The organism is Streptomyces sp. CB00316 (genome assembly GCF_001905595.1).
GTDB lineage: Bacteria > Actinomycetota > Actinomycetes > Streptomycetales > Streptomycetaceae > Streptomyces.
This window is the reverse complement of the sequence record NZ_LIXI01000009.1, coordinates 56170-111959: the sequence shown is the minus strand read 5'-3', so window position 1 is coordinate 111959 and position 55790 is coordinate 56170. Positions and strand designations below refer to the sequence as shown.

54 protein-coding genes and 5 pseudogenes (2 of these 59 only partly in view) are annotated in these 55790 nt (G+C 71.4%); 28 read left to right on the top strand and 31 right to left on the bottom strand.

Annotated elements, in window-relative coordinates; all coding sequences use genetic code 11:
* Positions 1 to 177 carry the end of an alkaline phosphatase D family protein gene (locus tag AMK21_RS24300; RefSeq protein WP_073881295.1) on the top strand. Its footprint begins 1416 nt before the window's first position, so only the last 177 of its 1593 coding nucleotides appear in the window; its start codon lies beyond the left edge, outside the window; the stop codon is at positions 175 to 177.
* A gap of 403 nt (positions 178 to 580) precedes the next feature.
* On the opposite strand, the pseudogene AMK21_RS24295 reads toward AMK21_RS24300, so the two are convergent.
* Positions 581 to 878: pseudogene (locus AMK21_RS24295) on the bottom strand (hypothetical protein); the annotation flags it as partial.
* Here AMK21_RS24295 and AMK21_RS24290 point away from each other — a divergent pair.
* A pseudogene (locus AMK21_RS24290) lies at positions 878 to 1197 on the top strand (hypothetical protein); the annotation flags it as partial. The pseudogenes AMK21_RS24295 and AMK21_RS24290 sit on opposite strands and share 1 nt — an antisense overlap.
* A gap of 138 nt (positions 1198 to 1335) precedes the next feature.
* Positions 1336 to 2769 (top strand): GNAT family N-acetyltransferase, encoded by a 1434-nt coding sequence (locus AMK21_RS24285; RefSeq protein ID WP_073881294.1) that lies wholly within the window; start codon positions 1336 to 1338, stop codon positions 2767 to 2769.
* On the opposite strand, the gene AMK21_RS24280 is transcribed toward AMK21_RS24285, so the two are convergent.
* Positions 2672 to 3916 carry a trans-sulfuration enzyme family protein gene (locus AMK21_RS24280; RefSeq protein ID WP_073881293.1) on the bottom strand — a complete coding sequence of 415 codons (1245 nt, stop codon included), beginning with the start codon at positions 3914 to 3916 and terminating at the stop codon, positions 2672 to 2674. The genes AMK21_RS24285 and AMK21_RS24280 overlap by 98 nt on opposite strands.
* A 59-nt stretch (positions 3917 to 3975) precedes the next feature.
* Here AMK21_RS24280 and AMK21_RS24275 point away from each other — a divergent pair, with 59 nt between their 5' ends.
* On the top strand, positions 3976 to 4464 hold the full coding sequence (locus tag AMK21_RS24275; protein WP_073881292.1) for an Lrp/AsnC family transcriptional regulator: 489 nt from the start codon (positions 3976 to 3978) through the stop codon (positions 4462 to 4464).
* Positions 4465 to 4531: 67 nt separating this feature from the next.
* Positions 4532 to 6220, top strand: a complete 1689-nt coding sequence (locus AMK21_RS24270) for a DUF885 domain-containing protein (RefSeq protein WP_073881291.1) — start codon at positions 4532 to 4534, stop codon at positions 6218 to 6220.
* A 349-nt stretch (positions 6221 to 6569) separates the two neighbouring features.
* Here AMK21_RS24270 and AMK21_RS24265 read toward each other — a convergent pair whose 3' ends face one another.
* A complete protein-coding gene (locus AMK21_RS24265) occupies positions 6570 to 7064 on the bottom strand; it encodes a rhodanese-like domain-containing protein (protein WP_073881290.1) in 495 nt (164 codons plus the stop codon).
* A gap of 88 nt (positions 7065 to 7152) precedes the next feature.
* Here AMK21_RS24265 and AMK21_RS24260 point away from each other — a divergent pair, with 88 nt between their 5' ends.
* Complete coding sequence (locus AMK21_RS24260; protein ID WP_073881289.1) at positions 7153 to 7599, top strand: Lrp/AsnC family transcriptional regulator; 447 nt, start codon at positions 7153 to 7155, stop codon at positions 7597 to 7599.
* Positions 7600 to 7617: 18 nt separating this feature from the next.
* On the opposite strand, the gene AMK21_RS24255 is transcribed toward AMK21_RS24260, so the two are convergent.
* The 3 genes from AMK21_RS24255 to AMK21_RS24245 all read right to left on the bottom strand — a co-directional run bounded on the left by AMK21_RS24255 (position 7618) and on the right by AMK21_RS24245 (position 12625).
* Complete coding sequence (locus AMK21_RS24255; protein WP_073881288.1) at positions 7618 to 10626, bottom strand: AAA family ATPase; 3009 nt, start codon at positions 10624 to 10626, stop codon at positions 7618 to 7620.
* Positions 10623 to 11792 (bottom strand): exonuclease SbcCD subunit D, encoded by a 1170-nt coding sequence (locus AMK21_RS24250; RefSeq protein ID WP_073881287.1) that lies wholly within the window; start codon positions 11790 to 11792, stop codon positions 10623 to 10625. Before AMK21_RS24250 ends, AMK21_RS24255 begins: the two co-directional genes overlap by 4 nt.
* Before the next feature lie 206 nt (positions 11793 to 11998).
* Positions 11999 to 12625 carry a YigZ family protein gene (locus AMK21_RS24245; protein WP_073881286.1) on the bottom strand — a complete coding sequence of 209 codons (627 nt, stop codon included), beginning with the start codon at positions 12623 to 12625 and terminating at the stop codon, positions 11999 to 12001.
* A gap of 75 nt (positions 12626 to 12700) precedes the next feature.
* Here AMK21_RS24245 and AMK21_RS24240 point away from each other — a divergent pair, with 75 nt between their 5' ends.
* Both AMK21_RS24240 and AMK21_RS24235 read left to right on the top strand, forming a co-directional pair.
* Positions 12701 to 13108: a CoA-binding protein gene (locus AMK21_RS24240; RefSeq protein ID WP_073881285.1), complete on the top strand. Its 408-nt coding sequence runs from the start codon at positions 12701 to 12703 to the stop codon at positions 13106 to 13108.
* 39 nt (positions 13109 to 13147) lie between these two features.
* Positions 13148 to 13954, top strand: coding sequence for an aminoglycoside N(3)-acetyltransferase (locus tag AMK21_RS24235; protein ID WP_073881284.1), 807 nt, complete (start codon positions 13148 to 13150; stop codon positions 13952 to 13954).
* A 122-nt stretch (positions 13955 to 14076) separates the two neighbouring features.
* Here AMK21_RS24235 and AMK21_RS24230 read toward each other — a convergent pair whose 3' ends face one another.
* The gene (locus AMK21_RS24230; protein ID WP_073881486.1) at positions 14077 to 14832 is read right to left on the bottom strand and encodes an acyltransferase; all 756 of its coding nucleotides are present in this window, start codon (positions 14830 to 14832) and stop codon (positions 14077 to 14079) included.
* 161 nt (positions 14833 to 14993) lie between these two features.
* Here AMK21_RS24230 and AMK21_RS24225 point away from each other — a divergent pair, with 161 nt between their 5' ends.
* Positions 14994 to 15524 (top strand): gamma carbonic anhydrase family protein, encoded by a 531-nt coding sequence (locus AMK21_RS24225; RefSeq protein ID WP_073881283.1) that lies wholly within the window; start codon positions 14994 to 14996, stop codon positions 15522 to 15524.
* An 86-nt stretch (positions 15525 to 15610) separates the two neighbouring features.
* Here AMK21_RS24225 and AMK21_RS24220 read toward each other — a convergent pair whose 3' ends face one another.
* Positions 15611 to 16048, bottom strand: coding sequence for a DUF4442 domain-containing protein (locus AMK21_RS24220; protein ID WP_073881282.1), 438 nt, complete (start codon positions 16046 to 16048; stop codon positions 15611 to 15613).
* Between the two features lie 156 nt (positions 16049 to 16204).
* Here AMK21_RS24220 and AMK21_RS24215 point away from each other — a divergent pair, with 156 nt between their 5' ends.
* Entirely contained in the window at positions 16205 to 17350 is a 1146-nt protein-coding gene (locus AMK21_RS24215; RefSeq protein WP_073881281.1) for a hypothetical protein, read from the top strand.
* Between the two features lie 75 nt (positions 17351 to 17425).
* Here the strand turns inward: AMK21_RS24215 and AMK21_RS24210 are convergent, their stop codons facing one another.
* The 4 genes from AMK21_RS24210 to AMK21_RS24200 all read right to left on the bottom strand — a co-directional run bounded on the left by AMK21_RS24210 (position 17426) and on the right by AMK21_RS24200 (position 20546).
* Entirely contained in the window at positions 17426 to 18271 is an 846-nt protein-coding gene (locus AMK21_RS24210; protein ID WP_073881280.1) for a spermidine synthase, read from the bottom strand.
* Positions 18272 to 18345: 74 nt separating this feature from the next.
* Positions 18346 to 19521, bottom strand: coding sequence for an elongation factor Tu (tuf, locus tag AMK21_RS24205; protein WP_073881279.1), 1176 nt, complete (start codon positions 19519 to 19521; stop codon positions 18346 to 18348).
* Between the two features lie 96 nt (positions 19522 to 19617).
* Positions 19618 to 19767 (bottom strand): hypothetical protein, encoded by a 150-nt coding sequence (locus tag AMK21_RS35530; RefSeq protein WP_199863276.1) that lies wholly within the window; start codon positions 19765 to 19767, stop codon positions 19618 to 19620.
* 62 nt (positions 19768 to 19829) lie between these two features.
* Entirely contained in the window at positions 19830 to 20546 is a 717-nt protein-coding gene (locus AMK21_RS24200; RefSeq protein ID WP_073881278.1) for a DNA alkylation repair protein, read from the bottom strand.
* 49 nt (positions 20547 to 20595) lie between these two features.
* On the opposite strand from AMK21_RS24200, the gene AMK21_RS24195 reads away from it, so the two are divergent.
* The gene (locus AMK21_RS24195; protein WP_073881277.1) at positions 20596 to 21318 is read left to right on the top strand and encodes a TVP38/TMEM64 family protein; all 723 of its coding nucleotides are present in this window, start codon (positions 20596 to 20598) and stop codon (positions 21316 to 21318) included.
* Between the two features lie 194 nt (positions 21319 to 21512).
* Positions 21513 to 22385, top strand: coding sequence for an undecaprenyl-diphosphate phosphatase (locus tag AMK21_RS24190; protein WP_073881276.1), 873 nt, complete (start codon positions 21513 to 21515; stop codon positions 22383 to 22385).
* Between the two features lie 115 nt (positions 22386 to 22500).
* Here AMK21_RS24190 and AMK21_RS24185 read toward each other — a convergent pair whose 3' ends face one another.
* Positions 22501 to 23058 carry an AAA family ATPase gene (locus AMK21_RS24185; RefSeq protein WP_073881275.1) on the bottom strand — a complete coding sequence of 186 codons (558 nt, stop codon included), beginning with the start codon at positions 23056 to 23058 and terminating at the stop codon, positions 22501 to 22503.
* Between the two features lie 178 nt (positions 23059 to 23236).
* Here AMK21_RS24185 and AMK21_RS24180 point away from each other — a divergent pair, with 178 nt between their 5' ends.
* Genes AMK21_RS24180 through AMK21_RS24165 form a run of 4 tightly spaced genes read left to right on the top strand, consistent with a single transcriptional unit; the run spans position 23237 to position 27516 of the window.
* Positions 23237 to 23977, top strand: coding sequence for a class I SAM-dependent methyltransferase (locus AMK21_RS24180; protein WP_073881274.1), 741 nt, complete (start codon positions 23237 to 23239; stop codon positions 23975 to 23977).
* A complete protein-coding gene (locus AMK21_RS24175) occupies positions 23974 to 25068 on the top strand; it encodes a pyridoxal-phosphate dependent enzyme (RefSeq protein ID WP_073881273.1) in 1095 nt (364 codons plus the stop codon). Before AMK21_RS24180 ends, AMK21_RS24175 begins: the two co-directional genes overlap by 4 nt.
* Complete coding sequence (locus AMK21_RS24170) at positions 25065 to 26288, top strand: ATP-grasp domain-containing protein (protein WP_073881272.1); 1224 nt, start codon at positions 25065 to 25067, stop codon at positions 26286 to 26288. Before AMK21_RS24175 ends, AMK21_RS24170 begins: the two co-directional genes overlap by 4 nt.
* 7 nt (positions 26289 to 26295) lie before the next feature.
* Entirely contained in the window at positions 26296 to 27516 is a 1221-nt protein-coding gene (locus tag AMK21_RS24165) for an MFS transporter (RefSeq protein WP_073881271.1), read from the top strand.
* On the opposite strand, the gene AMK21_RS24160 is transcribed toward AMK21_RS24165, so the two are convergent.
* Both AMK21_RS24160 and AMK21_RS24155 read right to left on the bottom strand, forming a co-directional pair.
* Positions 27505 to 28164 carry a sigma-70 family RNA polymerase sigma factor gene (locus tag AMK21_RS24160; protein ID WP_374194562.1) on the bottom strand — a complete coding sequence of 220 codons (660 nt, stop codon included), beginning with the start codon at positions 28162 to 28164 and terminating at the stop codon, positions 27505 to 27507. The genes AMK21_RS24165 and AMK21_RS24160 overlap by 12 nt on opposite strands.
* Positions 28165 to 28343: 179 nt before the next feature.
* Positions 28344 to 28994 carry a hypothetical protein gene (locus AMK21_RS24155; RefSeq protein WP_199863275.1) on the bottom strand — a complete coding sequence of 217 codons (651 nt, stop codon included), beginning with the start codon at positions 28992 to 28994 and terminating at the stop codon, positions 28344 to 28346.
* Between the two features lie 221 nt (positions 28995 to 29215).
* Here AMK21_RS24155 and AMK21_RS24150 point away from each other — a divergent pair, with 221 nt between their 5' ends.
* The 4 genes from AMK21_RS24150 to lnt all read left to right on the top strand — a co-directional run bounded on the left by AMK21_RS24150 (position 29216) and on the right by lnt (position 33466).
* Positions 29216 to 30238 carry a ferric reductase-like transmembrane domain-containing protein gene (locus tag AMK21_RS24150; RefSeq protein ID WP_073881270.1) on the top strand — a complete coding sequence of 341 codons (1023 nt, stop codon included), beginning with the start codon at positions 29216 to 29218 and terminating at the stop codon, positions 30236 to 30238.
* Positions 30239 to 30274: 36 nt separating this feature from the next.
* A complete protein-coding gene (locus AMK21_RS24145) occupies positions 30275 to 31141 on the top strand; it encodes a universal stress protein (RefSeq protein ID WP_073881269.1) in 867 nt (288 codons plus the stop codon).
* 72 nt (positions 31142 to 31213) lie between these two features.
* Positions 31214 to 31693 carry a nuclear transport factor 2 family protein gene (locus tag AMK21_RS24140; protein ID WP_073881268.1) on the top strand — a complete coding sequence of 160 codons (480 nt, stop codon included), beginning with the start codon at positions 31214 to 31216 and terminating at the stop codon, positions 31691 to 31693.
* A gap of 123 nt (positions 31694 to 31816) precedes the next feature.
* Positions 31817 to 33466 (top strand): apolipoprotein N-acyltransferase, encoded by a 1650-nt coding sequence (lnt, locus tag AMK21_RS24135; protein WP_073881267.1) that lies wholly within the window; start codon positions 31817 to 31819, stop codon positions 33464 to 33466.
* On the opposite strand, the gene AMK21_RS24130 is transcribed toward lnt, so the two are convergent.
* Complete coding sequence (locus AMK21_RS24130) at positions 33387 to 34295, bottom strand: Gfo/Idh/MocA family protein (RefSeq protein ID WP_073881266.1); 909 nt, start codon at positions 34293 to 34295, stop codon at positions 33387 to 33389. The genes lnt and AMK21_RS24130 overlap by 80 nt on opposite strands.
* Positions 34296 to 34450: 155 nt before the next feature.
* Here AMK21_RS24130 and AMK21_RS24125 point away from each other — a divergent pair, with 155 nt between their 5' ends.
* Both AMK21_RS24125 and AMK21_RS24120 read left to right on the top strand, forming a co-directional pair.
* The gene (locus AMK21_RS24125) at positions 34451 to 34963 is read left to right on the top strand and encodes a DinB family protein (RefSeq protein WP_073881265.1); all 513 of its coding nucleotides are present in this window, start codon (positions 34451 to 34453) and stop codon (positions 34961 to 34963) included.
* Between the two features lie 121 nt (positions 34964 to 35084).
* Positions 35085 to 35564 (top strand): hypothetical protein, encoded by a 480-nt coding sequence (locus AMK21_RS24120; RefSeq protein ID WP_073881264.1) that lies wholly within the window; start codon positions 35085 to 35087, stop codon positions 35562 to 35564.
* Positions 35565 to 35631: 67 nt separating this feature from the next.
* Here the strand turns inward: AMK21_RS24120 and AMK21_RS24115 are convergent, their stop codons facing one another.
* From AMK21_RS24115 to AMK21_RS24085, 7 genes are all read right to left on the bottom strand, one after another.
* Entirely contained in the window at positions 35632 to 36144 is a 513-nt protein-coding gene (locus tag AMK21_RS24115; RefSeq protein ID WP_073881263.1) for a hypothetical protein, read from the bottom strand.
* A 103-nt stretch (positions 36145 to 36247) separates the two neighbouring features.
* The gene (locus AMK21_RS24110; protein WP_073881483.1) at positions 36248 to 36931 is read right to left on the bottom strand and encodes a uracil-DNA glycosylase; all 684 of its coding nucleotides are present in this window, start codon (positions 36929 to 36931) and stop codon (positions 36248 to 36250) included.
* A gap of 115 nt (positions 36932 to 37046) precedes the next feature.
* On the bottom strand, positions 37047 to 38627 hold the full coding sequence (locus AMK21_RS24105) for an ABC transporter substrate-binding protein (RefSeq protein WP_073881262.1): 1581 nt from the start codon (positions 38625 to 38627) through the stop codon (positions 37047 to 37049).
* Positions 38628 to 38745: 118 nt separating this feature from the next.
* A complete protein-coding gene (locus AMK21_RS24100) occupies positions 38746 to 39501 on the bottom strand; it encodes an SDR family oxidoreductase (protein ID WP_073881482.1) in 756 nt (251 codons plus the stop codon).
* A gap of 20 nt (positions 39502 to 39521) precedes the next feature.
* Entirely contained in the window at positions 39522 to 40283 is a 762-nt protein-coding gene (fabG, locus tag AMK21_RS24095; RefSeq protein WP_073881261.1) for a 3-oxoacyl-ACP reductase FabG, read from the bottom strand.
* 227 nt (positions 40284 to 40510) lie between these two features.
* Positions 40511 to 40894: a DUF3037 domain-containing protein gene (locus AMK21_RS24090; protein ID WP_073881260.1), complete on the bottom strand. Its 384-nt coding sequence runs from the start codon at positions 40892 to 40894 to the stop codon at positions 40511 to 40513.
* Positions 40891 to 41769, bottom strand: a complete 879-nt coding sequence (locus AMK21_RS24085; protein WP_199863274.1) for a HipA family kinase — start codon at positions 41767 to 41769, stop codon at positions 40891 to 40893. Before AMK21_RS24085 ends, AMK21_RS24090 begins: the two co-directional genes overlap by 4 nt.
* 359 nt (positions 41770 to 42128) lie before the next feature.
* On the opposite strand from AMK21_RS24085, the pseudogene AMK21_RS24075 reads away from it, so the two are divergent.
* Positions 42129 to 42592 (top strand): annotated as a pseudogene (locus tag AMK21_RS24075) (IS5 family transposase); the annotation flags it as partial.
* On the opposite strand, the gene AMK21_RS24070 reads toward AMK21_RS24075, so the two are convergent.
* Positions 42564 to 42872: a hypothetical protein gene (locus AMK21_RS24070; protein ID WP_234422036.1), complete on the bottom strand. Its 309-nt coding sequence runs from the start codon at positions 42870 to 42872 to the stop codon at positions 42564 to 42566. The pseudogene AMK21_RS24075 and the gene AMK21_RS24070 sit on opposite strands and share 29 nt — an antisense overlap.
* Between AMK21_RS24070 and AMK21_RS37185 the strand changes: the two are divergent.
* Positions 42805 to 43650 (top strand): annotated as a pseudogene (locus AMK21_RS37185) (aminotransferase class I/II-fold pyridoxal phosphate-dependent enzyme); the annotation flags it as partial. The gene AMK21_RS24070 and the pseudogene AMK21_RS37185 sit on opposite strands and share 68 nt — an antisense overlap.
* A gap of 86 nt (positions 43651 to 43736) precedes the next feature.
* Here AMK21_RS37185 and AMK21_RS24060 read toward each other — a convergent pair.
* Positions 43737 to 44831 carry a DMT family transporter gene (locus AMK21_RS24060; protein WP_234422035.1) on the bottom strand — a complete coding sequence of 365 codons (1095 nt, stop codon included), beginning with the start codon at positions 44829 to 44831 and terminating at the stop codon, positions 43737 to 43739.
* Positions 44832 to 44877: 46 nt separating this feature from the next.
* A complete protein-coding gene (locus tag AMK21_RS24055) occupies positions 44878 to 45633 on the bottom strand; it encodes a hypothetical protein (RefSeq protein ID WP_073881256.1) in 756 nt (251 codons plus the stop codon).
* Positions 45634 to 45707: 74 nt separating this feature from the next.
* On the opposite strand from AMK21_RS24055, the gene AMK21_RS24050 reads away from it, so the two are divergent.
* On the top strand, positions 45708 to 46634 hold the full coding sequence (locus tag AMK21_RS24050; protein WP_073881255.1) for a LysR family transcriptional regulator: 927 nt from the start codon (positions 45708 to 45710) through the stop codon (positions 46632 to 46634).
* A 118-nt stretch (positions 46635 to 46752) separates the two neighbouring features.
* Here the strand turns inward: AMK21_RS24050 and AMK21_RS37180 are convergent.
* Together AMK21_RS37180 and AMK21_RS24045 are read right to left on the bottom strand one after the other, a co-directional pair.
* Positions 46753 to 46860 (bottom strand): annotated as a pseudogene (locus AMK21_RS37180) (hypothetical protein); the annotation flags it as partial.
* Positions 46861 to 47176: 316 nt separating this feature from the next.
* Positions 47177 to 47734 (bottom strand): restriction endonuclease, encoded by a 558-nt coding sequence (locus AMK21_RS24045; protein WP_073881254.1) that lies wholly within the window; start codon positions 47732 to 47734, stop codon positions 47177 to 47179.
* A gap of 704 nt (positions 47735 to 48438) precedes the next feature.
* Here AMK21_RS24045 and AMK21_RS36255 point away from each other — a divergent pair.
* Positions 48439 to 48588 (top strand): hypothetical protein, encoded by a 150-nt coding sequence (locus AMK21_RS36255; protein ID WP_234422034.1) that lies wholly within the window; start codon positions 48439 to 48441, stop codon positions 48586 to 48588.
* A 13-nt stretch (positions 48589 to 48601) separates the two neighbouring features.
* On the opposite strand, the gene AMK21_RS24035 is transcribed toward AMK21_RS36255, so the two are convergent.
* A complete protein-coding gene (locus AMK21_RS24035) occupies positions 48602 to 50398 on the bottom strand; it encodes an ABC transporter ATP-binding protein (RefSeq protein ID WP_073881253.1) in 1797 nt (598 codons plus the stop codon).
* Positions 50395 to 52128 carry an ABC transporter ATP-binding protein gene (locus AMK21_RS24030; RefSeq protein WP_073881252.1) on the bottom strand — a complete coding sequence of 578 codons (1734 nt, stop codon included), beginning with the start codon at positions 52126 to 52128 and terminating at the stop codon, positions 50395 to 50397. Before AMK21_RS24030 ends, AMK21_RS24035 begins: the two co-directional genes overlap by 4 nt.
* Before the next feature lie 112 nt (positions 52129 to 52240).
* Between AMK21_RS24030 and AMK21_RS24025 the strand changes: the two genes are divergently transcribed.
* Entirely contained in the window at positions 52241 to 52918 is a 678-nt protein-coding gene (locus AMK21_RS24025) for a TetR/AcrR family transcriptional regulator (RefSeq protein WP_073881251.1), read from the top strand.
* A gap of 325 nt (positions 52919 to 53243) precedes the next feature.
* Here AMK21_RS24025 and AMK21_RS24020 read toward each other — a convergent pair whose 3' ends face one another.
* A complete protein-coding gene (locus tag AMK21_RS24020) occupies positions 53244 to 55379 on the bottom strand; it encodes a HelD family protein (protein WP_073881250.1) in 2136 nt (711 codons plus the stop codon).
* 228 nt (positions 55380 to 55607) lie between these two features.
* On the opposite strand from AMK21_RS24020, the gene AMK21_RS24015 reads away from it, so the two are divergent.
* On the top strand, positions 55608 to 55790 hold the beginning of the coding sequence (locus AMK21_RS24015; protein ID WP_073881249.1) for an undecaprenyl-diphosphate phosphatase. The gene runs 654 nt beyond the window's last position; only the first 183 of its 837 coding nucleotides appear in the window; it begins with the start codon at positions 55608 to 55610; its stop codon lies beyond the right edge, outside the window.

Here is a 55790-nt window from a genome sequence, read left to right as displayed (position 1 = left end):
GACCGTGTCTTCGTCCGGGCGCCGGACCGGGCCAATGTGTCGCCGATGGAGTCGCCGCAGTTCTTCGGAGAGGTCGAGATCGACGGCGACAGCGCGGAGCTGACGGTACGTCTGCGGGCGGAGGGCGGCGGGGTGCTGTTCACCAAGGTTCTGCGGCCGGGCCGCGTCGGCCAGTGAGGGACCACCTGAACTGAGCGGGCGGCTGCTCCGGGGCCCGTTGAACAGCTCCCGGCGGCCGGACAGGACAACGCGGAGACAGCCCAGCAGGACGTCAGTCAGTGGTCGAGCCACGATCACCGGGACGATCTGGCCGGCCGCGCTCTGCGCGCTCGCCGAGGAGGGCGTGCTCGACCGGTCGCAGCTGGCCGAACGGTGTGTGACCCGCCAGCATCACGGAGGACGAGGAGAGGGCCCACCTCCGCGACTGGATGGGCATGGCGGCGGACGGCATCTCCGTGGTGGCCTCCCATGCCCAGGACGTGCTCGCTCGGCTGGACGCACGGGGCGAGCTGTCCACCGGGGATCTCGCCGAGGTGTCGGGCTCGGTCCTCTTCCGCCGGGAGAAGAAGCTGGTGCGGGCCTTGACCAGGTCGTGGTCGACGAGCGCCCCCAGCTCACGCCCCAGCAGCGCCGTGTCCAGTCGCCCCTGAGCGGCCAGCACGAGGAGCGCGTCCACCGCGGATATCCGGTCCTCGGGGTGCCGGGCGCCCAGCCCGTAGGCCAGGGCGAGGTGCACCGCGACACCGGCCTCGCCCCCCGTCTCCATCAGCGGCGGCAGGAACCAGGCCCCGCATCAGCCAGGCGGCCAGGGTCTCCCCGTCCTCGGGCAGTGTGGCGGCCCAGTGCGGGCACTGCTCGGTGCCCCAGTGACAGCACTGTCAACCGGTTGGCCGACGCCGCCCGGACGGCGGCCGCCACAGGTGCGTACCGGACCGTGCTGGGCGTGCTCGCCACGGCGCTGCCCACCCTGCTTGCGTACGGAAGGCGCCCCGGGGCCTCGGGGACCTGCTGGCCGTGGCGGCGGAGTGCGCCGAGCGCTGCGGTACGGAAGGCATCGAGCACGGCGGTGCGGAGGGGATCGAGCCGATCGCCGGGCTGGCCGCGACGGCCGGGCGCAAGGGGTCCTCGCAGACCGTCCGGCAGGCCGCCCGCCTGCACGCGGCCATCGTCAGGGACAGCGGTCAGGGGCCTCAGTGATCACGAACCAGGCTGATCACAGGACACAAGATGCGGCCGAAAAACGCCGATAGGGGATCAGATCCACACTTAACCCATCAGTCACAAGGTGTTCGTGATCAGGCAACACCAGTCATCCAGAGTAAGGACATGACTGATGTGACGTCTTCGAAGACCGCCCGCCGTCCGCACCACTGGCGGCGGGACCTGATCGAGCTGGCCGCGCTGTTCACCGCGGTCGCCGTGGCCGACGCGATCGCCAACCTGATCGGGCACCAGCCCGACGGGCCCTACCTGCTCATGGCGTCGGCCGTGGCCCTGGTGGCCACGGCGACGTTCCACACGTGGTGGGCGCGCCGGCACAGCAACGCTCCCCCGCCGAAGGAACCGGGCGCGTCCGATCCGGCGCCGGACGAGACCACCGGTTCGATCGACGGGTCCGGAGCCGAGGCCGGCGCGGGCGCCGGGGAGACGGTCCTGTGGCGGATGCGGACGACCGTGCGTGACGCCCCGGGCAGTCTGGCCGCGCTGTGCCTGGTGCTCGCCCGGCTCCGTATCGACATCCTGACGCTCCAGACCCACCCGCTGGCCGACGGGACGGTCGACGAGTTCCTGCTGCGGGCGCCCGCCTCGCTCCCGGCGCCGGAGCTGACCCGGCAGATCTCGGGCGCCGGCGGCACCTCCACCTGGATCGAGCGGGCAGACACCCACGATCTGGTCGACACGCCGACCCGGGTGCTCTCGCTGGCCACCCGCACGGCGCTCGACGCAGCGGAACTCCCCCTCGCCCTCCGCCAGTTGCTCGGCCGGTGCACCATCCACTCGCTGCCCGCCGTCTCCATCACCGGCCGCCCGACCGGGGAGAGCGCCCCGGTCGAAGGCGTGCTGGAGGAGACGGTGATGCGCCTGCGCGACCCGTCCGGCGGCGTCATCTCCGTCGAGCGGCCCTATCTGCCGTTCACCCCGACCGAGTTCGCCCGGGCCCGCGCCCTGGTGGAGCTGGACGCCCGGCTCGGCCCGCGGGTGCCCCGTAGCGAGGACATCCTCACGCTGCCCGAGGGCAACGAGATCACCGTGCGCCGCGCGGACCGCAGCGATCTCGCCGCCGCCCGCGCCATGCACGACCGGTGCTCCCCGCGCACCCTGGGCCTGCGCTACCACGGGCCCGTCGGGGACGCGGACCGCTACCTGGACCACCTGCTGAGCCCACGGTTCGGCCGCACGCTGGCCGTCCAGACCGCCTCCGGCAAGCTGGTGGCCCTGGGCCACCTCCTCTGGGACGGCGACGAGACCGAAGTGGCCCTCCTCGTCGAGGACGACTGGCAGCGCCGGGGCATCGGTTCGGAGCTGCTCGGCCGTCTGGTGCAGCTCGCCGAGGAGGCGGGCTGCGACAGCGTGTACGCCGTCACCCAGTCCCGCAACACCGGCATGGTCGCGGCGATGCGCGCCCTGGAGCTGCCCCTCGATTACCAGATCGAGGAAGGCACCCTGGTCATCACCGCGCGACTGACGAGTGCGACGGAGCGGACGGCTCAGCCGACGGACTCGCGACCCGCTCAGCGGTCCGAACCCGCGGAACGGGCCCGTCGCTGAGGGCCTGGCACAGGTCGGCCCAGAGATCCTCGACGTCCTCCAGCCCGACCGACATGCGCAGCAGCCGGTCACCGACGCCGGACGCCTGCCGGTCGCCCTCCTCCACGATGCGGTGGCTGATGGAGGCCGGGTGCTGGATCAGCGAGTCCACGCTGCCCAGGCTGACGGCGGGGGTGATGAGCCGTACGCCGGCGATCACGGCGTGCGGGTCCCCGTACACCTCGAAGGAGACCATCGCCCCGCCGATCGCCGGGTAGTGCACCCGGGCGATCCGGGGGTCGGCGGTCAGCCTGCGCGAGAGTTCGGCGGCGGTCGCCGAGGCGGCACGTACGCGTACCGGAAGGGTGGACAGTCCCCGCAGGAGCAAGTAGCCGGCCAGCGGGTGCAACACGCCCCCGGTGGCGAACCGCACCTGGCGCAGCCGGGCGGCGAACTCCTCGTCGCAGGCCACGACTCCGCCCATCACATCGCCGTGTCCGCCGAGGTACTTGGTGGCGCTGTGCAGGACGATCCGGGCGCCGTGTTCGACGGGGCGCTGGAGCACCGGGGTGGCGAAGGTGTTGTCGACCAGGAGCGGCACGGAGCCGCAGGAGTGGGCGACGGCCCGGATGTCGATCTCGGCCAGGGTGGGGTTGGCCGGGGTCTCGACCATCACCAGACCCGTGTCCGGGCGGATCGCGTCGGCGATGCCCGCCGGGTCGGTCCAGGTCACCTCGGTGCCCAGCAGCCCGGCACCCAGCAGGTGGTCGCTGCAGCCGTAGAGGGGCCGGACCGCGACGACATGGCGCAGTCCCATGCTCGCGCGGGCCAGCAGGACCGCCGTGAGAGCCGCCATCCCGCTGGCGAACGCGACAGCGCTGTCGGTCCCCTCCAGTCGGGCGAGCGCCGTCTCGAAGCGCGCGGTGGTCGGGTTGTCCAGCCGCGCGTAGACGGGCGGGCCGTCCGGCCGGGCGCCCGTGGTGGCGAAGGTGTCGATCCGCTCGGCCTCGCCGCGCGAGTCGTAGGAGGGGTAGGTGGTGGACAGGTCGAGCGGAGGGGCGTGCAGGCCGAGGGAGGCGAGGTCGTCGCGTCCGGCGTGCACGGCTTCGGTGGCCAGCGCCCTGGACGGGGTGGGGGCGAGGGGCGTCGTCGAGACTTCGTTGTCCATGACAACACCCTGAACAGTTACCGGCTCGTAGCGGTAAAAGACCGTGCTACGTTCGCCATATGACCGATTCTGTCGCTCTGGATCCGGTGGATCTGCAGATTCTGCGGCTGTTGCAGAACGACGCACGGACCACCTACCGGGAGCTCGCCGCCGAGGTGGGGGTGGCGCCCTCGACCTGCCTGGACCGGGTGACCCGGCTGCGCCGTTCCGGTGTCATCCTCGGCGATCAGCTCCGGCTGGATCCGGCGAAGCTCGGCCGGGGTCTCCAGGCGCTGCTCCTGGTCCAGGTCCGGCCGCACCGCCGCGAGCTCATCGGCCCGTTCGTCGACCGGGTCCGGGCCCTGCCGGAGTCCCGCGCGCTCTTCCATCTCACCGGCCCCGACGACTATCTGGTCCAGGTGGCGGTGGCCGATGCGGCGGATCTCCAGCGGCTGGTCCTGGACGAGTTCACCTCGCGCCGGGAGGTGGCCCGGGTGGACACCCGGCTGATCTTCCAGCAGTGGGACTGCGGCCCGCTGCTGCCGCCAGGCGAGCCGGTCCGCCCGTGATCGTCTTTCGGACGTGCGCCCTTCGGCGGTGGTGACGGGGAGGGGCCCGTCGTTGGAGGATGTCCGCATGTCAGACACTTCGAGCAGCGCGCTGCCCCGCCAGGTCGCCGACGCCTACGTCGACGCAGTCATCGAACTCGACCCCATCACGGGCACCTATCTGGGTGTCCCGGAAAGCTCGCGCCGCCTGCCCGACTTCTCACCGGCCGGTCAGGCCGCGGCCGCCGACCTCATCCGTGCCACGCTGCTGAAACTGGACGACGCGGAGCGGCTGCCGGGGGCCGCAAGCGACGAGGAACGCCGCTGCGGGCGACTCCTGCGGGAGCGGCTGACGGCGGAACTCGCCGTGCACGACGCGGAGGAGGGTCTGCGGACCGTCTCCAACCTGCACTCCCCCGCCCACAGTCTCATCGGGGTCTTCACGGTCACCCCCACCGAAACGGAGGAGGACTGGGCGGCGATCGCGGAACGGCTGCGCGCGGTCCCGACGGCGGTCGAGGGGTACCGGGCCTCACTCGGACTCGGTCTTGAGCGCAAGCTGTACGCCGGGCCCCGCGCGACCGCCACCTTCATCGGGCAGCTCACGGAGTGGAGCGGCGGCGGCGAGAACACCGCCTTCTTCGCGGACTTCATCACCCCCGCACCGGAGGCCCGGCGTCCGGAGCTGGCCGAGGCGGCGCGGCTCGCGACCGCCGCCTTCGCCTCCCTGCGGGACTGGATGCGTGACGTCTACGCCCCGGCGATCGAGGGGGCACCCGACACGGTGGGCCGGGAGCGCTATGCCCGCTGGACGCGCCAGTTCAACGGGACCGACCTCGATCTCGACGAAGCGTACGCGTACGGGTGGTCCGAGTACCACCGCCTGCTGGCCGAGATGAAGACCGAGGCCGCGAAGATCCTTCCGGGCGCCGGCCCCTGGGAGGCGCTCGCCCACCTCGATGTACACGGCAAGCACATCGAAGGGGTCGAGGAGGTCCGCGAGTGGCTCCAGGACCTGATGGACGAGGCCATCGAGGCGCTGGACGGCACGCACTTCGAACTGGCCGAACGGGTGCGGAGGGTGGAGTCCCGCATCGCCCCGCCCGGCGGCGCCGCGGCCCCGTACTACACGGGTCCCTCCGAGGACTTCTCGCGCCCCGGGCGCACCTGGCTCCCCACCATGGGCGAGACTCGCTTCCCGGTGTACGACCTGGTCTCGACCTGGTACCACGAGGGCGTTCCCGGCCACCACCTCCAGATCGCGCAGTGGAAGCATGTCGCCGACAGCCTCTCCCGCTATCAGACGTCGCTCGGCCAGGTCAGCGCCAACGCCGAGGGGTGGGCGCTGTACGCGGAGCGGCTGATGGACGAGCTGGGCTTCCTGCCCGACGCGGAGCGGCGCCTGGGCTATCTGGACGCGCAGATGATGCGGGCCTGCCGGGTGATCGTGGACATCGGCATGCACCTGGAGCTGGAGATTCCGGCTGACTCGCCGTTCCACCCGGGCGAGCACTGGACACCGGACCTGGCACAGGAGTTCTTCGGCAGCCACAGCGGGCGGCCGGCCGACTTCGTGGAGAGTGAGCTGACCCGCTACCTGTCGATGCCGGGCCAGGCCATCGGCTACAAGCTGGGCGAGCGGGCGTGGCTGCTCGGCCGGGAGAACGCCCGCGCGGCGCACGGCGACGCGTTCGACCTCAAGGCCTGGCACATGGCCGCCCTCTCCCAGGGGTCGCTCGGCCTGGACGATCTGGTGGACGAGCTGTCCAGGCTCTGACCCACCCCGCCCGTCGGCCGGGACCCGTTCGTTGAGCGGGTCCCGGCCGACGGGCGGAGCGCGACGAAGTGGGCAGGCAGCAGCCCCGACCGGATTCCTGTTCCGCGCCGACCCGTTGCGGCCGGACCGGCCCTCCCCGCACGTCGCCGTGCCCGGTGCGTGAGGCGGCGCGGCGGCTCGGGCCGCGCTGGGTCACAACCGACCTGCGTTGCGTTGAGCACGGGATGTGACGGGTGGTGGAGGTCGGTGACGGCCAGGTCGGCGGGCTGCCCGCGGGTGCCGGGGCCGGGGCGTCGTCCGGCGCCGCGGCCACTGCGGGGCGGCACTCCTGAAGGTGTCGGCGCGGCCCTCAGCAGCCGCAGTCCGCGTCGTCGACCGGCGCGGTGAGCGGGTCGGCGGCGCGCTGCCCGCCGCCCTCCCAGGTCTCGAAGGCGAACCCCTCGCGCGCCCAGTACTCGAAGCCGCCGAGCATCTCCTTCACCTGGTAGCCGAGTTGGGCGAGCGCCAGGGCGGCACGGGTGGCGCCGTTGCATCCCGGCCCCCAGCAGTACGTGACCACCGGGACGGCCGGGTCCAGCAGCGCGGCCGCCTGCCCGGGGATCAGCGCCGTCGGCAGGTGGACCGCACCGGGAATGTGCCCCTGGTCCCAGGAGACGGTGGAACGGGAGTCCACGACGACGAACCCGGGATCGCCCTCGGCGGCGAGTGCGGAGGCGACGTCGGAGACATCGGCGTGGAAGGCGAGCGAGGCGCCGAAGTAGGCGGCCGCCGCGGCCGGGGAGGCGGGCGGGACGCGCAGGACGGAGTTGACGGCGGTGGCCGTGGTCGGGGAGGTCATGACCATGAAACTATGCTCGCCGTCCGGGACCAGGAAGGAGAATTCCCCGGCCCTTCTCTTGATCTGCCGGTGATTTCCCTGTTGCCTTGGGGGCGTGACCGACTATTCCCCGGACGCCACCGACCGGCGCATTCTCGATGTCCTCCAGCGCGACGGCCGAGCCACCTTCGCCGAGCTCGCCCGTGCCGTCGCCATGTCCCCGAGCGCCGTGACGGAACGGGTGCGGCGCCTGGAGGAGACCGGGGTGATCAGTGGTTACGCGGCGGTGGTCGACGCCGAGCGGCTCGGGCTGCCGATCCTCGCCCTCGTACGGCTGCGCTACCCGAACGGGAACTACAAGCCGTTCCACGACCTCCTGGAGACGACCCCGGAGATCGTGGAGGCCCACCATGTCACCGGTGACGACTGCTTCGTCCTCAAGGTGACGGCCCGCTCGATGCGGCATCTGGAGGAGGTGACCGGCCGGATCGGCGCCCTCGGTTCGGTCACCACCAGCGTCGTCTACTCCTCGCCGCTCCCCCGGCGCGCGATCGGTCGCTGAACCGCCGGAACGGCCCCCTCAGAGGCGGTGGTGCACCGTCGATCCGTGCCGGTCCTTGACCACTTCGAGCCGGGCGGGGATGCGGCGGCGCAGATCGGCCACGTGGCTGACGATCCCGACGCTGCGGTCCCGCTCCCGCAAGGAGTCCAGCACGTCGAGCACCTCGTCCAGGGTCTGGTCGTCCAGACTGCCGAAGCCCTCGTCGATGAAGAGGGTGTCCAGGCGTACGCCCCCGGCCTCCTCGGTGACGACATCGGCGAGACCGAGCGCCAGTGCCAGGGAGGCGAAGAACGTCTCCCCGCCGGAGAGCGTCGACGTGTCCCGTTCGCTGCCGGTCCAGGCGTCCACGACGTGAAGTCCGAGCCCGGCCCGGCGGCCGCCCGTGCGGGCGTCGGAGTGGACGAGCGTGTAGCGGCCGGAGGACATCCGCTGAAGCCGGGCGGTGGCCGCGGCCGCAACCTGTTCGAGGCGGGCGGCGAGGACGTACGCCTCCAGGCGCATCTTGCGTTCGTTGTCGGCGGAGGTCCCCGCGGTGAGACCGGCGAGCCGGGCGACCCGCTCGTACTCCAGGCGCACCGGTCCCAGTCGCCGTACCTCCTCGGCCGCCTGTGCCGAGAGCCGGTCGAGTTCGGCGCACCGGTCGCGGGCGGCCGCGCGTGCCGAGGCGGCTTCGCGCAGCAGCCATTCCGCTGTCGCGTGGGCGCTCTCGGCCGCCGCCGGCTGAGCCGCCGGGCGTTGGGCGGCTTCCCGCGCGTCCTGTTCGGTGCGGCGGTCGGCGACCGCCGCCGCCTCCGCCTGCCAGGCGTCGATGCGGTGCTGGAGGTCGCGCTGCGCGGCGGCGCCGAGGAGCGTCGCGGCGGCGGCCTGCGGGGTGTCGAACCCGGCCTTGAAGGCCGCGTCGGAGAGCCGGTCGTCGGCCTCCTTGCGCCGCTGGGCCGTGTCCTGTTCGGCGCGTACGGCCTCGGCGGCGTCGGCGAGGAGCGCGACCCGGCGGGTCAGCCGGTCCGCGTGCGCGGCGACGGACTCCGACTCGCCCCGGGCGGCGGTGATGTGGTCCTCCAGACCGGCCTGCTCGCGGTCGAGCGCCTCGCGCTGGGAGGTGCGGGCGGCGGCCCGGCTCCTGGCCTCCTGCCGCTGTTCCACCCGCTCGTCGTGCTCGCGTTCGGCGGCGGCGAGGGCTTCGCGGGCGGCATGCGTCCCGGCGGCGAGGCGGTGGGCCTCGGCGTGGTCACCGGTCAACCGGTCGACCAGAGAGCGGAGTTCGGCGACGGCGGGATCATCGCTCGCCGCCTCCTCCCGCGCCGCGGCCTGAGCCGTCAGGTGCCGTTCGCATACGAGCCCGAGTTCCTGCTCCGCGCGGGCGCGGGCCTCCTCGGCCGACCGGTGGGCATCGAGGGCCTTCTCCTCCGTCGCCCGGTCCACGTGACCGTCGCCGGGGCTGGCGGGGGCGGGGTGTCCGGTGGAGCCGCAGACCGTGCAGGGCTCGCCCTCGACGAGACCGGCGGCCAGCTCCGCCGCGATGCCGCGCAGCCGGCGCTCCCGCAGCCCGAGCCAGAATTCATGGGCGGCCAGGGCCTGTTCCCGTACGGCGGCGAGCGCCTCCCGGGCGTCCTGTACGTCGGTGGCCAGCGCGTCCCGCCGGCGTGCCGCGTCCAGCCGGAGGCGGGCCGGGGCGAGGTGTGCGGCGAGTTGCTCAGCGCGGGTGGCGGCCTCCTGGGCCGTCTCGACGCGCCGGCGAAGGTCCGCGCGGGTGGCGGCCCAGCCGTCCAGCCAGGCGTCCGCCTCCCGGACGATCTCGTCGTCGGCGCGGGCGTCCCGGTTCAGCCGGACACGCTCCTCGTCGATCCGCGCGCTGCGCGCCTCGGCCTTGCGGGCCGCTTCGAGTCCGCCGAGCTCCTGCCGGAACCGGCGCTCCATCTGGGCGAGTTGACCGGCCCCCGCGTCGGCCAGCTCTGCGGGCAGCAGCCCTCGGGTCCGGTCGAGGGCGTCGCTCGCCGCCCGGTGGTCACGCTCGGCCTCCTCGCGCAGCTCCAGCGCCGGCGCGACCCGGTCCGCCTTGCGGGCACGCTCCAACTGCTCCTGGCAGCAGTCGTGTTCGGGACGCCGCTCCTCCAGCGCCTCGGCTCGCCGCAGAGTCTCCGCGTACCGCTGCTGGAGGCGGGCCAGTTCGCGTTCGGCGTCCAGCGCGCGGCGGGCGTCCAGTTGACGATTCTCCGCCTCCGCGACCACCGCGTGCGCGATGTCGAGGTGTTCACGGGCGGCGCTGCGCGCGATCGCGGCCCACTCCAGAACGGCTTCGGCGAGGCCGGGTTCGCCCGGCCGGTCGGCGGGCGGTCCGGCCTCGGCCGCCGCGGGGCCGCCGGCCTGGGCGATGCGCTGGGCGAGGGCGAGGATCTGCTCGTCGCCGGATTTCACCCGGGCCTCGGCAGCCCGGCGCAGTTCGGCGAGCCGCTCCTCGACGGCGGCGAAGCGGCGGGTGTCGAAGAGCTTGCCGAGGAGCTTGCCGCGGGCCTCGGCGTCGGAGCGCAGGAAACGGGCGAAGTCGCCCTGGGGCAACAGCACGACCTGGCAGAACTGGTCCCGGCTCATGCCGATCAGCTGGGCCAGCTCCTCGCCGATCTCCTGGTGCGACTTGCTGAGGCCCTGCCAGTCGCCCTCGGGGTCGCGCTCGCGCAGTCGGCTCTGGGCCTTCTCCAGGGTGAAGCCGTCGCCACGCTTCTTGGGGCGCGGCTGGGCGGGGCTGCGGGTGACTTCGAGGCGGCGGCCGCCGACCGTCAGCTCCAGCTGGACCTCGGTGGGCAGGCCGGCGGGGGCGTGGTCGCTGCGGAGGGTGGCGCCGGGGCTCTGGCGGGCGCCGGGGACGGCTCCGTACAGGGCGTAGCAGACGGCGTCCAGGACCGACGTCTTCCCGGCACCCGTCGGGCCGTGGAGCAGGAAGAGGCCGGCCGAGGAGAGGGCGTCGAAGTCGACTTCCTGGGTGGCGCCGAACGGACCGAAGGCGGTGAGGGTGAGGCGGTGCAGTCTCAACGGGACACCTCGCGCACGCTCTCGTCGACCCGGACGTCGTCGAACGCGGCGCGCAGCACGGTGCGTTCGGGGTCGCTGGGACCGCTGCCGCCGCGCACGTGGGCCACGAAGTCCTCCGCGATCTGGTGGTCGTCGCGGCCCTGGAGGCGCTGGGCGTAGGAGGCGAGCGGGTCCTCAGGGGGCCGTTCGGGGTCGAAGACGAGGCTGAGGGTGTGCGGGAAGCGGGCGCCGAGGCGCGCCATGGGCTCGGCGGGGCGCACGGGGTCGGTGAGGGTGGCCTCGACCCAGGCGTGTTCGTGGCGGTCGAGGGCCGGGTCCTCCAGCAGGGTGCCGAGGCGGCCGCGGAGCCGGGCGAGGGGGCGCTCGACGGGGCAGTCGATCCTTTCCTCGGCGGCGATGTCCCCGTTGCCGTCGAGGTCGATCAGCCACATGGTCTTGCGGTGGTCGGTCTCGGAGAAGGAGTAGGCGAGCGGGGAGCCGGAGTAGCGGACGCGGCTCGTGACGCGCTGGGAGCCGTGGAGGTGGCCGAGGGCCACGTAGTCGGCGCCGTCGAAGACCCCGGCCGGTACGGCGGCAACCCCGCCGACGGTGATGTCGCGCTCGCTGTCGCTGGGTTCGCCGCCCGCCACGAAGGCGTGCGCGAGGACGACGGAGCGGGTTCCGGCGGGGCGGGTGGCCAGATCGGCGCGGACCCGGTCCATGGCGGCGGTCAGGACCGCCTCGTGCCCGGCCTTGGCGGCACGGAGGGTGTCCTTGACCAGGGCCGGTTCCAGGTAGGGGAGGCCGTAGAGGGCGACGTCGCCGTGGGCGTCGGTGAGGACGACGGGGGTGGCGCAGCTCTCGGGGTCGGTGCGCAGGTGGATACCGGCCCGGTCGAAGAGTCCGGAGCCGACGCCGAGCCGGCGGGCCGAGTCGTGGTTCCCCGAGATCATGACGGTGGGGACACCGATGGCGGCGAGCCGGTGCAGCGCTCGGTCGAAGAGCTCGACGGCGGTGAGCGGCGGGACGGCCCGGTCGTACACATCGCCGGAGACGAGGACCACGTCCGCCTCCCGCTGCTGGGCGGTGGCCACGAGGTGGTCCAGGAAGGCGGCCTGGGCGTCGAGGAGGGGTACGCGGTGGAAGGACCGGCCCAGGTGCCAGTCCGAGGTGTGCAGCATCCTCACGCGATCGCTCCGCCTGTTCCGAGCTGCATGTACGTCGTCCTCCGCCCCTGGGCCACCGCCGGAGCGGCTCGTGATCCCGCCGCCGGCACGGACCACGCTAACGCCGCCGGGCCGCCGAACCCGCATCGATCAAGGATTTGCCCGGCGTGGGCTTGCCCTCACGCCCGCTCCGCCGGTCCCCTGACACGCCCCCGGGGACTGTCGGCTCACACGTCCCCGTACGCCTCGCCGCCCAGCTCCAGCGTGGCCGAACCCGCGGTCGCGTCGGCCAGCCAGGCGGTGAACGCGGGAACATCGGCGTCCGGCAGCCCGATCCCGATGGTCACGGCCTCCGCGTACCGCACCTCGCGCACGTCCCGGCCGGTGGCCCTCAGGTCGTTCTCCAGCTTGCCCGCCCGCTGGTGGTCGACGCGGACCGTGGCCAGCCGGAAGCGCTGCCGGGTGATCGTGCCGAGTGCGTCGAGGGCCTCGCCGACCACTCCCCCGTACGCACGGATCAGCCCGCCTGCCCCCAGCTTGACCCCGCCGTAGTAGCGGGTGACGACCGCCGCGACGTACCGCACCTCGCGGCGCATCAGCATCTGGAGCATCGGGACGCCCGCGGTGCCGCCGGGCTCACCGTCGTCACTGGCCTTCTGTACGGAGGCGTCGGCGCCGATCACGTACGCGAAGCAGTTGTGGGTGGCGGTCGGGTGCTCCTTGCGGACGCGTGCGACGAAGTCCTGCGCCTCGTGTTCGGTGGCGGCGGGGGCGAGGGAGCAGAGGAAACGCGATCGGTTGATCTCGCTCTCGTGCACACCCGCGCGGGCGACGGTCCGGTACTGCTCCTGCATCCGTCCACCCTATGCGCCGCGACGGCAGCAGGTTCCGGCGGGAATGACGGGGCCGGGACCAGCGGTTGTCCCGGCATGGACAACGAGACAGAGACGATCCGGCGGATTCTTCAGGACTCGGGCGACACCTGGGCGGTGGTGGGCCTCTCCAACAACCGCTCCCGGGCCGCCTACGGGGTGGCGCAGGTCCTCCAGCGCTTCGGCAAGCGGGTGGTGCCGGTGCATCCGAAGGCCGAGACCGTGCACGGGGAGCAGGGGTACGCCTCGCTGGCGGAGATCCCGTTCCCGGTGGACGTGGTGGACGTGTTCCTCAACAGCGAGCTGGCGGGCGGGGTCGCGGAGGAGGCGGTGGCGGTGGGGGCGAAGGCGGTGTGGTTCCAGCTCGACGTCGTGGACCCGGCCGCCTACGAGCGGACGCGCGCGGCGGGGCTGGACATGGTGATGAACCGGTGCCCGGCGATCGAGATTCCGAGCCTGGGCTAGCGGTGTGGGGAGGGCCCGGCGTGGGGAGGGATCCCCGCCGTGAGCGACCCTCTCGACAGCGACCGGCTGACCGCCGCGCTGTCCGCGCTGGGCGTGCGCCCCGGCGATGTGCTGCTGGTGCACGCCTCCCTGCGGGCGGTGGGGCCCGTCGCCGGCGGGCCCGAGGCCGTGCTGGCGGCCCTGCGCCGGGCGGTGGGACGGGACGGGACCGTCGTGGTCCCCTCGTTCACCCCGGAGAACTCGGACACCTCGCCGCACTACCGTGCCCGCGTGCGGGGCCTGGACGCCGAGGCGCGCGAGGCCGTCCGCGCGTCGATGGCACCGTTCGATCCGGCGACCACCCCCGCCCCCTCAGTAGGCGTTCTGGCGGAGACCGTACGGACGGCGGCGGGGGCCGAGCGCAGCGGCCATCCGCAGACCTCCTTCGCCGCGATCGGCCCCGCGGCCGGAAAGCTGCTCGCCGGGCACCGGCCAAACTGCCACCTCGGCGAGGACTCCCCGCTCGCCCGGCTGTACGAGGCCGACGCCAGGATCCTCCTGCTCGGCACCGGCTACGACACGTGCACCGCCTTCCACCTGGGCGAGTACCGCAGACCCGGCCCTCCCTTCCGCACCTACCGCTGCGTGGTGACCCCGCGGGGTGTGCGGCAGTGGTGGGAGTACGAGGATGTCGCCCTGGACGACAGCGACTTCGCCGCCATGGGCGCGGCGTTCGAGGAGACCGCCGGCCCCGGTGACGTACGGATGGCCCCGCTCGGGTCCGCGCCGTGCAGGCTGCTCAGGATCCGGGCGGCCGTCGACTTCGCCACCGGGTGGCTCACGGAGCACCGGCGGCCCGGCGACTGAGTAGCGGCGGCCGACGGGAGGTCCGAAGCGTGAACACATCTCAGCGGGTGGTGCGGAGGAACCGCGTCTCGAACGGTGGCACGCCCCGGCGGGAAGCCCCGCGGGAATTCTTCGGGAAGCCCTCAACGAGCGTCCGGCTCCTGCTCCTCCTCCAGATCGGCCAGCGCGAGCAGCTGCTCGGGCGTGACGCCCTTCGGGATCGGCACGGGGGCCGGCGTGCGCAGGGGCGGCTGCCAGCCCTTCTCCGGGTCCCAGCTCCGCACGACACGGGCCGGGGCCCCCGCGACCACCGCGTGGTCGGCAACCTCGCCCCGTACGACCGCGCCCGCGGCGACCACCACATTGCGGCCGAGCCGGGCGCCGGGCAGGATCACCGCGCCGGTGCCGATCCAGCAGCCGGGGCCGATCTCCACCGGCTCCATCCTGGGCCACTGCTTGCCCACGGGCTCGTGCGGGTCGTCGTAGCTGTGGTTCGTGGAGGTGATGTAGACGTAGGGACCGCAGTACGTGTCCGAGCCGATGCTCACCGTCGTGTCGGCGATGACGTGGCTGCCACGCCCCAGCACCACCCCGTCGCCCAGCGTCAGGATCGGCTCGGGCCCCAGGTCCAGGTCCGGCATCATCCCGGCCGTCAGGGTCACCTGCTCGCCGATGACGCAGTGCCCGCCGAGCTGGATCCACGGCTCCCCGAAGACGGTGCCCTGGGGGAAGGCCAGCCGGGTCCCCTCCCCGATCGCGCCGAAGCGCAGCCGGCCCGGGTGCTCGGCGGTGACGGCACCCGCCTTCTGCGCCCATGCCCAGCCGCGGTGGACCGCCCAGGAGGCGGCGCGGCGGCGTTGGCGGGCAAGGAAGGAGAACGTGTTTCGGTTCTTCGGCACGGGCTCACGGTAGTCGGCGGTGGGGCGGCGACCCGCGCGGTGACCTGTGATGTTCACCCCATCCCCCGGCGCGCGCGGGGAGCGGTCGCCTACCGTGTGAAGCGGCCCGATCCCGATCGAAGGCCCCACGAGCAGCACACCGGACCACCGAGGAGCAGGCCATGGCGGAACAGGCGTTGATCACGGGGATGGGCGGCAAGGAGCCGGACATCGACGCGGAAGCATTCGTGGCCCCGACCTCCGTGGTGATCGGGGAGGTGACGCTGGCCGCCGGTTCCAGCGTCTGGTACCAGGCGGTGCTGCGCGCCGACTGCGGCCCGATCACGCTCGGCCCCGACAGCAACATCCAGGACAACTGCAGCGTGCACACCGACCCGGGCTTCCCGCTGACCGTGGGCGCGCGCGTCTCGGTCGGCCACAACGCGGTCCTGCACGGCTGCGTCATCGAGGACGACGTCCTGGTGGGGATGGGCGCCACGGTGCTCAACGGCGCGCATATCGGCGCCGGGTCCCTGGTCGCGGCGCAGGCGCTCGTACCGCAGGGGATGCAGGTCCCGCCGGGGTCGCTGGTCGCGGGCGTGCCCGCCAAGGTGAAGCGGCCGCTGACGGCGGAGGAACTGGAGGGCATCCGGTTCAACGCCGCCGGTTACGTGGAGCTGGCCAAGGCCCACCGCGCGGCGCACGACGGCTGAGGCCCACCCGAAGGCGTGCACACCGAAGCCGCCGCGCCCTCCCCGACCGGAGGGGCGGCGGCCCCGGGAACATGCGCCCGTGGGCGTCAGTCGTTGGGGCGCAGGGTCCACACGACGGTCATCTCGCCGGTGACCGCTCCGTCCGCACGTCGGATCTCGATGGCGACCGGGAACTCGGGGCGCTCCCCCGCGTCCAGCTGGGCCACGACGTCGGTGATCGGGCGGCCGAGTGTCGCGGTCGCGGTGACCTCGCCCATGGCGAGCTTCTTGTAGCCGATCTCGGCCTTGACGGCGAGCGGTACGGCTCGGGACATCTGGTCGCCGAAGGCGGCGATGACGATGGCGCCGCTGGCGGACTCGGCGAGCGTGAACATCGCTCCGGCGTGCGGCCCACCGACGTGGTTGTGGTACTCCGCCTGGTCCGGCAGCCGGACGACGGCGCGCTCGGGGGTCGTCTCCAGGAATTCGAGGTTGAGGGTCCGGGCCATCGGAACCGTCGCGACGAGCATCTCGCCCACGGTCATCTGTTCAGCGCTCATGGACCGAAGGTTACTCATGAGTAGCCAGGTTTGACCATCCCCTGTGCCCGGTTCGGGCATCCCCCTGTTACGGCACCGGGACAGCACTGGGACAGGGGCGGCCGTAGCAGTGGCCACGCCACCCATCTATGGTTACTGGCCATGTGGCCAGGACAGCAGCCGCCCGGGGGCGAGCAGAACCCGCAGGACCCGAATCAGAACCCGTACCAGCAGCCGGGGTACCAGCAGCCGAATCCCTATCAGCAGCCGGGATATCCGCAGCAGGGCCAGCAGCCGGGGCAGTCCGGTGCGCCCGGACACCCACCGGGGCAGCCCGGTCAGCCGGCGCAGCCGGGCCAGCCGGGTTACGGGCAGCAGCCCGGGTACGGGCAGCCGGGCTACGGACAGCCCAATCCCTACCAGCAGCCGACCGTCCCGCAGTACGCGGTGCCGGGCCCGCCCGGCGGGCCCAAGCCGGACGACGGCAAGAAGAAGACGACCGTCGTCGCCATCGTCGCGGCGACCGCCGTCGTCGTGGCCGCCGTCGTCACCGGCGTCATCGTGCTGAACAACAAGGACGACGAAGGCGGCTCTACTGTCGCCGGCGGCAAGAAGTCCGCCTCGCCGAGCGCGAAGCCGAGCGCGTCGGAGGACGCCAGCTCCGCACCGGTGGAGAACCCGCGCGGCTCCGAGAGCGACCCCAAGCCCCTCATCCCGGGCTGGAAGGTCGTCACCAACCCGAAGTGGGGCACGCAGTTCGACGTGCCCGGTGACTGGGAGGTCTCCAGCTCGGGTGTGTTCGCCGGCTTCGAGGACGCCAAGGAGCCCACGGGCAAGCCCGTCGCCGGTTTCTCGGCACCCGCCTACTACAAGAGCAAGTGGTGCGTCGACGACTCCGACAAGGACGGCCGCGAGGAGGAGACCGAGCTGGCCGGCGTCGGGACGAAGGGCGCCCGCGGGGCGAAGAACTCCGACGAGGCAGCGCGTGCCGAGGCGGGCACCTGGGTGTGGGCGGCGTACGCCCAGACCGACTCGAAGGACAAGGTCGAGATCGCCCCGGCCAAGCCGTTCACCACGAAGTCGGGTCTCTCCGGCAGCGTCGTGACCGCCACGGCGACGGGTCTGGCCAAGAAGGAGAAGTGCGACACCGACGGAAAGTCGATCGCCTTCTCGTTCAAGAACGGGAACGACGAGTTCTCGACCTGGATCCTCTACGGCCCCAAGGGCGTCGAGGGCGAGCTGCCGGACACCACCATCCAGCAGATCCTGAGCACGGTCCGCCTCTCCGCCGACAAGCCGACCGGCTGACACGGCTGACACACGGCTGACGCCCGCCCTCCGGCCCGGGAACGCTGTCCCCCGGGCCGGAGGGCGCCGTACTGCTCAGCCGATGCCGAAGGCGCCGTCCGGCGGCTCCGGCGAGGCGACGGCGTCCACGTCCGCCACCGGGCGGGCCCCGCCGATGAGCCGGACCAGCGCCGCCCCGTCGGTGACCCTGGCCGGAAAGGCGTCGGCGGCACAGCGGCGGGTGAGCGGCGCCGTGTCGATCGGGGCGTGCGAGGCGAGCAGCACCACGTTGCCGAAACGCCGCCCGCGCAGTACCGCCGGTTCTCCGATCAGCGCGAGCTCGGCGAAGACCGCAGCGAAGTTGGCGAGTTGGGACCGGAGGAACGCGAACGGCGCGCTGTCCGCCAGGTTGGCGGCGTAGATCCCGTCCGGCCGCAGCACCCGCCCGGCGGCCCTCGCGTACTCCACCGATGTGAGGTGGGCCGGGACCCGGGAGCCGCCGAAGACGTCCGCGACGATCACATCGGCGGAGCCGGGCGGTGCCGCCTCCAGCCGGGCCCGGGCGTCGGCGGCGTGCACGCAGATGCCGCTCCCGTCGGGCAGCGGCAGGTGTTCCCGCACCATCCGCAGCAGCTCCCGGTCCGCCTCGGCGACGTCCTGCCGCGAGCCGGGGCGGGTCGCCGCGACATACCGGGGCAGGGTCAGCGCCCCGCCGCCGAGGTGCAGGACGTCCAGCGGGGCGTCCTCGGGTGCCGCGCAGTCCAGGACATGCGCGAGGCGCCGTACGTACTCGAATTCCAGGTACGACGGGTCGTCCAGGTCCACGTAGGACTGGGGCGCCTCGTCGACCGTGAGCAGCCAGGCCCGGTCGCGGTCCACGTCGGGCAGCAGCCGGGCGGTGCCGCAGTCGACGTCGCGGATGACGGGTATCGGCTCGTTCACCCCTCCATTGTCGCCCCCGCACGCCGCTGCCCGTCACCCCTGGGGCCCAGGGGTGACGGGCAGCGGGAGCCCTCTCAGAGCAGGCCGGTGACCGTGCCCGCGCCGACCGTGCGGCCGCCCTCGCGGATCGCGAAGCCGAGACCGGACTCCAGCGGGACGTCACGGCCCAGCTCCACGGTCATCGTGACCGTGTCGCCCGGGCGCGCGACCGCCGTCCCGCCGAGGTCGACGTCGCCGACGACGTCCGCCGTACGGATGTAGAACTGCGGCCGGTAGCCGGTGGTGACCGGGGTCGACCGGCCGCCCTCCTTCGTCGACAGGACGTACACCTGCGCGGTGAAGCGGCGGCTGGGCACCACGCTGCCGGGCGCGGCCACGACATGGCCGCGGCGGACCCGGTCGCGCTCCACCCCGCGCAGCAGCAGCGCCACGTTGTCCCCGGCCTCGGCGGACTCCATCGGCTTGCCGAAGGTCTCCAGGCCGGTGACGACCGTCTCGGTGTCCGCGCCCAGCACCGCGACCCGTTCCCCGACGCGGACGGTGCCGCGCTCGACCGCGCCGGTGACGACCGTGCCCCGACCGGTGATGGTCAGGACGTTCTCCACGGAGAGCAGGAACGGCGCGTCGGTGTAGCGCACCGGTATAGGTACGTACGTGTCGACGGCGTCCAGCAGCCCTTCGATCGCCGCCGTCCAGCGCGGGTCGCCCTCCAGCGCCCTGAGCCCGGAGACCCGGACCACGGGGACGGTGTCGCCGCCGTACCCGTGCGCGGAGAGCAGCTCGCGGACCTCCAGCTCGACCAGGTCGGTCAGCTCGGGGTCGCCCGCGTCGGCCTTGTTGAGGGCGACGACGATGTGGTCGACGCCGGCTTGACGGGCCAGCAGGACGTGCTCGGCGGTCTGCGGCATGATCCCGTCGAGCGCGGAGACGACGAGGATCGCCCCGTCGAGCTGCGCCGCCCCGGTGACCATGTTCTTGATGTAGTCGGCGTGACCCGGCATGTCGACGTGCGCGTAGTGGCGGGTGTCGGTCTCGTACTCGACGTGCGCGATGTTGATGGTGATGCCGCGCTGGGCCTCCTCCGGGGCCCGGTCGATCCGGTCGAACGACACGTAGGAGGTGGAGCTGGAGCCGCGCTCGCTGAGGACCTTGGTGATGGCGGCGGTGAGGGTGGTCTTGCCGTGGTCGACGTGGCCCATGGTGCCGATGTTGAGGTGCGGCTTGGTGCGCACGTAAGCCGTCTTGGACATGGCTCGTTCCTTTGAGAACTCGCAGCTGAGAAGGAGAAGACCCCAGGGACCCGCCGACCCTCCCCTTGCGGGGTCCGCCGGACTGTCGGGGGAGGGTCAGCTTCGGGCGCCGCCGATGGGCGCTGCGGCAGCGGTGAACGCTGCTGCGAGGACTGCTGCTGCGGCCGGGGCGACCGCCTCGTTCACGGCAGCCTTCGGCGCGGCCGCGACTGCGGGCCGTGCTGCGAGGAAGGCGTACCGGAACATGCCCTGATCATGTCCGGGCGGGACCGCCGCGTCGAATGGTTTTCCCGTGGCTTCCCGGCGCCTCAGAGGTTCTTGAGCGCCTCGCGCACCGACAGCGGTGACAACCGGTCCCGGGCACCCTCGACGAAGTCGCGTACGGCGGTGGGGTCGGTCTTGGCGTACTCCCGCAGCGCCCAGCCGATCGCCTTGCGGATGAAGAAGTCCGGGTGGTCCGCGCGGCGCAGGCAGTAGCCGAAGAGCCGGTCGGCGTCGGTGGCGTCCTTGTGGCGGAGCTGGTGCAGCAGGGCGGTCCGCGCGACCCACAGGTTCTCGTCGTCGATCCACCGGTCCATCGCACGGGCGAGCGCCGGATCGGCGGCGACCAACGGCCCGGCGACATGCGCGGCGAGCAGATCGACCGTGTCCCACCAGGGAGTGGTGGTCACCAGGTGGTGCAGGACGGGCAGGAAGCCGGAGGAGCAGGAGGTCACGTACCGGCGGAGGTAGTCGACGGCGAAGTACTGGTACTCGCGCTCGGGCAGCTCCCAGCAGCGCAGCGCGATGGCCGTGCAGTCCCGCTCGTCCGGCCGCCCGGTACCTGCCAGCACCGCCTTCGACAGGGCCCGGCGCCGCGGGGTGGGGATGCCGAGGAACGGGGCGATGTGCTTCATGTAGGCGGCGGCGCCCTCGGCCCGTACGGGGTCGGCGGCCGGGGCGTACAGCTCGGTCAGCCGGGCGAGGACGGTGTCGGCGAGCGGGCTGTCCGGTACGGCGGGGGCAGGGGCTGCGGCTGGGTCCACGCGACGCACATTACGGCGATCAGACACCGTTTTCGGTTACTCTCCCCGAATGTTCGACCCCGTCCCCACCGCCCGGCCCGCCGGCGCCACGGCCCTTCGTCGTTCGAAGGGGCTGCTCTCCCCCTGGTCCCGGTTCTCGCTGCTCGTCGCGGTGCTGCTGGGCGCCGCGTCGACGATGCTGCTGTTCGACCCACAGCGGCTGCTGGCGTCGGGCTGGCCGGAGCAGCTGACCGGCGGCGGTGCGGCGATGCTGTTCGGGCTCGCGTACGGGGCGCTGACCGTGGCGTTCGTGCCGCGCCCGCTCCTCAACCTCGCGGCGGGGGCGCTCTTCGGTACGCAGACGGGTCTGGCGGCGGCCCTGGCGGGTACGGTGCTCGGCGCGGGCGTCTCGTTCATGCTGGGCCGGGTGCTGGGCCAGGACGCGCTGCGCACGCTGTTGCGCGGGAAGGTGCTCACCGCCGCCGACGGGGTGCTGAGCCGGCACGGCTTCCGCTCGGTGCTGGCGCTCCGGCTCTTCCCCGGAATCCCGTTCGCCGCCGCCAACTACTGCGCGGCGACCTCCCGCATGGGCTACCCGCCCTTCCTCCTGGCCACCGGACTCGGCTCCATCCCCAACACGGCGGCGTACGTCATAGCGGGCAGCGAGGCGGCCTCGCCGACCTCGCCCCTGTTCCTGGCGGCGACGGGGTTCATCGTGGCGTCCGGTCTCGGCGGCGCGCTGGTGGCCTGGCGCAAGCGCCACCGGCTCGGCCGGGACACGCCGGACATCTGAGCGGACGACGGCACGTGGATGACCCGTGCGGTCAGCCTGGCGTTCACTTTCAGGGGATACGCTGCCCGCGACCTCGACATCCTTGATGCCCTCGATGTCCTCGACCGCAAGCCGCACTCCGTACGCCGCACTCTGCCGACGGGCCCAGTCGTCCCTGGCCGATGCACGATCATTTCCGGGATGGCCAAAGCCCCATGAGCTGGTTCGAATCATTCGTTTTGGGACTCGTTCAGGGACTGACCGAGTTCCTGCCGATCTCCTCCAGCGCCCATCTGCGGCTGACCGCCGCGTTCGCCGGCTGGCACGACCCGGGGGCCGCCTTCACCGCCATCAGCCAGATCGGCACGGAGGCGGCGGTGCTGATCTACTTCCGCAAGGACATCGCACGGATCGTGTCGGCCTGGTTCCGCTCGCTGACGGACAAGGAGATGCGCGGCGACCACGACGCCCAGATGGGATGGCTGGTCATCGTGGGGTCGATCCCCATCGGGGTGCTGGGCATCACGCTCAAGGACCAGATCGATGGCCCGTTCCGCGACCTGCGGCTGATCGCGACGACACTCATCGTCATGGGCGTCGTCCTCGGCATCGCGGACCGGCTGGCCGCGCGCGACGAGGTGGGCGGCAAGCACCGCGCGGTGAAGGAGCGCAAGACACTCAAGGACCTGGGCGTCCGGGACGGCCTGATCTACGGCTTCTGCCAGGCGATGGCGCTGATCCCCGGTGTCTCGCGCTCCGGCGCGACCATCAGCGGTGGTCTGCTGATGGGATACACCCGCGAGTCCGCCGCCCGCTACTCGTTCCTGCTGGCCATCCCCGCGGTGCTCGCGTCGGGCGCGTACGAGCTGAAGGACGTGGGCGAGGGCCACGTCTCCTGGGGGCCGACGATCTTCGCGACCGTCGTGGCGTTCTTCGTCGGATACGCCGTCATCGCATGGTTCATGAAGTTCATCACGACCAAGAGCTTCATGCCGTTCGTCATCTACCGGGTGGCCCTCGGCATCCTCATCTTCATCCTCGTATCGGCCGGTGTGCTGAGTCCGCACGCGGGTGAGTCGGCCGGCTGACACAGCGATGGGTCGCCCCGCCCGGGAGCAGCCGGGCGGGGCGCATCCAGCAGCGCAGCAGCCAGCAGCGCGGATAGATGTCACCACCGTAGAGCGGGGGTCCGACAACGCCGGTTCAGCGGTCCGTGAGCCCCGTCGCCGCGAGGACCGCGTCCACCGTCTCCTCCACCGTCAGCTCCGCGTTGTCGATCCAGACGCCCTCGCCGGCCAGTTCGGCGCGCATCGCCGTGTCCAGGAACGACCAGTCCGTCGTGAGCGTCTTGTCCCGGGCGAGGTTGCGCTCCCCCGCCTTCGCGGCACCCGGGGCGAGCACCACCCAGTGCAGCGGTCCGACGGCGATCTGCCGCCGGTAGAAGTCGAGGTGGGCCCGGCGTACGACCACGTCGTCGATGACCGGTACGAACCCGGCGCTGACGAAGCTGTCCGCCAGCAGGCAGGCGTTTCGGGCCCGCAGGAAGATCTGCCGGTCCGCCTCCTCGTCCCGCTCCGGGGAGGGCCACCGCCCGCCCGTGACGATGAGCTCCTGAAGGGCGTCCACCTCGATGTGGGCCGAGGCGGCGAACCGGGCGGCGAGCGCGGCGGCCACCGTGGACTTGCCGCTGCCCGGGATACCGCTCAGCAGGACGGCTCCCGCCGCCGGTTCGGTGTCCACCGGCACCTCGGTCCAGGCCATCGCGTCCCCGCTCCGCTCCCGGGCGGTCCGGACCGCCCGTGCCGGTGATCGTAGGGCACCTCACCGGGGGCGGCGGCGGGAACTTCCCCGGCCGGGCCGCCGACTACTGGAGGACGAGCCCGGCGAACCGCTGCGGCGGCACGACGGCCCCACGAGGGCCGGAAGGAGGCCGAGAGGCATGCACTGGTACGAGGACGACGCGCTCTGGTCCGATTTCGCCTCGACGATGTTCCCGCCCGCCCGGGCCGAGTCCGCCGCCGCCCTCGTCGCCTCCTCGCCCCTGCTCGACTTCCCACCCGGTTCACGGGTGCTGGACCTGTGCTGCGGACCGGGTCTCTTCGTGGTGCCGCTGGCGGCCCGCGGGTACGCGGTGGCGGGCGTCGACCTCTCGCCCTCGATGCTGGAGCGGGCCCGGAGCATGTGCGACGCGGCGGGGGTGGATGTCCGCCTGGAGCGGGCCGACATGCTCACGTACGCGGAGCCCGGCGCCTTCGACGTCGTGCTGAACGTCTTCACCTCGTTCGGCTACTTCGAGGACGCCGAGGACAACCTCCAGGTGCTCCGCAACGCCCACGAGAGCCTCGCGCCGGGTGGTCAGCTGCTGGTCGACGTGATGGGCAAGGAGGTGCTGGCGGGTTGGATCGGGCGGCCGAAGGTGGTGGACCTGCCGGACGGTGCGTACGTCGTCCAGCGCGACACCGTCCTCGACAGCTGGCGGCGGCTGCGCACCGACTGGACGCTGGTGCGCGGGAGTTCGGCCCGTACCGCCTCCATCCACTCCTGGCTCTACTCCGCCGCCGAGTTGCACGCCCTCTTCGAGGAGGCGGGCTTCACCGACGTGGAGTGCTTCGGCGGCTTCGACGGTTCGGGGTACGACCAGCGCTCCGACCGGCTCATCGTCCGCGGGCGGCGCAAGTGAGGTCCGGGGCGCGGCAGTCGGCCGCGACCGTGCACGAGCACATCACCGACGCCGTGAAGGCCCCGGACCTGATCCGGCTGGACGGTGACGTGGTGCTCGCGCGGTTCGAGACGATGAAGGTGTACGCGGCGCTCGGCGCGGTCCGTTCGCTGCTGCGGCGGGGCCGGGTGGTGCCCGGGCAGACGCTGGTCGACAGTTCCAGCGGCATCTACGCGGTGGCGCTGGCCATGGCCTGTCACCGGTACGGGCTGCGCTGCCACATCGTGGCGTCCACCACCGTCGACGCGACGATGCTCGCCCAGTTGGAGATCCTCGGCGCGACCGTGGACAGGATGCCGCCGTCGCAGAGCCTGCGCCTGGACCAGGAGCTGCGCGTACGGCATGTGCGACAACTCCTGTCCGAACGGCCGGACTTCCATTGGATGCGGCAGTACCACGACGCCGTGCATCACGAGGGGTACCGGGAGTTCGCCGAACTCCTCGACGCCTCCCTGCCCGAGGGTCCGCTGACCGTGGTGGGCGCGGTCGGCACGGGTGCGTCGACCGGTGGCCTGGCCCGCGCGCTGAGGGAGTCGGGGCGGACGGTGCGGCTGGTGGGGATCCAGCCGTTCGGCAGCGTCACCTTCGCCAGCGAGCAGTTCAGCGACCCGGAGGCGATCATCGCGGGCATCGGCAGCTCCATCCCCTTCGGGAACGTCCACCACGAGCTGTACGACACCGTGCACTGGCTGGACTTCCGCCACGCGATGGCCGGAGCGGTCGGACTGCTGCGCCGGCACGCGGTGTTCGCCGGGCTCTCCACCGGAGCGGCGCACCTGGCGGCCTCCTGGGAGGCCACGCGCGACCCGGGCCGGCTGCACCTAGTACTGGGCGCCGACACCGGACACCGCTACGCCGAGCGGGTGTTCACCCGGCACGCCGAGGCGCTGGACCCGGCCGGACTGCGACCGCGCCCGATCGCGTCGCTGGACGCCCTGCGACCGCCGTGGTCGGTGATGGAGTGGGGCCGGCGCGCCGCGCCCGAAGCCGCCCGCCTGCCCGAACAGGGCGGCACCGCCGCCCCCGTGCCGACCGTGGAGATGCAGCCGTGACGATCGCCGCTCTGGAGTCCCTGTCCTTCGGGCTCGGCAGGATGGCCGAAGCCGCCGCGGAGGCCGGGCACCGGCTGTGCCTGCTCACCGGTGACCGCTCGGTGTACCGGCACGAGCTGACCACCCTGCCCGCCGATGCGCTGGACGTCGTCGACGTCGACACCGACGACCCGGAAGCGGTCCGCCGCGCGCTGGCCGCTCTCCCTTCCCTGGCCGGGCTGATCAATACGACGGATACCTGGAGCTTGCCGGCCGCCGAACTGGCCGCCGAGTTGGGGCTCCCGGGCCCGGACCCGGAGGCAGTCCGGCTGCTGCGGGACAAGCGCCGGGTCCGGGAGGCGCTGCACGAGCGGGGGCTGAGCCGGTCGACCGCCGTGGCCGTACCCCCCGGGCCGGAGGGGGCCGACGCGGTCCTGCGTACGGTGGGACTGCCCGCCGTGCTGAAGGACTCGGCGGGCACCTCGTCGCGGGGCGTGTGGATCGCACACGACGAGGAGGCGCTGCACCGGGCGCTGGCGGAGGCGGAGCGACAGCCGCTGAAGGGGGCGCTGTTCGCTGAGGCGTTCCTCGCCGGTCCGCTGTACAGCGCGGAGACCCTGAGCTGGGAGGGGACCACCCGGCTGCTGGGGGTGCTGAGCCGCCAGACGTCCCGGTCGGCGGTGGTACGGGAGGAGGTCGCGGCCTTCCCGGTGGCGCTGCCGACCGGGGAGCGGGACGCGATCGAGGCGTGGGTGGGGCGGGTGCTCGAAATGGCGGGGCACCACGGGGGGTTCGCCCATGTGGAGTTCATCCTGACGGACGAAGGACCGGAGTTGGTGGAGATCAACCGGCGGATCGGCGGTGCACTGGTCGGCGAGGTGCTCTGCCGGGCACTGGGGAGGAATGTGTACACGGCGATGATGGACGAGGCGCTCGGCCGCCGCCCCCGACTGCTGGACACCCCGCTCGGCCGGCAGGGGCCCGCGTACGGCTTCGTCCTCGTCTACGCGGACCGGCCCGGGGTCCTGAAGGGCTGGCACGGCCTGGACGAACTCGCCGCCTTTCCCGGGGCCGTGGAGTGGTATCCCGTACGCGAACCCGGCGAGACCCTGGCCCATGTGGCCGACCAGCGGGGGTGCACCGGCATGGTGCTGGCCGAGGCCGCGACGGCGGAGCTGGCCCAGCACCGGGCGTGGAGCGCGGCGGTCCGGGTGCGCCCGGTGATCGCGGACACGCCGTGAGGGCGGGGTGAGCGATGAACGGGCCCCGAAATCAGGTCGGTTCACGACTCCACAAGGGTTCCTTCTGGCGGGCTCGTTCCTGATCACGCTGGGCAGCTTCGCCGTGCTGCCGTACATGTCGGTCCTGCTCCACCAGCGGCTCGGTCTCGGGCTCGGCACGGTCGGCTTCGTCCTGGCGGTGGCCTCGCTGATCCAGTTCGCCGGGGGCGTGGTCGCGGGTCCGGTCGCCGCGCGGATCGGGCTGCGGCGGTCGATGCTGCTGGCGCTGGCGCTGCGGACGGCCGGATTCGCCGCGTTCGTACCGGGGCTGACCAGCCCGGTGCTGGCGATCGGCGCGCTGTTGCTGGTGTCGGCGGGCGCGGCGCTCTACCTCCCGGCCAACAAGGCCTATCTGGTGGCCGGTCCACCGGACGAGGACCGGCCGTGGCTGCTGTCGGCGAGCAGTTCGGCGTTCAACGCGGGGATGGCGCTCGGCCCCCCGGCGGCGGCCCCGCTCGTGCTCGGCTCCCCCGGGGTGCTCTTCACGTGCGTGGCGGGGCTGTTCGCGCTGGTCGGGGTGGGACACGCGTTCCTGCCGCGCGAGGAGACCCGCCCGGAGACGGTCACGGCCGAGGCTCCGGGTAGGAGTCCCGCACGGGCCGGGCTTTCGCCGTTCCTGGTCACGGTGGTGAGCGTCTACGCGTTCATGTTCTTCCAGCACTACCTGGCGCTGTACGCGGTCCCCCGGACGTCGGCGGGCTTCTACGGCGTGGTCCTGATGGGATACGCGGCCCTCCTCGTCGTGGCCCAGCCGCTGCTGGCGGAGCGGATCGCCGCGCTGAGCTACCCGGCTGCGCTGAGGTGGGGGTTCGGGGCCATGACGGCGGGCATGGCGGCCATCGCCGGGGGCGGGCACGCGGGCATCGCGGTGGGCGGGGCGCTGCTCTGTCTGGGCGAGATCGTGCTCTTCCTGAAGAACGACCTGGAGGCGCTGGCCCGCTCGTCCGCGGCTCCGGCCACCGTGTTCGGGCGGCAGCGGCTCGCGGCGGGCATCGGCGCGTTCGCCAGCGGGGTGGTCGGCGGTCAGCTGTACTCGGCGGCGGAGTCGGCCGGTTCGGCGCGGGCGTTCTGGGTGGTGGTCTGCCTCCAGTGCCTGCTGCTGCCGGTGCTGCTGATGTACGGCGGCCGCCGTACCGCCCGGGGCCGGTCGGAGCCCCGGGCGGAGGCGGCCTCCGGCCTACGGGGCTGAACCGGCGGCCGCCTCCGCCCGCTCCCCCGGTTCCGTACGCCACTGCCCGGCCAGCTCGCGGCGGGCGCGCGCCACGCGGGAGCGCACCGTACCGACGGGGCATCCCGCCGCGTCCGCCGCCTCCTCGTAGGAGAGCCCGAGCACCTGGGTGAGGACGAAGGCCTGGCGGCGCGCCGGGTCCAGGTGGCCGAGGGCGTCGAAGACCGCGACGGACTCGTCGAAGCCGGGAAGGTGGCGCGGCTGGGCGCGTTCCGCCGCACCCTGCCAGTCGGCGGTGTCGGCGGTCCGGGGGCGTACGGCGGCGGTGCGGTGGCGGTCGATGACGACGCGCCGGGCGATGGAGAGCAGCCAGGTGCGGGCGCAGGAGCGTCCGGCGAAGCGGGCCAGTCCACTCATCGCCCGCAGGTAGGTCTCCTGGGCGAGGTCGTCGGCGCCGGGGACGTCGGCGCTGAGGTAGGCGACGAACCGGCGGACGTCCTCGTAGGTCGCCCGGACGAAGCGGTCGGCGGCCTCCCGGTCGCCGCCGCCCGCGGCGAGGGCCCAGTCGGTGATCTGTAAGTCGTTCTGGCGGGTGGCGTACACCCGGGGCCGGGGCGCCGGGGTGCCCGGCGGCCGGGCGGGGAGGGAGCGGGTGGCAGCAGGGGTCACAGCAGTCCTTCGCGTCCTGGCGGAGCCGTGGCCTGGTCATCGCCCGGTTCCGCGTGGCCGGCCGCGCGGACGGCCCTGGGGGCGGGTCCGGCGGAACCGGCATGCCTGTTATGGGTGTGGGCGCGAGCGCACACCCGTACCGCCACCGGGTCACACGGACCCGGGTGGGCGGCTGGAGGTCACAGGGAGGGGACGGGAAACGGTGGACCGCGCCGGGAGATGACGTGCCGGGCGAGGAGGTCCTGAATGCGGCGGCGCGGCCGGCGGTGGGCGCGCGGCCGGACCGGCGAGACGCCGTCCAGGAGCGTCGCCGACCAGAGGCGCCAGGCCGTCCGCAGCGGGGTTCGTACGAAGAGGGCCAGGCAGCGGCCCAGCCGGGCGAGAGCCATCTCGCCGCGCCACAGCCACCAGCCGCAGACCAGCCCGGCGACGGCGTGGGAGGCGGCCATGCCGGTGGTGAACACCGAGGCGTCGAAGGCCGCCAGCAGCTCCATCCGGTGCGAGACGTCCCCGGCCGGGCCCGCGTGGGAGGCGTGGGGCGTCGCCCGGGGCGCGTGGTGCGCTGCCCCCGCGGTGGAGGCGGTGAAGTAGGCGTGCAGCCCCAACTGGCCCAGCACATGGGCCGAGACGGTGACCGGGGCGTTCCGGTCGCGCCCGGCGAGCAACCACCCCGCTGCGGCGACCGGCACGAGGACGGAGAGCAGGGGCGGCAGTGGCAGCGGCCTGTCCGACATCAGGGCATGGCCGAGCCCGGACACGGCGACGCACACGACCGCGAACAGCGCGGTGCGGGCGAGGCGGAGTGCGGTTCCGGCTCCCATGGCGGCCATCGTGCCAGCCGCACCCACCTCGCGGAGAAGACCAGCAGATGCGGAAACAACGGGAGTTCACCCCGTTTGTCCCAGGCATCGCGCATGTGATTCACGTCACACGACTCTCGGGGGAACTTTCACCCCGGCCCCGCCGACTGCTCCAACAACGCGTCCGCACACGCCTCGTGGCCCGGGGCCGACGCGTCCGCCCCGCCAGCCGACGCCCCCGAAGAGGCCGCATGACGAACCAGCCCCCCGCACCCGAACCGGCAGCGGCCGCCGAATTCCCCACCGTACCCACCGAGACCGACGCCACGCCGGACACCCAGCTCCCCGGCCCCCGGCAGCCCCGTCCGACGCAGCGCACCACCCTCCGCTCCGATCTGCGCGCCTCCTGGCCCGACGGGCTCGTGGCGCTCCTGGTGACCGGCGCCGTCTTCGTCCTGCTCTACATACGCATCCGCAACAAGACCTCCTCCACGGTCTCCGTGATGCCGTTCATGGCCGACGCGGGCGGCTTCTGGATGTACTTCCTCAGCCAGGCGTTCGGCTGGTCCGCGCTGCTCTGGGCGTGGGGAACTGTCATCCTCGGCCTCCTGCTCTCCGGGCAGCGCCCGGGCCGCCTGCCGCTCTCGGGCCCCCGCCTGGAGCGCCTGCACCGCACCACCAGCCTCAACACCATCGCGCTGATCACGGCCCACGCGCTGCTGTTCGGCGCCGAGTTGTTCCGGCACTCCACCGATGCCTGGAACTCCGCACTGGCCACCGCCTTCGTCGAGACGTTCGTCCCGGGCGGCTACACCTCGGGGACCGGACAGATCGCCATCCCGATCGGCCAGGCGGCGCTGTACCTCGCGATACCGCTCGGCCTGCTCTTCTACGTACGCCACCGCATCGGCCCGAAGACCTGGCGCGTCCTGCACCGGTTCGTGATCGTGGTCTACGTGCTGAGCGTCTGGCACACCCTGCTGTACGGGACGAACGTCTGGTTCGACGGCTGGTTCCGCACCAGCGTGTGGCTGCTCCAGCTGCCGATCGCCGCCCTGCTGCTCGTCCGCCTGCTGCGCCCGGCCCGCCGCTCCGAGAAGCTGCCCCTCTCGCCCGGTGCCACCGTCTCCCGGACCGGCTGGGCGCTGCGCCTGGGCGGCCGGCTCGCGGTGGTCGGGGCCATGGTGGCGCTGGTCGTGGTGGTGGTCAGCGGGAGTGACGGCGGACGGACCGTGCCGCCGGACGACACCTCCTCCAGCCACAATCACGACTGATCGGCGCGTTTTGCCCGACACCGTACGCTCGGGTCCATGACCACTCATGATCTTCCCGTGATCGCCGCCGTCGACGGTTCCACCCACAGCCGGCAGGCGCTGGACTGGGCCGCGCGGGAGGCCGCGCGGCGCCACCTGCCGCTGCTGATCGTCCATATCAGGCCGCTCACCCGGAACGTCGACGAGGAGACCGGCCTGCGCGAGGCGGACGAACTGCTCGCCGAGGCCGTACGCCGGAGCGAGTCGGTCGCACCTGCCTCGCGGCCCTCGACGCTGGCCCCGCTGGACTTCCCGGCGGCCGCACTCGTCTCGCTCGGCCGGGACGCGTCGATGGTCGTGGTCGGCTCGCGGGGGCTCGGCGGCTTCCGGTCGCTGATGATCGGCTCCAACAGCCTGGCCACCGCGTCGATGGCGAGCTGCCCGGTCGTCATCGTGCAGGACGGCCGCTCGGACGAGGACGACCGGCCCGAGGGCGAGGAGGCCTACTCCGACATCGTGGCGGGGGTGGCCGCCGACGAGAGCAGCGAGGCGGTCCTGGAGTTCGCCTTCGCCACCGCGGCCGCCCGGCCCGGCGCACGGCTGCGGATCGTGCACGGCTGGACGATGTTCTCCTCGATGCTCGCGGGCGGACCGGTCTTCGACCGGGAGACCGCGCAGGGCTCGGCCCAGCGGAGCCTGGCGGAGGTGACCTCCGGCTGGCAGGAGCGGTACCCGCAGGTGGAGGTCGTACGGGAGCCGGTCAACGGGTCCGCCTCGCGCACCCTGGTGACGGCCTCCGCCACGGCCGCCCTGACCGTGATCGGCCGCCGCAAGGGCGGCGAGTCGCTCGGTCTCGGCCTCTCCCCGGTCGCCCAGACGACGGTCACGCACGCACTGGGCCCGGTCGCCGTCGTGCCCTGCTGACCGGGCGGGCGGTCATCTGCCCGGGTGCGCAGGCCCCTTGGCGTGGCGGGCGGCTTGACCGAGACTTGACCGATGACACAGCGTGTGGCACTCGCGACCGTGATGGACCGGCTCGCCATCGATGATGTGATCACCGGATACGCCGTGACCGTGGACGACGGCGACTGGCCCGCGTACGAAGCGCTGTTCACCCCGGACGGACGCGCCGACTACACGGGCGCGGGCGGAGCGGAGGGCCCGGCGGGTGAGATCGCGCGCTGGCTCACCGGAACGATGCGCCTCTTCGCGATCCGCCAGCACCTGATCGTCAACCGGCGCATCGACCTCCAGGACCTGGGCGGCTACCCGGGCGACCGGGCGCAGGTACGGGCCGACTACCTCAACCCGATGCGCCTGGCGCGTGAGGGCGGGGCGGATCCGGCCGGTGACACCGCTCCCGACTTCGTCGCCGGCGGGCGGTACACCTTCGAGCTGCACCGTACGGACCCGGGCTGGCGGATCCGTACGGTCGCCGTCCACGAGAAGTGGCGCCTGGCGCAGGGAGTGGCCTGAGCCGCACCCCTCGGCCGGGGGTGTCCTGGGTACCGTGGGGATCACCTCCCCCACACTGGGTAGACAGAGCTGACCTGGCAGATCACTCGGTTGCTCACCCGCGTGGGACGAGGAGGGCACGGCATGCGGATGCGGGGCGGAAGGCTTCCGGCGTCCGAAGGGCAGCCGCCGGCCGGAGAGAAGTCCGCCCGTCGGTCGCTCCCGGCGTCCGGCTGGGTCCGGGGGGCCGTGGCGCTCCTCGCCGGGGCGCTGCCCGCGCTCGCGTTCCCCGCGCCGTCGCTCTGGTGGCTGGCCTGTGGCGCGCTCGTCCCCTGGCTGCTGCTGATCCGCTCGGCGGGGACGACGCGCCGGGCGGCGCTGGACGGCTGGATCGGCGGAACCGGCTTCGTCATCGCCGTCCACCACTGGCTGATGCCGAGCCTGCACGTCTTCATCGTGCTGCTGGCCGCGCTGCTCGGTCTGCTGTGGGCGCCCTGGGGTGTGCTGGCCCAGCGGCTGCTCGGCGGCGCGCCCTCCGTGCTGCGGGCCGCCGCCGCGGTGGTGGCCGTTCCGTCGGGGTGGCTGGTGATCGAGCTGGTCCGCTCCTGGGAAGGGCTCGGCGGGCCCTGGGGGCTGCTCGGCGCGAGCCAGTGGGAGGTCGCTCCGGCACTGCGGGTGGCGTCCGTGGGCGGGGTGTGGCTGGTGAGCCTACTGGTGGTGGCGGTCAACACCGCGCTCATCCTGCTGACGGTCGCGCGCACCGGCGCCCGGACGACGGGCGGGGGGCTGCTGGTCGTGTGCGCGCTGATCGTGACCGGGGTGTGGGCCTGGGCCCCACAGCCGGTGACCACGGGGACGGCCAGGATCGCCGTCGTACAGCCGGGTGTCATCTCAGGACCCGGGAGTGTCGAGCGGCGCCTGGCCCGGGGCGAGGAGCTGACCCGTACGGTGGCGGGCCGGGACGTCGACCTCGTGGTGTGGGGCGAGAGCAGCATCGGGGCGGGCGCCTGGCGGGGCCCGGAGACCGCCCGGCGGCTCGCGGCGCTCTCCCGGGACAGCGGGGCCGACCTGTTGGTCAACGTGGACGCCCGGCAGACGAACGGATCGGGCCGGAGCGGGATCTTCAAGGCGGCGGTGCTCGTGGGTCCTGACGGGCCGACCGGGGACCGGTACGACAAGATGCGCCTGGTGCCGTTCGGTGAGTACATCCCGGCGCGCTCCCTGCTCGGGTGGGCGACCTCGGTGGGCAAGGCGGCGGGCGAGGACCGGCTGCGGGGCGAGCGCCAGGTGGTGATGACGCTGCCCGACGGCGACCAGCGGCTGCGGATCGGTCCGCTGGTCTGCTTCGAGTCGGCGTTCCCCGACATGAGCCGCCGGCTGACCCGGGACGGCGCCCAGGTGCTCGTCACGCAGTCCGCCACCTCCACCTTCCAGGAGAGCTGGGCACCGGCCCAGCACGCGTCCCTGGGGGCGCTGCGGGCCGCCGAGAACGGCCGGCCCGTGGTGCACGCGACGCTCACCGGGATCAGCGCCGTGTACGGGCCGCACGGGGAGCGGATCGGCACGCCGCTCGGTACGGACGAGAGCGCGGCCGCCGTGTACGACGTACCCCTCGCGCACGGCACCACCCTCTACAGCCGCTTCGGCGACTGGGCGGTGTACGGGGCCCTGGCGGCGATGGCCGCCCAGTGCGCCGCCGAGGGGCTGCGGGCGCTCAGGAGGAGGCCTGCTCCAGGGACTCCCGGACGATCCGCTCGCACAGCTCATGGGTCGCCAGAGCATCCTGAGCACTGAGCACCTTGCCCGCGCGGACCGCGTCCAGGAACGTGCGGACGCACCCCTCGATGCCGCGCTGGCGGGCCACCGGCACCCAGTCGCCGCGTCGGCGCACGCTGGGCTGGCCCTTGTGGTCGACGATGTCGGCGAGGTTGAGGACCTGGCGCTTGGTGTCCCGGCCTGAGACCTCCAGGATCTCCTCGGTCGAGCCGTTGAGGCGGTTCATCATCCCGATCGCGGTGAAGCCGTCGCCGGAGAGCTGGAGCACCACGTGGTGCATCAGTCCGTCCACGATCCTGGCCCGCACGGTGGTGTGGTCGACGGGTCCCGGGGCCAGGAAGCGGAGGGTGTCGACGACGTGGATGAAGTCGTCGAGCACCAGGGCGCGGGGATTTTCAGGCAGTCCGACGCGGTTCTTCTGCATCAGGATCAGCTCGCGCGGGTGCTCGGCGCACTGGGCGTAGCTCGGCGCGAAGCGGCGGTTGAAGCCGACGGCGAGGCTGACACCCCGGGCCTCCGCGAGGTTCACCAGCCGCTCGGACTCCGCGTACTCGTAGGCGATCGGCTTGTCGACATAGGTGGCGACCCCGGCTGCCAGGAGCCGGCCCACGATCTCCGGGTGCACGGCGGTCGGGGCGTGCACGAAGGCAGCGTCGAGCCCTTCGGCGAGCAGCGAGTCCAGGGTCGTGTGGCGGGCGCCGGCCGGGATGCGGTGCGTGTCGCCCACCGCTTCGAGGGTGGCGGGCGTACGGGTCTGGAGGTGCAGCTCGACCCCCGGTACGGCGCTCAGCACCGGCAGGTACGCCTTCTGCGCGATGTCGCCGAGCCCGATGCAACCGACCTTCACAGGGATCTCCCTCTCGCCGTGCCGTGCGGTGTCCGGATCGCCGTGCCGTGCTGATGTTCCGGTGCGGGCAGCATACGGGGCGCCTGCGCCCCCCTTCCGGCCGCCCGGGGAAGAAGTGCCTGGCCAGGATCGTGATCTTGGTCCAGGATGACCGGATGACTTCCGCAGAACGCTCCGAACCCGCCCTCGACGCAGCCGAACGCCCCATGCTGGAGGGCTGGCTCGATTACCACCGCGAAACGCTCGCCATGAAGTGCGCGGGCCTCATGGACGCGCAGCTGCGCGAGGCGTCCGTGCCACCTTCCGCGTTCACCCTGCTCGGCCTCGTCCAGCACCTGGCGGAGGTGGAGCGCTTCTGGTTCCGCGAGATCCTGGCGGGCGAGGAGCTGCCGGACCTCTACTCCACCGAGGAGGACCCGGACGGGGACTTCAAGGTGACGGAGTCCACCACCTGGGCCGGCACGGAGTCCGTGTGGCGGGCGGAGACAGCGGCGGCCCGTGAGAGCGCCGCCGGGTACGGCCTGGACGACTTCTCGCAGGGCGTCGGCTCGGCGGGCGAACCGTTCAGCCTGCGCTGGATCTACACGCACATGATCGAGGAGTACGCGCGGCACAACGGCCACGCCGACCTGGTGCGGGAACGCGTCGACGGCGCGACGGGCGACTGACCGGTCCTGCTGTCCGCCCCCTGACCCCGGGCCGTGGCGCCGTGCTGACCGGGTCACTCGTGCGGGCCATTCCTCGCCCACGGGCTGCCCGAGCGGCCGCCCGCACCGCAGAGTTACCCGGGTGCAGCGAACCAGATTCACCACGAAACTCCTGGCCGGGGTGGCCGTCACCGCCGTCTCCGGATGCGTGTCGGTCGATCCGCAGGAAGCAGCCCCGCGACAGCCTCCGAGGGCGGAGAGCGCCAGACCGGCCCAGGACGTGTTCCCGCAGGTGGTGCAGCCGCCCGGGCGCGAGGCGCTGGAGGCCGTCGTGGAGCCGAGCCCGTCACCGGGCAGGCCCGCCTCCCCCGCGCCTCCCTCCCCTTCGCAAGCCCGGCGGGCCGGACCCCCACCGGCACCCCGGGCGCTGGAGCGGGCCGTGCCACCGCCTCGGAGGACACCGCCCCGACAGGTCCCGGTCATCCCTCCCGGCGTGCTGCCGGCCCTGCCGCAGGCCCGGGGCGGCGGCCTCCATGACGTGTGCGCGCTCGGCCGAGGGTACGGCGGCTGGCCCGCGGGCAGCAGGGAGGCGCGGATCTGCGAGGAGACGTACGGGCGATGACGGCTACGGGGCCGGGGCGGCGGCCAGGCTTGCAGGCCGCCCCGGCATCCGGATCGGCCCCCGGGCCTCACATCCCCCGCATCCGCAGCTCCAGCCGCTCGATGGCGGCCCGCACTCCGGCGTCGTAACCGCTGTATCCGCCGTATCCCCCATGACCGCCGTGCCCGCCGTCCTCCAGCGCGTCCGCCGCGTCGCGAGCCTGGCGCAGGTGGATAAGGGCCGCGTCGGGGCGCTGGAGCTTGAGGTAGTCCGCCGCCAGGTTGAGGTGGAGCGAGGGGTAGAACGCCTGGACGGCCAAGGAGTCCCGGTGCCCGGCCGACCGCTCGCCGCTCATCAGCCCCTCGGCGGCCGTCAGGGCCCGCAGGTCCCAGGCGAGCTCGTCCCCGGGGTCGTCCTGGGTGTCGGCCATGTAGTGCGCGAGGGTGCAGCGGTGCAGGCCGTCACCGTCGGCGCCGAGCTCCGACCAGAGAAGGCCGAAGCGGTTGCGGGCCTCCTCCCGGTCACCGCCGTGGAGCAGCATGACCGCCTGGCCGATCCTGGTCATGACGGCGTCCTCGGACGCCTCCTGCTGCTCCACCACTGCGGTCTCCTCTTTTCGCACGTCCAGCCCGGCCGCCGTCCCTTCGACGCTAGCGCCGGCGGTCGGCAATCCCGCTCAGGCACGGGCGGCGAGGCGTTAGGCCTCAGCCGAGATTCGGGATCCGCCAGTCGATCGGCTGGTGGCCCTGGGCCGCGACCGCCTCGTTGATCTGGGTGAAGGGCCGGGAGCCGAAGAACTTCTTCGCGGAGAGCGGGGAGGGGTGGGCGCCCTTGACCACGACGTGGCGCTCCTCGTCGATCAGGGGGAGCTTCTTCTGGGCGTAGTTCCCCCAGAGGACGAAGACGGCCGGGTCGGGCCGCTCGGCGACGGCGCGGATCACCGCGTCGGTGATCTTCTCCCAGCCCTTGCCCTTGTGGGAGTTGGCCTCGCCGCCGCGCACGGTGAGCACCGCGTTCAGCAGGAGCACGCCCTGTTCGGCCCACGGCATCAGATAGCCGTTGTCCGGGATGGGCAGGCCCAGCTCCTGCTGCATCTCCTTGTAGATGTTGCGCAGGGAGGGCGGCGTCTTCACGCCGGGTCGCACGGAGAAGCAGAGCCCGTGCCCCTGGCCCTCGCCGTGATACGGGTCCTGGCCGAGGACGAGGACCTTGACCTTTTCGTACGGCGTGGCGTCGAGGGCGGCGAAGACCTGCTCGCGCGGCGGATAGACGGGCCCCTGGGCCCGCTCCTCCTCGACGAAGTCCGCCAGCTCCTTGACGTACGGCTTCTGGAGTTCTTCGCCGAGGACGCCTCGCCAGGACTCGGGCAGCAGGTCGATATCGGTCACGTCCACAACCTCCGGTGAGCAACAGGTTCTTGATCCCAGAACCTACCGCCCATCACTGACAACGGGCCCGGGGAGACCTGCTCCCCGGGCCCGCACACCTGCTACCTGCTACCTGCTACCAGCTGGCCTTGCGGTACAGCTCCCACATCTGCATGACGGTCTGCGGGTCCAGTGCGCGCTCGCCGCCGCCGATGTCCTCGCCGGAGGCCACGTACAGCTTGCCCTGCCAGAGCGGCAGCAGCCGGACGTCGTCGACGAGGATCTGCTGGGCCCGCTCGAACTGCCTGCTGACCGCGCCCCGGTCGCTCTCCTGCCGCGTGGCCGGGATGAGCTGCTGGGTGATCTCCTTGTTGCGGTACGGGGTTCCGGTGACGCTCTCCTCGCCGACGAAGGGGGCGATGAAGTTGTCCGGGTCCGGGAAGTCCGGGAACCAGCCGCGGCCGAAGACCGGGTACTCACCCTGGGTGAAACCCTCCTGGAAGGTCTTCCAGGGGGCGCTCTCCAGCGTGATGTCGAAGAGCCCCGTCTTTTCCAGCTGCCGCTCCAGCTCCTCGAACTCGGGCTGCGTGGAGGAGCCGTACCGGTCGGTGGTGTACCAGAAGGTCATCTTCACCGGAGCGGTGATCCCGGCCTCGGTGAGGAGTTCCTTGGCCTTCTTCACATCCGGATCGCCGAAGGTGTCGAAGAAGCTGGTGGTGTGCCCGGAGATGCCCTTGGGGATCATCGAGTAGAGGGGTTCGGCGGTGCCCCGGTAGACCTTGGCGACCAAGGCGTCCCGGTCCACGATGTGGGCGATGGCCTTGCGGACGGCGGGCTTGGCGGCGGCCGGGTCCTTCGGGTTGAAGACCAGGAAGCGGATGTCCGCGCCGGTGGTCTCGAGGATCTGGAGGCCGTCGTTGCCCTCCTTCTTGTCCTCCAGGCCGACGACCTCCTCGGCGGTCAGACCGCGGTAGGTGGCGTCGATCTCCTTGGCCTTGAGCGCGTTCACCATCTCGCTGGACTTCTCGAAGTACCGGATGGTGACCGCGTTGTTCTTCCGGTTGGCGAAGCCCTTGTAGTCGGGGTTCTTCGTCAGCTCGGCGGTGACGCCGGCCTCGTAGGAGTCCAGGAGGTAGGGGCCGGAGCCGGTGATCTTGCCGTCGTCGCGGATCTTGTCCTTGGGGTAGTCGCCGGGGGCGACGAGCGACATGGCCGGCGTGGCCAGGATGAACGGGAAGGTGGCGTCGGACTTGTTCAGGTGGAAGATGACGGTGTCGTCACCCTTGGTCTCGATCCGGTCGAGCGAGCCGAGCATGCCGGCCGGGCCGCCCTTGAAGTGGATGTCCACGACGCGGTCGATGGAGTGCTTCACGGCCTGGGCGTCGAGCTTCTCGCCGTTGGAGAACTTGAGGTTCTTCTTGAGCGTGCACCGGTAGGCCATGCTCGTGGCGTCGGTGAACGTGCAGGTGTCGGCCGCGTCGGGCTCGGGGCTCGTACTGCCGGTGGGGAAGCTCACCAGGGTCTGGTAGATGTTCCGCATCAGCTCCCAGGAGCCGTCCCAGGCCGCCGCGGGGTCCAGCGTGGACGGGGAGCTCGTCGTCCCGACGGTTATCTTCTGGTTCTCTTCCGATCCGCTGTCGGAAAGAAGACCGCAGCCGGCCAGCAGAGAAAGGGATGCTAGGGCTGCAGCGGCCTGCAGACTGGCCCGGTAGAACACGTGCACGCTCCTCGATCAGCCATGGGTCGGCAGACCATACCGCAGCGCCCCGCCGGAACAATCCGTCGGTCCAGCGGGGCACTTGAGTCAATCACGGCCAAACCGGTTCAGGTCGCTCTCAGCCCACGCCGGCGTTGAGGAAGATTCCTCCGTCGACCACCAGGGTCTGCCCGGTGATCCAGTCCGACTGTGCGGAGGTCAGGAAGGCCGCGGCGCCCCCGATGTCCCCGGGCACACCGAGCCTGCCGAGCGGATAGGCGGCGGCCGCCTCCGCTTCCCGGCCCTCGTAGAGCGCCTCGGCGAACTTCGTCTTGATCACGGCGGGGGCGATCGCGTTGACCCGGACGACCGGCGCGAACTCGTGCGCCAGCTGGGCGGTCAGGTTGATCATGGCCGCCTTCGACATCCCGTACGCGCCGATGAACGGCGAGGGGGCGACACCGGCGACGGAGGCGATGTTGACGATCGCCCCGCCGTTCTCCTTCTGCCAGGCCTTCCAGGTCTGCTGGGCGAAGCCGAGCGCCGAGATCACGTTGGTCTCGTAGACCTTGCGGGCCACGTTGAGGTCGAGCTCGGCCATGGGACCGAAGACCGGGTTGGTCCCCGCGTTGTTCACCAGGTAGTCGACCCGGCCGAACGCCTCCATGGTCCGCTCGACCGCCACCGCCTGGTGGGACTCGTCGTGGGCCTTGCCGGAGACCGCGATGACCCGGTCGGCGCCGAGCCGCTCCACGGCCTCCTTGAGGGCGTCCTCGCCCCGCCCGGTGATGGCCACCCGGTCGCCGCGCGCGACGAGCGCCTCGGCGATCCCGTAGCCGATGCCCCGACTGGCGCCCGTGATGAGGGCGACTTTTCCGCTGTCCTGCACCGTCATGTCGTTCACTGCCCTTCGGGTCAGTTGAGGGGGCCGCCGGCCACGTAGATGACCTGGCCGGAGACGAAGCCGGCGTCGTCACCGGCGAAGAAGGCGATGGCGCCCGCGACGTCCTCGGGACGGCCCACGCGCTGGACCGGGATCTGGGTGGCGGCGGCCGCCTGGAACTCCTCGAAGCCCATGCCGACACGGGCGGCGGTCTGCGCGGTCATCTCGGTGACGATGAAGCCGGGGGCGACGGCGTTGGCGGTGACGCCGAACTTGCCGAGCTCCTTGGCGAGGGTCTTGGTCAGGCCCTGGAGGCCCGCCTTGACGGCGGAGTAGTTGGCCTGGCCGCGGTTGCCGAGGGCCGAGGAGGAGGACAGCGAGACGATCCGGCCGAACTTGGCCTCCACCATGTGCGCCTGGACGGCCTTCGCCATCAGGAACGCACCCTTGAGGTGGACGTTCATCACGATGTCCCAGTCGGACTCGCTCATCTTGAACAGCAGGTTGTCGCGGAGCACGCCCGCGTTGTTCACGAGGATCGTCGGGGCACCCAGCTCAGCGGCGACCCGCGCGACGGCGGCCTCCACCTGGGCACTGTCCGACACGTCGCAGCCGACGGCGAGCGCGGTGCCGCCTGCGGCGGTGATCTTCTCGACGGTGTCCTTGCAGGCCGCCTCATCGAGGTCGAGTACGGCGACGGCGCGGCCATCGGCCGCCAGGCGCACGGCGGTGGCGGCGCCGATGCCCCGCGCCGCTCCCGTCACGATGGCGACGCGCTGCTCGGTGGTGGACATGCTTGGTTCTCCTCGCCCTTGGATAGCGGTTCAGCGGACGTCGTGGCCGTTCCCTGACAGAGAGGCCCGATGACTGAGCAACCGCTTAGTACCTTCAGCAGACGAGACGCTAGAAGCCCTGGCACCCGGTGTCAACGGCGCGCGACCCCAGAGGGCCGCACGTCACACCGGGCGGCGGCCCCCTGATACCGGACTCGGCGCACCGAGCGGCCCCGGGCCCGGGACACTCAGCGCACCAGCAGGCCGAGCAGCCGCTCCACCTCACCGGCCGGGTCGGCGGTGAGCCCGGTGTGCACGGCGCCGGGCTGGACGACCGTGGAACGCGGCGCGATCAGCCAGCGGAAGCGCCGCCCGGCGTCGTCACCGGCCGCCTGACCGGCCGCCTCGCCGCCGCCGCAGACTCCTTCGACCGCGCGGAGGGCGGCCCGTACGCCCACCACATCGGCGTCCGGGTCCAGCGCCCTGAGCTTCGCCTCGTCCAGGTGCGTACGGGCGGCGACGAACGAGTGGGCCCGGCAGTAGACGAGCACCCCGGCGTTGAAGCACTCCCCGCGTTCGACCCGGGGGACGACCCGCAGGAGCGCGTACTCGAAGACATCGCGGCGCGTCATCGGCCACCCTCCCGGCCGGTACGGACGGCTGCCGCGGCGGAGGCCTCTCCGGCCGACTGGGGCCGGGGTGGCAGGCGCTCGGTGAGCCAGCCGGGGGCCTGGGACGGCCGGTTCGCGGCCGGCGCGTCCAGGGTGATCCGCTCGTGGATGGCGGCGGCTCGCGCCAGCAGCGGCGCCACATAGGCCCGGCGCAGCTCATCGGTGGAGGAGAACCCGGGCTCGTCCACCAGCCAGGCGTCCGGCACATCGGCGGCCACCTCGGTGAGCAGCTCCTCGGTGACCAGCGGGGCGAGCTCGGCGGCCGCGGCGGCGATGTCCGGGGCGAAGGGGGCCAGCACATGGTCGGAGGCGTTGTAAGGCTTCGCCGCCGAGGCCTCGGCGCCCGGCCAGTTGTGGTGCCAGATCATGGTGGCGCCGTGGTCGATGAGCCAGAGGTCGCCGTGCCAGACCAGCATGTTCGGGTTGCGCCACGAGCGGTCGACGTTGTTGATCAGCGCGTCGAACCAGACGACCCGCCCCGCCTCGGCCGCACCCACCTCGTAGGCGAGCGGATCGAAACCGAGCGAGCCCGGCAGGTAGTCCATGCCGAGGTTCAGCCCGCCGCTCGCCTTGAGCAGCTCCTGCACCTCCTGGTCGGGCTCGGCGAGACCGATGACCGGGTCGAGCTCGATGGTCACCAGCTCCGGCACCCGCAGCCCGAGCCGCCGCCCCAGCTCCCCGCAGATGACCTCCGCGACGAGCGTCTTGCGGCCCTGGCCGGCGCCGGTGAACTTCATGACGTACGTGCCGAGGTCGTCGGCCTCGACGATCCCGGGGAGCGAGCCGCCCTCACGCAGGGGCGTGACATAGCGGGTCGCTACGACCTTTTGCAACACTTTCCCAGGTCACCCATCTCTTCAGCCTCGTAATCCACGGTCGACTTCTCCGGGGTGTAGAGGCAGGAATCACCGGTCAACGGCGCTGGGGAGAATCTGGGGAGTTTCGGCCGGCGGGCCGGCCTCCCCGCTCCCCAAGCAGACCGTCGATGGTGCCGCGCCCCTTGCCGCCGGCTTCCGGCATGAAGTAAGCATAGTAACCGAGGGTGATCGCCGACGAGGAGTGTCCGAGCCACCGAGCCAGGGTCACGACGGACTCTCCGGCCTCCGACATGATCGAGGCGTACCCCGGGTATGCCGGCGACACTGCGTCGTTCGGCCCGTCCGGAGCAACCGCCGGTGAACATGCGGGCCCTGAAAAGGGGGACCTGACAGGTCCGAATCCTGTCGACCGGGGGAAGTACGGCTCGAAGATCCACCTGATCACGGAACGGTCGGGTCTGCCCATATACGTCGGCATCTCCGGGGCCGACCTGCACGACAGCCAGGCCCTGATACCGCTTGTGAAGGGGGCATCCCGCCGATCCGCTCGCGCCGCGGCCGACGACGGCGCAAGCCCGGAAAACTGCACGCCGACAAGGGCTACGACTACGCCCACCTGCGGCGATGGATACGCGAACGCGGCATCACCCACCGCATCTCCCGCAAGGGAGTCGAATGCTCACAACGACTGGGCCGCCATCGCTGGACCGTGGAACGCACCATGGCCTGGCTCGCCGGCTGCCGCCGCCTCCACCGACGCTACGAACGCAAGGCCGACCACTTCCTCGCCATCACCAGCATCGCCTGCACCCTCATCTGCTACCGCAGGCTCGCCAAATGAGATGACTTCTAAGCCAGAGCAGGCGCCCCACACCGCGGCAGCCCATGTCGGCCTTGTGGTCGCTGTCCAGCGTCTCGAACGATGTCATGCTCTCCGGAGTGAAGCCCACTCCGTTGTCCTCGACGCTGAAGCCGACGATGCGCTTCAACGCCGCGCGCACTGGGCCGACGTGGCCGAAGTCGAGTGCTTCCTGCTGACTGCGCCGGATCCTGATGCTCAAACGACCGGGCTCCATGTCGTCGCCGAACCGGGCGTCGATCGCCTGGATGCCGTTGACCACGGCCTCCGGGAGCGGCAGAATGGCATGGCTTTTCGGCAGACTCGTGTACCCCGGATGGCAGCCGCTGCTGGACCTTCCGCCCCGGCTCGGCGCGAGCGTGACGGTCCTGCCGTTCGGACCGGATATGTCCGTGGACGCCGCCGCCGTGGCTGCGGCGGCCGGTGAGAACCTGCGGCTGATCGCGCTGAACTCGCCCTGTAGCCCCACCGGCCTCCGGGTCGAGGAGGAGGAACTGCGGGCACTGGTGGCGCTGGTGGCGGAGCGGGACGCCTATTTGCTCGTCGACGAGGAGTACGCGATCGATCTGTCGCGCTCCCCGGCCGTGGGCCAGGACCGGGTGATCTCGGTCTCCGGTCTGTCCAAGACCTACGGCCTACCGGGTCTGCGTACCGGCTGGGTGTACGGCGCGCCGCAGGTGGCGGAAGCCTGCGTGGAGCGCAAGTTCCTCACCTCGATCGCCAACTCCGTACTGTGCGAGGCCCTGGCCTGCTCGGCGCTGGACCGGCACGAGGACTACGCGCGGGAGTACCACCGGTTGTGCGCCCCGGGCTTGGGGCTCGTCGAGAGGTGGGTGGCCCGCCACCCGGATGCCGTCCGGCTGGTGCCGCCGCAGGGCACGCCCTTCGCCTGGATACAACTGCGAACCGGTGAGTCCTCCTTGGCGCTGTGCCGCCGGGCGCTGGAGGCCGGTCTGTTGCTGACCCCCGGGGAGACCATGGGCTCGGACGAAGGCTTCCGGCTCGGCTTCGCCCGCGACGTCGACACGGTGACCGAGGGCCTGCGGCGGCTGGACACCGTACTGCTGCCGGACGGGCCGCCCGGCGGGGACGGGCCGTCCGGCGATCGAGGGCTTGCCGGCCTTGCTCAGGGTCGCGCCGGTTGCACGGTCCCCTCTTCCTTCTCCTCCTCGGCCGGCCGGGGTACGGCTTCGGCTTCGGCTCCGGTCCCAGCCTCGGTTCCGGCCCCGGCGCCGGCGCCGGGCTTGGTCCCAGCCACCGGACGTGACGGCGCGGTGCGGGTCAGCAGTACGCCACTGACGATCAGTAGCGCGCCCACCACGGTGTTCCAACCCAGCGACTCGTTCAGGAAGAACACTCCGACGATCGCCGCCCACAACGGGGTCAGATACGCAACCGTGGAGGCGACCGTCGAGCCGACGGCGCGGATCACCGACAGGTTCCACATGTACGCGAGCCCGGTGCCCACGGCGCCGAGCACCACCATGGCGGCCATCGGCCCCTTCCCGCCCCAATGTGGTGCGCCACTCAACAGTGGTGCGAACAGCGCGAGTTCGAGGGTCGCCCAGCTGACCTGAATGGCGGTCAGGGTGATCGCGGGGATGTCTCCGCCGGACAGGTAACGGCGGGTGTAGGTGTAGCCCAGCCCGTACGAGGCGGTGGCGACCAGGCAGATCGCACTCCCTTTCATCAGCGAGGACTGCCCGCCCGACCACACGCCGAGCACCACCAGGGCGCCGCACAGGCCGGTGGCGATGCCGAGCAGCCGTCGCAGGGTCGGCTTCTCGTCCGGCAGCATGACCAATACCCAGACCAGGGTGAACAGGGGAATGGTGGAGTTCCACACCCCGGCCGTGACGGAGTCGATGTACTGCTCGCCCCAGGCGAACAGGGTGAAGGGGAAGGCATTGAGCACCGTCCCCACCACCAGGGCGTGCCCCCACACCCGCAGGTCACGCGGCATTCCCAGCCGCCGCACCAGTACCAGGCCCCACAGCACCAGTGCTCCGAAGAAGCACCGCCAGAAGGCGACCCAACCCGGTTCGATACCGGCTTCGACACCGATCTTGATGAGCGCGAACCCGGACCCCCAGATCATCGAGCAGATGACGAACTGAGGTACCCACGACTTGGCCGGTACAGCGGATAAGGCGTTTACGGAGCTTGCCACTTCGAGTCCTTTCGATTTGCCGTGCGTTTCTTGTCGTGCGCTCTTCGTCATGCGCTTCTTGTCGTGCGTTTCACGGGGGCGGAGCTGTGCCGCTCGATCACGTCTCCGTGCTGCGCCCGACCGCCGCCGAGGCGAAAGCACGCACCAGGGGATGGGGCCGGGAGGCGTCGTCGGCCAGTTCGGGCTGGAACAAGGTGGACAGGAAGAACCGGTGCCCCGGCAGTTCGGCGATGCGGGGGTGGCCGTCGTCGTGGCCGGTGAAGCGCAACCCGTGGTCGCGCAGGGTGCCGGCGTACCGGGGGTCCAGAGCGTGCGTGCACTGGTAGCGCTCCACGGTCGTACGCGCGCCGAGCGCTTCCTCGGCCAGTGAGCCGGGCTCGATGTGGACAGTTCCCTCATGGCCCGCGAGGGCGCGTGACAGCGGAACGATCAGCGGAAGCGGGCTGCCGGGGGAGTTCTCGGCGTGGGCGGCACCGTCCAGCGCGCAGACGTGGCGAGCGAATTCCAGGAGGACGTGCAGGAAGCCGCCGCAGGTCGCCAGCAGAGGGATGTCCCGCTCGCGCGCCGTGCGCACAGCGCTCACCCCTCCGGCCTCGCTCCGGTACGGGCTGCCCGGCACCAGCCAGATGCCGTCGAAGCCGGCCAGGTCCCGAGGGCCGTCGAGCTGCGCGGTCGACACCCAGTAGGCGTCCACCAGCAGCCGTTCGCGGCGCCACAGCGCCTCCAGCATCGGCGCGTAGCGGGTGTGCGCGGGCACGCCCGCCGACCGCTCGCCGACGAGCGCGATCCGGGCGGGCCGGGTGCGCGAGAGGTCCAGGTCGGCCTGGGGGCGTGGTGCGACGGTGGTGGGCACGCCGGAATCATCCAGCGGCCCTGACAAAAGGACAAACGATAGCTTCTGATTCCTCGATAAGTGATGCTGATCCGGTGGACCCGCGCCTGCTCAAGACCTTCTCGGCCGTCATCACGCACGGCTCCTTCTCCGACGCGGCCAGGGAGTTGGGCTATACGCAGTCCGCCGTGTCCCAACAGATAGCTTCGCTGGAAGGGGAGTTAGGCGTCGAGTTGGTCTGTCGGCGGCCGGTCGGTCCGACGGAGGCCGGTGCCCGGCTGATGGACCACGTGGCCTCCATCCTCCTGCGGATCAACGCCGCACGCGCGGAGGTCCAGAGGGTGAAGGGCGGAACCACCGGGCGGCTGACCGTCGGCACCTGTCCACTGGCGGCCACCGCACACGCACTGCGGATCATCGGTGAGGTGTCCCGGCGGGCCGGTGCGCACGAGCTGACGGTACGTACGCTGCCTCGCCAGGCGGTCGCCGAAGGCGTCGCCACCGGCGAACTGGACCTCGGCCTGGTCGACGGCTTCGCCCTGCCCGATGACCCCCTGCGCCCGCCCCGGGTGGCCGGGCTGCGCGGCGTACCGGTCTGCCGGGAGCCGGTGGTGGTGGCTCTGCCGCCCCACCACCCCCTGGCACACCGCACGGATCTGCGGCTGGCGGACCTGATAGACGCCCGGTGGATCGACGCACCGGGCGTGAGCGCCCCCCTGGCGGACCTGTCTGCCGTGGTCAGAGGAGGCAGCCCCCATCTGCGGGTGGCCCTGCGGTACGACGGCCACGACGTGCGTACGTACACCGAGCTGCTTGCCGGAGGACAGGGCCTGGGCCTCCTCCCACGCTTCGCGCTCGCCGGGCGGCAGGACCTGGTCGGCATCCCACTGACACAGCCGGAGCTGTCCCACCGCGTCGAGGCCCTGCGCGTCACGGGCGGCCCACTGGTGGTGGACGCCCTGGTCGCATCGCTCACCGAACCCGCCGAACCCGCCGACACCGAGATCCAGCCGCGAAGCTGAAGGAGGACGGCAAAAGACGAAGGCCCGAACCGTTGGCACGGTCCGGGCCTTCTGCCAGCGGAGGACAGGAGATCCGAGTCCCTGAGGAGCTGCCACCAACACGCCCGTTCTCGTCGGTTCAGGTCAGATCTGTGACCCGCCGGGCGGTCACCAGATATCCCGCGAAGCGGACGTCCGGCCTGGCCTTCGCCCACCCATCGGCCTCCTCGACCGGAACCAGCACGGTCGTGCCCGGAACGGTTCACCCGCTGCGATGCCGGCAGGCTGGCCACCATCCAGGCACACCGCATCTAGGGGTCCCGCAAAACCGGCGCGGTCGGGGACCGGTAGGTCTTGCCCTGGCGACAGCGGGCACCTTCTGCCGCCGGGACAACCAGTACGGGGGGCGCCAGGGAATCCGCGAGTCCGCAGTGCACGCCCGCCAACCAACTGCTGCATGAAGGACGATACGCAGCAGCTGCGATCCGCAAGGGTTCGCGGATACGTAGTGGGCGAGCGTCAAGCAGGCGGGTTGGATCAGGGCCGATGAAGCGCGGCGCAGCCTAGTGACGGTACAGATTGGCTACTCCGCTGCGCAGCCATACATCGTATTCCTGAGTCCGGTGGACTCCTACGATCCGATCCAGATGCTCCTCGAACGCCAGCTCGACCGGGCCCAGCCCCGTATGGGAGCGCATCAGGGCTCCGTCTGCGCGCGGAGCAAGGTGCACGCACCCGATCCCGGGATTCCGCGCATTGGTTGCCCGGGACAGAGCAGCTTCGGAGAAACCACCCGCGGCGTAAAGCACTCCGCGGTCACAGCCGACGTCGAGCAGTTTGCCAACGAACTCGTCAATGGTCCCGATGCTTACCGGCCGCTTGTATCGCTTGGCTTCGATGGCAATCGTGATGTCTTGGCCGACAACCTGCCCGCGCACCAAGGCGTCGAGTTGTCGCGTGGCCCCGCTGACCAAGCCGGTCACGTGGGCGTCCGGTTCAACAGTGGCGCCTGAATCGAGGCTCTCGACGAGTTCGACGACTTCTTGCTCGAAGTGCTGCCACGGCTCCTGCTTCTTCCCTCGAACCTGACCGCTCTGGCTCCCCGCTCCCTGTCGAATCACCGCCGCATGCTAGCCCGATCTTCGACACTCTTCCGAGGAGTTGCCCCACTCAGGCCATTTGCAGGCTAGCCTCGCACCCTCGCAACGGACCGCGCGGCGCTCGACGCCGCGACCAAGGTGTTCAGTCCGACCAGGGCCTCGAAGTATCGACTCGTGGCTCTGCGACTGCTCGGCGATTCGAGCAGGGGCGGCAACTGCTGAACTGCAACGGGCAGCCCGCCAACGCCGACGGGCGACCCACGGCACTCCCTGCGCCGATGGCTGGCCGGCACGGTGACGGTCCGCTCGCAGGCTCGTAGGCCTGCATGCCATGACGACGCGGATAGCGGGGGATCAGGTGCTCAATCCGTGGACCCGCACGACCACGAACGCTCCGTACGCGGTCCCCGAAGACCTGCCGCACCTGCAAGCCCTCGCCGACACCCAAATCCACCCCTCGCACGCGCCGTACCAGCTCAACCTGACACTCCCGCCGGAACCGTTCATCGGCCTCCATGACGCGCCCCTGGTCATGCTGCTGGGCCAACCCAGGCGTGAGCAACGCAGACCCGGCCGCCTACGCCCGGCCCGGCGTGACCGAGCGAACCCTGCAACACCTCGCGAACGCCGGCGGGACCCCCAACCACTTCCTACTTGCCCGGCAGATCCTTGCCGTGCAGTTCCACGGCTACCATTCGCGATCGTGACGGCCGATCCCGTACACATTGCCCTCCCAGTCCTTCGCCTTCTACCTGGTGCGCCGCGCCATATCCCGTGACGCGGTGATCGTCCTCGGGCGGATCGCGGCCACCTGGAGGGTCGCCCTGACCGTCGGCGTGCTGTGGGCAACGCGAGACCGACCTGCCGGGGGATGACGGCCCTCGTCCTTTAAGCGGGTTCGGGCGTGGTCGGGGCTGACGTGAACTGGGCCGCGTGCAGGCGTGCGTAGACACCACCGGCGGCGAGCAGCCGACTGTGGGTGCCCTGCTCGGCGATGCGCCCGTCCTCCATGACCAGAATGGTGTCGGCGTCGCGGATGGTGGACAGGCGGTGGGCGATGACGAAACTGGTCCGCCCCTGGCGTAGATCGGCCATGGCCCGCTGGACCAGCGCTTCGGTCCGGGTGTCGACGGAGCTGGTGGCCTCGTCCAGGACCAGGATCGAGGGCTTGGTGAGGAAGGCGCGCGCGATGGTGAGCAATTGCCTCTCCCCTGCGCTCAGTCCCCCACCGTCCTCGTCGATCAGGGTGTCGTAGCCCTCCGGCAGCGTACGGATGAAGTGGTCGGCGCGGGCCGCCCGCCCGGCCCGGACGATGTCGTCACGGGAGGCGCTCTGGACGCCGTACGCGATGTTGTCGGCGATGGTGCCCTCGAAGAGCCAGGTGTCCTGGAGCACCATGCCGATGTGGCCGCGCAGTTCGGCGCGCGACATGCTGGCGATGTCGGTGCCGTCGAGGGTGATGCGGCCGCCGGTCGGTTCGTAGAACCGCAGGAGCAGATTGACCAGAGTGGTCTTGCCCGCGCCGGTGGGGCCGACGATCGCGATGGTGTGGTGCGGTTCGACGGTGAGGGACAGGTCTTCGATCAGAGGCTTGGCGGGCTCGTACCGGAAGGCCACGTGCTCGAACGCCACCCGGCCCCTCACCTGCTGGGGGCGGGCCGGTGTCAGGGGGTCCGGTTCCTGTTCCACGGCGTCCAGGAGTTCGAAGACGCGCTCGGCGGAGGCGACTCCGGACTGGACGATGTTGGCGAGGGCGGCGCTCTGGGTGATGGGGTTGTTGAACTGCAGGGTGTAGGTGATGAACGCCTGGATGTCCCCGATCGACATGGCCCCCGCCGCCACGCGCAGCCCGCCGATCACCGCGATGAGGACGAAGTTGAGGTGGCCGAGGAAGGCCATGACGGGCTCGATGACCCCGGAGAGGAATTGGGCACGATGTCCGGCCGCGTACTGCGCGTCGTTCCGCTCGTCGAAGGCCCGCTTGCTGTGCTCTGCGCGGCCGAAGAGAAGGATCTGGTCGTGGCCGGTGTACATCTCCTCGATATGGGAGTTGAGGTGCCCCGTGGCCGCCTGCTGCTCGGCGAAGCGGGGCTGGGCACGCTTGCCGAAGCCCCTGGTCACCCAGGCCGCCAGCGGTAGCATCACCACTGCGATCAGAGTGAGCAAAGGCGAGAGCCACAGCATCATGCCCAGGACACCGATGACGCTGAGGACGGACACCACGATCTTCGTGAGGAGCTGCTGCAGGGTGAGCGCGATGTTGTCGACGTCCTGGGTGACGCGGGAGAGAACCTCCCCCCGGGTCCGCTTGTCGAAGTAGCTCAGCGGCAACCGGGCGGTCTTGGCCGACGCCTGCTCCCGAAGCCGGTGCGCGGCGCGCTGGGAGAGCGCCTGTGCCATGCGCCCGCGCCCCAGCGCACAGGCGGCCGAGACCAGGACCAGTACGGCGGCCCCCAGGAGGATCCGGCCGACCTGGGCGAAGTCCACCCGGCCGCCGCCAACCCCTTGGACGACCAGGTCCGTGACATGGCCGAGAATCATGGGTACGGACACACTGAGAGCAACGCTCACCAGGCTCAGCGCCAGACAGACGGCTAGCATCGGCCGGTCGGGGCCCAGTGAGCGAAGCAGCCGGAGGGCTGAGGTGCGGAAGTCGGAGGGCGTCTGCTTCGGGTCGGCGGTCATGCCGCTGCTTCCTCCTCGGTGAACTGTGAGAGCACGATCTCGCGATATGTCTCGCTGTCGTCCATGAGTTCGTCGTGGGTGCCGCTTCCTACGACGCGACCCTCATTGAGGACGACGATGCGGTCCGCGTCGCGGACGGAGGAGATGCGCTGGGCGACGACGACGAACGTCGTGTCGGCCCGCTCTGCGGCGAGTGCGCCCCGCAGCCGGGCTTCGGTGGCGGCGTCGAGTGCCGAGTAGGAGTCGTCGAAGAGGCAGATGGCCGGGCGGGTCACCAGCACCCGTGCGATCGCCAGACGTTGCCGCTGTCCCCCTGAGACATTGCTGCCGCCCTGGGCGACGGGCGCCTGCAGCCCTTCCGGGAGGGAGGTGACGAAGTCGCGGGCCTGTGCGACCTCCAGAGCCCGCCACAACTCCTCGTCGCTCGCCTTCGGGTTGCCGTAGCGGAGGTTGGAGGCGATGGTGCCGGAGAAGAGAAGCGGCCGCTGGGTGACCAGGCCGACGGTGGCGGCCAGAGTCCGGCGATCCATGTCGCGTACGTCGGTGCCTGCGACGCGCACGAAGCCCTCGTCCGCGTCGAAGAGCCGGGGCACCAGTTGGAGCAGGGTGGTCTTTCCGCTTCCGGTGGAGCCCACGATCGCGGTGGTGCGGCCGGGACGTGCGGTCAGCGAGACGCCGTGCAGCACCGGCTCCTGCGCGCCGGGGTAGCGAAATGCGACATCCCTGATCTCCAGGCCGCCAGACGGGCCGGGTGGCGCGGTAACAGCCGGGGGGACAACACTGGAGGGGGTGTCCAGAACCTCCTGGATCCGCCCTGCGCAGACCCGGGCGCGCGGCGACAGGATGAACGCCAGCATGGCCAGCATGACCGCCTGGAGGATCTGTGTCAGGTACTGCAGGAAGGCGATCAACGTGCCCGGCTGCAGCGTCCCGTTGTCCACCCGGTGCCCGCCGAACCAGAGAACGGCGATGCTGGAGAACTCCATGACGATGGTGACGGTCGGCATCATCAGCGCCTGGATACGCCCCAGGCGCAGGGACACGGCCAAGGTGCCGTCGTTGGCCGCAGCGAAGCGGGACTGCTCGTGCTCGTCACGGACGAAGGCCCGCACCACGCGCAGACCGGTGAGCTGCTCGCGCATCACCTTGTTGATCCGGTCGACGCGCTGTTGAAGGGATGCGGAGAGCGGCCCCATCCGGCTGACGATCAGCGCCACGGCGGTAACGAGGGCCGGCAGCACGATCAGCAGGAGCAGCGACATCGACACGTCCTGCCGCAGAGCAAGGAGCACGCTGCCCACCCCCATGATCGGGGCGGCGACCATCAGCGTGAACACCATCACGACCAGCGTCTGAATCTGCGATACGTCGTTGGTGGTACGGGTGATGAGCGAGGCAGCACCAAAGCGGCCGACCTCGCGCACGGAGAACGTCTGGACGTGAGAGAACACATCGGCCCGCAGATCCCGGCCGATAGCCATCGCGGTCCGCGCACTGAAATAGACGGCCGTACCCGCACACACCATCTGCACCAGCGTCAGGACGAGCATCACCCCGCCCGTGCGCAGGACATGACCGGCGTCGCCAGGAAGCACACCGTTGTTGATGACGTCGGCGTTCAGGGTTGGCAGGTACAACGTGGCAGAAATCTGCACGAGCTGTAACGCCAGGATCGCAGTGATGGACCTGGCGTACGGGCGGAGGTAGAGGGTCAGGAGACGGATCAGCACAGGAGCACACCACTTCCCCGAAGTGAGACTAAGTCCCATCCTGTTATGAGTCTCACTTTGGCATGGGCTCCGATAGAGATCCAGTCCCGCGATGCCTAGGTAGTCTGAGACCGTGGCAACCGAGAGCTCCGACATACGAACCCACGCCGACAGCGACCTTCCATTGCGTGAGCGCAAGAAACAGCGCACCCGCCGCGCTCTCGCCGACACCGCCTTGGAGCTCTTCAGCGAGCGCGGCTTCGACCGCGTCACCCTGGAAGAACTCACCGCCCGCGCCGAGATCGGCCGAAGCACCTTCTTCCGCTACTACGGCGCCAAAGAGGACGTCGCCATGGCCGCCGAAGGTGAACTGTGGGACGCCTACACCACCCACTTCGAGAGGCACACCGCCCGCGGTCCCGCGCTCGACGCGCTGCGTTCCTCACTGACCGCGGCCATCCTGTCCATGCCCGACGACTGGGACCAGCGCTTCCTGCGCACCCGCCGCCTCGCCGCCGGCACCCCCGTCCTGCACGACCACAGCCTCGTGTCCTCCATGAAGGTCCAGCAGCGCCTGGTCGAGATCCTCGAAGGAAGCCTCGGTGCCGACGGCCGCGAGGACGTACGGCTGCGCCTGCTCGGCGAGTTCGCCCTCAGCGCCTGGCGCTGCGGCGCCCGCAACTGGGTCGCCGGCCGTGGCCCGGGCGGCTACGACCGGCGCCGCGGCCACGGCGGCACCAGGACCCTCGCCAGCCGGGTCGAGGAAGCCTTCGACGCGATCCCGGCGAGCCTCGCCCTGGACCTACCCTGAATGCCCTGTTTCCTCGACGGAGAGAGCCAGGACCTCGCTGAGCCCCGGCCGACTCCGGACCGACGACGGACAGTGGGCCGGCACCGCGCGCCCTACGCTCCGCTATCGCGTCGGCCTGGACCGACACCGTCTCATCCCACGACACCCTGACGTCGCCTTCCGGCCGACCCCTGTGCGAGCATACGGACCAACCCCGCGGGCCCGCGGCTGCGCGCCAGTCCGCGTGGGACCCCTTGCAGGCGCCTCCGCCGGCAAGCACGGGGTTACCCCTGCATGCTCGGCCAGCTCCGCCGACGGCGACCCCTCGCTGCGGCTCCGGCGGGGGTCAGCCCACTGGGGTGCGAGTCCCGCGATCGGAGATCTCTGCCGTCCCGGAGGTGGCGGCGTCAGGATGGCTTCCGGGTTCCTTGGTGAAGGCCAGGAAGCGCGAGGGCGGACCGACGTGGGTCAGGTGGAGTTCGTGCATGGCCCTGGTGCAGGCGATGTAGAGCATCCCCTTGTCGATCTCGGTGGCGTAGGTCGTGTCGTCCACGTGCGGGACGATCACGGTGTCGAACTCCAGGCCCTTGGCGATGTGCGCCGAGGTGATGACGGCACCGGCACTGAACTCGGTGCTCTCGTAGTCGAGGAAGGCCAGGTCGACGCCCTCTGCCGCAAGGGTTCGGTGCAGCTGCTCCGCCTGGGCGACGGTCTTGCAGATGATGCCGAGGGAGCGGTAGTCGCTCCGCCGGTGCCGCTCGACCAGGACCAGGATCTGCTTGTCGTGCGCCCGCCGGTCCGCAGACGCAAGCACCTGTGGCGGAAGCCCGTGCCGCTCGACCGGGATGAGCTTGTCGTTACGCGAGACGTGCTGGGCGAAATCCGTGATCTCGGACGTGGAGCGGTAGCTCCTGCACAGCTCCAGACAGTCCGCCTCCGGAAAGATGTCTCGGATCACCGGCAGTGACGAGGAGCTGAGCGGGTTCACCGACTGGTTGGCGTCTCCGAGGATCGTCATCTTGCAGGAGAACAGCTCGCGTAGCACCGCGTACTGAACTGGGGTGTAGTCCTGCATCTCGTCCACCAGGAGGTGCCGGATGCGGCCGTAGCCTTCCTGCCGTGACGTCTTGATCATGGTGTAGACCAGCGGGAAGACGTCCGCGTACTCGATCTTCTTCCGGCCGAGCGGCTGGAACAGGCCCTTGCGCTCAGGGGCCTGGTAGAACGCCTTGTACAGGGAGAGCGCGTCCTTGTGCGGGAACATGGCGCGCACCTGCTTGCGGATGCCGTTGCTGTCCGCCGCCGACCACTTGCCGCCCTTGTCCAGCACCTCCTGCCGCAGCCGGTTCGCGGCGCTCTCGGCGAGGAGGTCCAGCCGGGCGAAGACGGGCAGGCCCCGCGAGGCCACGAAGGCGTCCGCGACCCAGTCCTGCGACAGCCGCTTGTTCCTCTGCTCGATCTGCCGTGCAGCGAAGTCCTCGTCTCCCCGCACGGCGAGCCACGCGTCGAGCAGGGTGACGAACTCCGGCGTCGCCTTGAATCTCATCCGCTCGGCCGCCGCGCCGTCCACACCGTCGAGCAGCTTGACCACCTGCTCGCTGAAAGTCTCGAACTCCGTCACCCTGGTGAGGTACCGGTCGGCGATCCTCTCGAAGTCGATCTCCGCGATCTGCTCCTCACCGAGCTCGGGCAGCACGTCGGCGATGTAGTCCCCGAACACCTTGTTCGGGGAAAGGATCATGACGTTGTCGGACGACAGGGAGTCCTTGAAGCGGTAGAGCAGGAACGCCACCCGGTGCAGGGCGATCGATGTCTTCCCGGAACCGGCGACGCCCTGCAGGATGAGCACCTTCGCCGTCTCGTTGCGGATCACCTCGTTCTGCTCGCGCTGGATCGTCGCGACGATGTTCTTCATCTTGTCGTCGGCGGACTGACTCAGCTCCCGTTGCAGTACCTCGTCGCCGATGGTCAACGTACTGTCGAACATGTAGTCAAGGCGATCGCCCACGACCTTGTACTGGCGCTTGCCCGTGATCGTTCCCCGGACGGTCCCCGTGGGAGCCTCGAAGTGTGCGGCCCCCGACTCGAAGTCGTAGTAGAGGCTGGAGACCGGTGCCCGCCAGTCGTGGACCAGGATCTCCTGGGTCTCCGGATCCGAGAAGTCATGGACCCCGATGTAGTGGCCCTTCCCCTCCCCGTCGTCCGCTCTACGGAAGTCGACACGCCCGAAGTAGGGGGATTCCAACAGGCGCTCCATGTGCCGGCGCACCATCACGGCACCGTCGCCCACACCCACGGAGGTGTTGACCTCGGTGCGCATGGCGGCCTTCTCGGCGGCGTCCATGTCACGCCAGTTCTCCCACATGAACTCCTTCTGCTCCTGGATGGTCCTGGCGGTTCGGTCGATCGAGGCACCGAGCCGCTCCAGTTCCAGTTTCAGCAGGCGCACCGTCTCGGCCAGGTACTGCCGCTCTTGTTCCATGTCTCGCGTCTGCAAATCCGTCAAGGCCCTCTCCGGTCGCGTGTCCACCACTCAATCTACCGTAACGTTAGAGTAGGGTGCGGCGAGCTAGGTAGTCGTCGATGGTTCGCAGCGGGCCGAGTTCGTTCCACCGGGGACTTCGAACCGCCCGCGGTCACGTCGCCGAGCCCCTGGCCAGTCGATATGAGGCTCTTGCCAGGGCGTTGCCGCCTGCCTCGAAGGGTTGACTTGAGCTCAATCGGAATCCCTGAAGCTGTTGTCCTGGGTGTCGTCGAAGGAGTGACGGAGTTCCTCCCGATTTCCTCCACCGGGCACCTGAAGATCGCCGAAGGACTGATGGGCATTCCGGTGGACGATGCCGCCGTCGTCGGGTTCACGGCAGTCATCCAGGTGGGTGCGATTGCCGCCGTA

Bases quoted from the DNA above. Each gene is read 5' to 3' on its own strand.
- AMK21_RS35530 (WP_199863276.1), bottom strand. From the start codon at position 19,767: ATGTTCCGGTACGCCTTCCTCGCAGCACGGCCCGCAGTCGCGGCCGCG.
- AMK21_RS24225 (WP_073881283.1), top strand. From the start codon at position 14,994: ATGGCGGAACAGGCGTTGATCACGGGGATGGGCGGCAAGGAGCCGGAC.
- AMK21_RS24245 (WP_073881286.1), bottom strand. From the start codon at position 12,625: ATGCAGGAGCAGTACCGGACCGTCGCCCGCGCGGGTGTGCACGAGAGC.
- AMK21_RS24155 (WP_199863275.1), bottom strand. From the start codon at position 28,994: ATGGCCGCCATGGGAGCCGGAACCGCACTCCGCCTCGCCCGCACCGCG.
- AMK21_RS24145 (WP_073881269.1), top strand. From the start codon at position 30,275: ATGACCACTCATGATCTTCCCGTGATCGCCGCCGTCGACGGTTCCACC.
- AMK21_RS24215 (WP_073881281.1), top strand. From the start codon at position 16,205: ATGTGGCCAGGACAGCAGCCGCCCGGGGGCGAGCAGAACCCGCAGGAC.
- AMK21_RS24220 (WP_073881282.1), bottom strand. From the start codon at position 16,048: ATGACCGTGGGCGAGATGCTCGTCGCGACGGTTCCGATGGCCCGGACC.
- AMK21_RS24185 (WP_073881275.1), bottom strand. From the start codon at position 23,058: ATGGCCTGGACCGAGGTGCCGGTGGACACCGAACCGGCGGCGGGAGCC.
- AMK21_RS24275 (WP_073881292.1), top strand. From the start codon at position 3,976: ATGACCGATTCTGTCGCTCTGGATCCGGTGGATCTGCAGATTCTGCGG.
- AMK21_RS24020 (WP_073881250.1), bottom strand. From the start codon at position 55,379: ATGGAACAAGAGCGGCAGTACCTGGCCGAGACGGTGCGCCTGCTGAAA.
- AMK21_RS24270 (WP_073881291.1), top strand. From the start codon at position 4,532: ATGTCAGACACTTCGAGCAGCGCGCTGCCCCGCCAGGTCGCCGACGCC.
- AMK21_RS24060 (WP_234422035.1), bottom strand. From the start codon at position 44,831: ATGACGAAGAGCGCACGACAAGAAACGCACGGCAAATCGAAAGGACTC.
- AMK21_RS24280 (WP_073881293.1), bottom strand. From the start codon at position 3,916: ATGGACAACGAAGTCTCGACGACGCCCCTCGCCCCCACCCCGTCCAGG.
- fabG (WP_073881261.1), bottom strand. From the start codon at position 40,283: ATGTCCACCACCGAGCAGCGCGTCGCCATCGTGACGGGAGCGGCGCGG.
- AMK21_RS24240 (WP_073881285.1), top strand. From the start codon at position 12,701: ATGGACAACGAGACAGAGACGATCCGGCGGATTCTTCAGGACTCGGGC.
- AMK21_RS24195 (WP_073881277.1), top strand. From the start codon at position 20,596: ATGTTCGACCCCGTCCCCACCGCCCGGCCCGCCGGCGCCACGGCCCTT.
- AMK21_RS24035 (WP_073881253.1), bottom strand. From the start codon at position 50,398: ATGACCGCCGACCCGAAGCAGACGCCCTCCGACTTCCGCACCTCAGCC.
- AMK21_RS24265 (WP_073881290.1), bottom strand. From the start codon at position 7,064: ATGGTCATGACCTCCCCGACCACGGCCACCGCCGTCAACTCCGTCCTG.
- AMK21_RS24100 (WP_073881482.1), bottom strand. From the start codon at position 39,501: ATGACGGTGCAGGACAGCGGAAAAGTCGCCCTCATCACGGGCGCCAGT.
- tuf (WP_073881279.1), bottom strand. From the start codon at position 19,521: ATGTCCAAGACGGCTTACGTGCGCACCAAGCCGCACCTCAACATCGGC.
- AMK21_RS24090 (WP_073881260.1), bottom strand. From the start codon at position 40,894: ATGACGCGCCGCGATGTCTTCGAGTACGCGCTCCTGCGGGTCGTCCCC.
- AMK21_RS24180 (WP_073881274.1), top strand. From the start codon at position 23,237: ATGCACTGGTACGAGGACGACGCGCTCTGGTCCGATTTCGCCTCGACG.
- AMK21_RS24125 (WP_073881265.1), top strand. From the start codon at position 34,451: ATGACTTCCGCAGAACGCTCCGAACCCGCCCTCGACGCAGCCGAACGC.
- lnt (WP_073881267.1), top strand. From the start codon at position 31,817: ATGCGGATGCGGGGCGGAAGGCTTCCGGCGTCCGAAGGGCAGCCGCCG.
- AMK21_RS24190 (WP_073881276.1), top strand. From the start codon at position 21,513: ATGAGCTGGTTCGAATCATTCGTTTTGGGACTCGTTCAGGGACTGACC.
- AMK21_RS24150 (WP_073881270.1), top strand. From the start codon at position 29,216: ATGACGAACCAGCCCCCCGCACCCGAACCGGCAGCGGCCGCCGAATTC.
- AMK21_RS24140 (WP_073881268.1), top strand. From the start codon at position 31,214: ATGACACAGCGTGTGGCACTCGCGACCGTGATGGACCGGCTCGCCATC.